Source organism: Actinokineospora auranticolor (genome assembly GCF_002934265.1).
GTDB lineage: Bacteria > Actinomycetota > Actinomycetes > Mycobacteriales > Pseudonocardiaceae > Actinokineospora > Actinokineospora auranticolor.
The window spans coordinates 1-57,671 of record NZ_PTIX01000032.1 but is presented as its reverse complement, the minus strand read 5'-3'; the positions used below and the strand labels follow the sequence as shown (position 1 = coordinate 57,671).

The 57,671-nt window shown below is 72.8% G+C and carries 36 protein-coding genes, 1 pseudogene and 1 riboswitch (1 of these 38 running past the window's edge); of the genes and pseudogenes, 29 read left to right on the top strand and 8 right to left on the bottom strand.

Going from position 1 to position 57,671, the window contains the following annotated elements; genetic code table 11:
* A protein-coding gene (locus tag CLV40_RS33565) for a metallophosphoesterase family protein (protein WP_104483069.1) crosses the window boundary here: on the bottom strand, positions 1-430 show its 5' portion. Its footprint begins 410 nt before the window's first position; 430 of the gene's 840 nt are visible here — the first part of the coding sequence; its start codon is at positions 428-430; the stop codon falls past the left edge of the window.
* A gap of 51 nt (positions 431-481) precedes the next feature.
* On the bottom strand, positions 482-868 hold the full coding sequence (locus tag CLV40_RS33560) for an ATP-binding protein (RefSeq protein WP_104483044.1): 387 nt from the start codon (positions 866-868) through the stop codon (positions 482-484).
* 153 nt (positions 869-1,021) lie between these two features.
* Between CLV40_RS33560 and CLV40_RS33555 the strand changes: the two genes are divergently transcribed.
* The 4 genes from CLV40_RS33555 (at position 1,022) to CLV40_RS33540 (ending at position 3,781) form a co-directional block, all read left to right on the top strand.
* Positions 1,022-1,378 (top strand): STAS domain-containing protein, encoded by a 357-nt coding sequence (locus CLV40_RS33555; RefSeq protein ID WP_104483043.1) that lies wholly within the window; start codon positions 1,022-1,024, stop codon positions 1,376-1,378.
* A gap of 217 nt (positions 1,379-1,595) precedes the next feature.
* Entirely contained in the window at positions 1,596-2,519 is a 924-nt protein-coding gene (locus tag CLV40_RS33550) for a sensor histidine kinase (protein ID WP_104483042.1), read from the top strand.
* A 60-nt stretch (positions 2,520-2,579) separates the two neighbouring features.
* Positions 2,580-3,050: a hypothetical protein gene (locus CLV40_RS33545; RefSeq protein ID WP_146108367.1), complete on the top strand. Its 471-nt coding sequence runs from the start codon at positions 2,580-2,582 to the stop codon at positions 3,048-3,050.
* Complete coding sequence (locus CLV40_RS33540) at positions 3,047-3,781, top strand: GAF and ANTAR domain-containing protein (protein ID WP_104483040.1); 735 nt, start codon at positions 3,047-3,049, stop codon at positions 3,779-3,781. Before CLV40_RS33545 ends, CLV40_RS33540 begins: the two co-directional genes overlap by 4 nt.
* Before the next feature lie 34 nt (positions 3,782-3,815).
* Here CLV40_RS33540 and CLV40_RS33535 read toward each other — a convergent pair whose 3' ends face one another.
* On the bottom strand, positions 3,816-4,310 hold the full coding sequence (locus CLV40_RS33535; protein WP_104483039.1) for an FBP domain-containing protein: 495 nt from the start codon (positions 4,308-4,310) through the stop codon (positions 3,816-3,818).
* A gap of 64 nt (positions 4,311-4,374) precedes the next feature.
* On the bottom strand, positions 4,375-5,343 hold the full coding sequence (locus tag CLV40_RS33530) for a pirin family protein (protein WP_104483038.1): 969 nt from the start codon (positions 5,341-5,343) through the stop codon (positions 4,375-4,377).
* A gap of 191 nt (positions 5,344-5,534) precedes the next feature.
* On the opposite strand from CLV40_RS33530, the gene recQ reads away from it, so the two are divergent.
* From recQ to CLV40_RS33510, 4 genes are all read left to right on the top strand, one after another.
* Positions 5,535-7,454: a DNA helicase RecQ gene (recQ, locus tag CLV40_RS33525; RefSeq protein WP_245931735.1), complete on the top strand. Its 1,920-nt coding sequence runs from the start codon at positions 5,535-5,537 to the stop codon at positions 7,452-7,454.
* Positions 7,455-7,895: 441 nt separating this feature from the next.
* On the top strand, positions 7,896-9,734 hold the full coding sequence (locus tag CLV40_RS33520) for a hypothetical protein (protein ID WP_104483036.1): 1,839 nt from the start codon (positions 7,896-7,898) through the stop codon (positions 9,732-9,734).
* Positions 9,735-9,827: 93 nt separating this feature from the next.
* Positions 9,828-11,429, top strand: a complete 1,602-nt coding sequence (locus tag CLV40_RS33515; protein ID WP_104483035.1) for a methyl-accepting chemotaxis protein — start codon at positions 9,828-9,830, stop codon at positions 11,427-11,429.
* Between the two features lie 113 nt (positions 11,430-11,542).
* Positions 11,543-13,630: a catalase gene (locus CLV40_RS33510; protein ID WP_104483034.1), complete on the top strand. Its 2,088-nt coding sequence runs from the start codon at positions 11,543-11,545 to the stop codon at positions 13,628-13,630.
* A 243-nt stretch (positions 13,631-13,873) separates the two neighbouring features.
* On the opposite strand, the gene CLV40_RS33505 is transcribed toward CLV40_RS33510, so the two are convergent.
* Complete coding sequence (locus tag CLV40_RS33505) at positions 13,874-14,794, bottom strand: mechanosensitive ion channel family protein (RefSeq protein WP_104483033.1); 921 nt, start codon at positions 14,792-14,794, stop codon at positions 13,874-13,876.
* A gap of 272 nt (positions 14,795-15,066) precedes the next feature.
* Between CLV40_RS33505 and CLV40_RS33500 the strand changes: the two genes are divergently transcribed.
* Entirely contained in the window at positions 15,067-15,738 is a 672-nt protein-coding gene (locus tag CLV40_RS33500; protein ID WP_245931733.1) for an SDR family NAD(P)-dependent oxidoreductase, read from the top strand.
* Positions 15,739-15,741: 3 nt separating this feature from the next.
* On the opposite strand, the pseudogene CLV40_RS33495 reads toward CLV40_RS33500, so the two are convergent.
* Positions 15,742-17,324 (bottom strand): annotated as a pseudogene (locus CLV40_RS33495) (phytoene desaturase family protein).
* 346 nt (positions 17,325-17,670) lie between these two features.
* On the opposite strand from CLV40_RS33495, the gene CLV40_RS33490 reads away from it, so the two are divergent.
* The 14 genes from CLV40_RS33490 (at position 17,671) to CLV40_RS33425 (ending at position 30,616) form a co-directional block, all read left to right on the top strand.
* A complete protein-coding gene (locus CLV40_RS33490; RefSeq protein ID WP_104483032.1) occupies positions 17,671-18,519 on the top strand; it encodes an STAS domain-containing protein in 849 nt (282 codons plus the stop codon).
* Between the two features lie 3 nt (positions 18,520-18,522).
* Positions 18,523-18,891: an STAS domain-containing protein gene (locus CLV40_RS33485; protein ID WP_104483031.1), complete on the top strand. Its 369-nt coding sequence runs from the start codon at positions 18,523-18,525 to the stop codon at positions 18,889-18,891.
* The gene (locus CLV40_RS33480; RefSeq protein WP_104483030.1) at positions 18,888-19,298 is read left to right on the top strand and encodes an anti-sigma regulatory factor; all 411 of its coding nucleotides are present in this window, start codon (positions 18,888-18,890) and stop codon (positions 19,296-19,298) included. Before CLV40_RS33485 ends, CLV40_RS33480 begins: the two co-directional genes overlap by 4 nt.
* The gene (locus CLV40_RS33475) at positions 19,295-20,317 is read left to right on the top strand and encodes an ATP-binding SpoIIE family protein phosphatase (RefSeq protein WP_245931732.1); all 1,023 of its coding nucleotides are present in this window, start codon (positions 19,295-19,297) and stop codon (positions 20,315-20,317) included. Before CLV40_RS33480 ends, CLV40_RS33475 begins: the two co-directional genes overlap by 4 nt.
* Positions 20,314-22,053 carry an ATP-binding response regulator gene (locus tag CLV40_RS33470; protein WP_219824183.1) on the top strand — a complete coding sequence of 580 codons (1,740 nt, stop codon included), beginning with the start codon at positions 20,314-20,316 and terminating at the stop codon, positions 22,051-22,053. The genes CLV40_RS33475 and CLV40_RS33470 overlap by 4 nt, the downstream gene beginning before the upstream one ends.
* Positions 22,050-23,591, top strand: coding sequence for a fused response regulator/phosphatase (locus CLV40_RS33465; RefSeq protein WP_104483028.1), 1,542 nt, complete (start codon positions 22,050-22,052; stop codon positions 23,589-23,591). The genes CLV40_RS33470 and CLV40_RS33465 overlap by 4 nt, the downstream gene beginning before the upstream one ends.
* 83 nt (positions 23,592-23,674) lie before the next feature.
* Positions 23,675-23,887: a hypothetical protein gene (locus CLV40_RS33460; RefSeq protein ID WP_104483027.1), complete on the top strand. Its 213-nt coding sequence runs from the start codon at positions 23,675-23,677 to the stop codon at positions 23,885-23,887.
* 129 nt (positions 23,888-24,016) lie between these two features.
* Complete coding sequence (locus CLV40_RS33455; RefSeq protein ID WP_104483026.1) at positions 24,017-24,427, top strand: hypothetical protein; 411 nt, start codon at positions 24,017-24,019, stop codon at positions 24,425-24,427.
* A 7-nt stretch (positions 24,428-24,434) separates the two neighbouring features.
* Positions 24,435-24,552: riboswitch (cobalamin riboswitch) on the top strand.
* Positions 24,553-24,681: 129 nt separating this feature from the next.
* Positions 24,682-25,893: a prenyltransferase/squalene oxidase repeat-containing protein gene (locus tag CLV40_RS33450; RefSeq protein ID WP_181043906.1), complete on the top strand. Its 1,212-nt coding sequence runs from the start codon at positions 24,682-24,684 to the stop codon at positions 25,891-25,893.
* Complete coding sequence (locus CLV40_RS33445) at positions 25,890-26,339, top strand: hypothetical protein (RefSeq protein ID WP_181043905.1); 450 nt, start codon at positions 25,890-25,892, stop codon at positions 26,337-26,339. Before CLV40_RS33450 ends, CLV40_RS33445 begins: the two co-directional genes overlap by 4 nt.
* The gene (locus tag CLV40_RS33440) at positions 26,336-27,184 is read left to right on the top strand and encodes a hypothetical protein (protein ID WP_219824182.1); all 849 of its coding nucleotides are present in this window, start codon (positions 26,336-26,338) and stop codon (positions 27,182-27,184) included. Before CLV40_RS33445 ends, CLV40_RS33440 begins: the two co-directional genes overlap by 4 nt.
* Positions 27,181-28,242, top strand: coding sequence for an energy-coupling factor transporter transmembrane component T (locus CLV40_RS33435; protein ID WP_104483025.1), 1,062 nt, complete (start codon positions 27,181-27,183; stop codon positions 28,240-28,242). The genes CLV40_RS33440 and CLV40_RS33435 overlap by 4 nt, the downstream gene beginning before the upstream one ends.
* The gene (locus tag CLV40_RS33430) at positions 28,239-29,846 is read left to right on the top strand and encodes an ABC transporter ATP-binding protein (RefSeq protein WP_104483024.1); all 1,608 of its coding nucleotides are present in this window, start codon (positions 28,239-28,241) and stop codon (positions 29,844-29,846) included. Before CLV40_RS33435 ends, CLV40_RS33430 begins: the two co-directional genes overlap by 4 nt.
* Positions 29,843-30,616: an ECF transporter S component gene (locus CLV40_RS33425; protein WP_219824181.1), complete on the top strand. Its 774-nt coding sequence runs from the start codon at positions 29,843-29,845 to the stop codon at positions 30,614-30,616. The genes CLV40_RS33430 and CLV40_RS33425 overlap by 4 nt, the downstream gene beginning before the upstream one ends.
* On the opposite strand, the gene CLV40_RS33420 is transcribed toward CLV40_RS33425, so the two are convergent.
* Positions 30,606-31,583, bottom strand: a complete 978-nt coding sequence (locus tag CLV40_RS33420; protein WP_104483022.1) for a M64 family metallopeptidase — start codon at positions 31,581-31,583, stop codon at positions 30,606-30,608. The two genes, CLV40_RS33425 and CLV40_RS33420, sit on opposite strands and share 11 nt — an antisense overlap.
* A 119-nt stretch (positions 31,584-31,702) precedes the next feature.
* Here CLV40_RS33420 and CLV40_RS33415 point away from each other — a divergent pair, with 119 nt between their 5' ends.
* A complete protein-coding gene (locus tag CLV40_RS33415) occupies positions 31,703-32,674 on the top strand; it encodes a LysR family transcriptional regulator (protein ID WP_104483021.1) in 972 nt (323 codons plus the stop codon).
* Here CLV40_RS33415 and cobF read toward each other — a convergent pair.
* Complete coding sequence (cobF, locus tag CLV40_RS33410; RefSeq protein ID WP_104483020.1) at positions 32,637-33,410, bottom strand: precorrin-6A synthase (deacetylating); 774 nt, start codon at positions 33,408-33,410, stop codon at positions 32,637-32,639. The genes CLV40_RS33415 and cobF overlap by 38 nt on opposite strands.
* Positions 33,411-33,452: 42 nt before the next feature.
* Here cobF and CLV40_RS33405 point away from each other — a divergent pair, with 42 nt between their 5' ends.
* The 5 genes from CLV40_RS33405 (at position 33,453) to CLV40_RS33385 (ending at position 57,487) form a co-directional block, all read left to right on the top strand.
* Entirely contained in the window at positions 33,453-33,992 is a 540-nt protein-coding gene (locus CLV40_RS33405) for a bifunctional adenosylcobinamide kinase/adenosylcobinamide-phosphate guanylyltransferase (protein ID WP_104483019.1), read from the top strand.
* Positions 33,989-34,741, top strand: a complete 753-nt coding sequence (locus CLV40_RS33400) for an adenosylcobinamide-GDP ribazoletransferase (protein ID WP_104483018.1) — start codon at positions 33,989-33,991, stop codon at positions 34,739-34,741. The genes CLV40_RS33405 and CLV40_RS33400 overlap by 4 nt, the downstream gene beginning before the upstream one ends.
* 492 nt (positions 34,742-35,233) lie before the next feature.
* Positions 35,234-54,037 (top strand): DUF7507 domain-containing protein, encoded by an 18,804-nt coding sequence (locus CLV40_RS33395; protein WP_104483017.1) that lies wholly within the window; start codon positions 35,234-35,236, stop codon positions 54,035-54,037.
* Between the two features lie 134 nt (positions 54,038-54,171).
* Positions 54,172-54,546, top strand: a complete 375-nt coding sequence (locus CLV40_RS33390; RefSeq protein WP_104483016.1) for a response regulator transcription factor — start codon at positions 54,172-54,174, stop codon at positions 54,544-54,546.
* Positions 54,536-57,487 carry a hybrid sensor histidine kinase/response regulator gene (locus tag CLV40_RS33385; RefSeq protein ID WP_104483015.1) on the top strand — a complete coding sequence of 984 codons (2,952 nt, stop codon included), beginning with the start codon at positions 54,536-54,538 and terminating at the stop codon, positions 57,485-57,487. Before CLV40_RS33390 ends, CLV40_RS33385 begins: the two co-directional genes overlap by 11 nt.
* Positions 57,488-57,671 lie beyond the last annotated feature (184 nt).

Sequence of the window (57,671 nt, the reverse complement as noted above, 5' to 3'; positions counted from 1 at the left end):
TCTCCAGCGACTTGGCCTTGGTGTGCGCGCCCTCAGGGCGGAACGTGTAGTCGTAGCCGAGGAACAGCGGCGCGACCCGCACCGGGCGGCCCTCGCCCTCCCACACCGCGTACGGGTCCTCCGGGGTCAGCACGCCCAGGTCGCGGCACACCCGCACCAGCGCCTCGTAGCGCTCCACGCCCTTGGCCTGCACCGCGTCGGCGGGGACGGTCCACAGCTCGTGGTTGCCGGGCGTCCACACGACCTTCGCGAACCGCTCGGCCAGCCGCCCCAGGGCCCACTCCACGTCCGCGACCTGCTCGGCGACGTCCCCCGCGACCAGCAGCCAGTCGTCGGCCGACCCGGGCCGCAGGCCGTCGGTGATCTCGCGGTTCTCCGCGTAGGTGATGTGCAGGTCGCTGATCCCCAGGAGTGTGCCCACGGACCCGATCCTCCCACCTCCGCCCGCCGGCGTGCGGAGATCCACGTCTCCTGGGGGTGCTCAGTCGCGGCGCTTGTGGATGGTGATGTGCACCGGCGGGCGCACGCCGTCGCCGAGACCGGTGTCCACCTCCTCGGCCAGGGTGCGCAGCACGTGCCAGCCGAAGGTGTCGGTGTTGGGGGTGCGGCCGTCGTTGGAGCGCGTGCTCGCGATGAACGTGACACCCGCCTTCTCCCTGGTGAACCGGCACTCCAGGTCCGCGCCGGGGGCCGCGAGCACGATCAGCTGCGAGCACACCTCGTCCACCGCCAGCCGCAGGTCCGCGATCGCGTCGACGGTGAAGTCCGCGCCCATCGCCACCGTCGCGGCCACGCCGCGCACGATCGGCAGGTTCGCCAGGTCGGCGCGCAACCGCAGGTCCACGTCGGGCCGGGGGGTGTCGGGCACGGCTCGCTCCTCGGGGTCTGGTGCGCCCCCCTGGTCGACACACCGGGGGTGTGGGACGGGTCGATCGACCGCGACCGAACCTACTAGGCTGGTCGTCGAGGCGGTTGAGCAGCCAGCCGCCACACGTGAGTGACCCCTGCGCGAAGGGCTGCCATGAGTACCTCCGACCTGCTGTCCGTCGAGTTCGCCGACCGACCCGACGCGGTGCTGCTCCGCGTCCGCGGCGAGGTCGACATGGGGACCGCGCCCATCCTGCGCGGCCACCTGGCGGACGCCGTCACCCGGGGCCGCGCGGCCGACCCGGTGCTGGTCGACCTCACCGAGGTCGGGTTCCTGGCCTCCGCCGGACTGGCCCTGCTGGTCGAGTTCCACACCCGCTGCCGCGAGGCGGGCCGGGCGCTGCGCGTGCTCACCGCCGGGGGCGCGGTCCTGCGCGCCATCCAGGTCAGCTCCCTCGACAACGTGCTGAGCGTCCACCCCACCCTCGACGACGCCCTCGCCGCGAGCTGACCCCGCCCGACCCCCTGGGAAAGGCCGGGGTTGACCACGACCCCACCCGGGAAAGCCACCGGGCGAGCGGGGTTCCTCGGGCGTTCGGCCGGTCGGGGCGGGCACGCGTAGATTGATGACCATTCCGCGGTGAGGCGAGCAGGGGAGGCCCGACGGTGAACGGCATGACGGGCCCGGCGTCGCGCACCCCGGCGTGGCGTGATCGGCCGCGGGTGCGATGACCGCAGACCACACCGCGTTGCTGTACCGGGGAGCCGTCGAGTACCTCGCCGCCGTGCTGCCGTTCGTGCGCGACGGCGTGGCCGCCGGTGAGGCGGTGACCGTCGCGGCGCCCCGGGGCAACCTCGACCTGGTGCGCGACGAGTGCGGCGCGGAGGGCTTGGCCGACCGGGTGCGCTGGCTGGACATGGCCGAGGTGGGCCGCAACCCCGGCCGCATCGTCTCCGCCGTGCTGCACCCGCTGCTGGCCCGCGGTGGACGCGTGGTCACCGAGGTCGTGTGGCCCGGTCGCCCCTCGGCGCAGTACCCGGCGTGCGTGCGGCACGAAGCGCTGGCCAACGACGTCATCGCCGACCGCCCGTTGCGCCTGCTGTGCCCCTACGACGCCGAGCTGCTGCCCGCGTCCGCGCTCGCCGACGCCGTCGGCACCCACCCGGCGCTGCTGCGCCGCGGCGCCGCCGAGACCAACCCGGAGTACGCGCCGGACGTCGCGCTGGAGACCTACAACCGGATGCCCGACGACCCCGCGGCTGCGGACGGGGCCCGCGAGATCTCCGTCGGGGTCGGCGAACTCGGCGACGCCCGCGCCATGGTGTCGGCCGCGGCCCGCGCGCACGGCCTCGACGAGCAGCGCGTCGGCGACACCGCGCTGGTCGTCACCGAACTGGTCACCAACAGCATCGAGCACGGCGGGGGCCGCGCCGAGCTGCGCGTCTGGTCGCGCGACGGCGAACTGGTCTGCCAGGTCCGCGACGGCGGCACGCTCGCCGACCCGCTGGCCGGGCTGCGGCCCGCCCCGGTCGACCAGGCGCACGGCCGCGGCCTGCTGCTCGTGCACACCCTCGCCGACCTGGTGACCCTGCACGCCGACGAGCACGGCACGGTCGTGCGCGCGCACTTCGCACTCCCGTCGGGTGCTTGATCTCCGCGCGGACCGGGTAGTTCCCCTGTCGAGGACAGCCGACCTGGGAGGGCAGTGCAGATGACGACGGAGCATCCCCGGGGTGTAGCCCGCAAGCTCGTGGACGTGACCCGCGGCGGCGAGCTCGACCCGCGCGGGCCGTCCGGCGCGCTGGACGTGCTCGCGGGCGAGCGCCACCGCGACAAGCTGGGCGCGGTGCTGCGCGAGCTGGTCGTGGCGACCGCCGACATGATGCTGTGCCGCGCGGAGAGCACCGGACCCGACAAGGCGTTCGTGCTCGACCTGCGCGACGACGAGGGCGACCCGGTCGAGGTCGACGCGCTCGACCCGCCGGTGCGCGCGCTGGTGCGGGCGCTGCTGGCGCGGCTCAACGGGCAGCGCGCGGACGCCGAGTACCAGCTCGACCTGGCGGTGCGCGACGACCCGCGGTTCGACCCGGTCGACGTGCTGGTCCTGGCGCTGCTGTGGACGGTCGGCTCCATCGAGTGGTGCGAGCAGCACGACGTGCCGACCCCCGGCTGGCTCGGATGACCGATGTCCTCTCCCTGGCTCGCGAACTGGCGGAGGTGACGCGGCTGGTCGAGGACGACGACGTCGCGTCGGCGTTCGAGCGGTTCACCGGGCGGGCCGTGGCGACCGTGCCCGGCTGCGTCCACGCGTCGCTGGCCATCCGCGGTCCCCGTGGCGAGGTGGAGGCCGTCGGCGACGACCCGCGCGACGTCGACCTGCTGGTCGCGGGTCCCATCACCGAGGCGCTGGAGTACCACGAGCCCCGGCGCCTCGACGACGTGCGCACCGACCGGCGCTGGCCCGCGTTCTCCGCGTGCGCCGCGCTCCTCGGGTTCCGCAGCTGCCTGTCGCTGCCGATCCCCGGCCGGGGCGGGTCGGGGGCGGTGTTCACCCTGTACGCCGAGGAACCGGGTACGTTCGACGAGTCCTCGTACGACCTCGTCATCCTGCTGGCGTTGCACGCGGGTGTGGTGTTCGACAACGTGAACCTGTACCACGACAGCGGGAAGCTGGTCGACCAGCTGCGCTCCGCGCTGGCCACCCGCGCCGCCATCGGTCGGGCCCAGGGCCTGCTGATGCGCCACTTCGACTACGGCGCCGACGCGGCCTTCGACGAGCTGCGGCGGGCGTCGCAGCACACCAACCGCAAGCTCCGCGAGGTGGCCGCGGACCTGGTCGACGCCCAGGAACGCGGCGGTTTCACCGAGTACCTGGCGTCGCCGGGCTTCGCGGGCACCCCGGACCGCGTGTAGCCCCGTTCGCCCCGGACAGTCGCTTGTGGACTCGTCAGGCGAAGACGCCCGCCAGGAAGCCGTCCAGGTTGATCCGCAGCCGCAGGATCCGCTCGTCCAGGGTCAGCGACTCGGCGGCCTGGGTGGCCTCGGTCTTGCGCTTGCCCCGCAGGTAGAGCGAACAGGCGAGGTCGGCGCAGATGTAGGTGCCGCGCGAGTTGCCCTGGCGGCCCGCCGCGCCGGTCTTGCGCGCGGTGAACAGGGAGACGCCGGATGCGGTGTGCGCGGTGAGGCAGAGCGCGCAGATCGACGTCCGCGTCAGGCTTTTCGGGCCGGGCGGGGGCTTGCGCAGGCTCAGCCCGACGAGCCGGTCGTCGTGCGAGGTCACCAGGTACGCGCGGTCGGGCGCGCCCGCCTCGACCCAGCCGAGGAAGTCGAGGTCGGCCCAGGGCAGGTCCGTCAACCCCCGGGGCAGCGCCAGGCGCTTGGCCTCGCCCTGGGAGCAGTTGACGAAACTTGTCCGGATCTCCGGCTCGGTCAGGGTCTGCACCGTCCCAGTGTGGATGGCTCTTTCCCGCCGTCGCAACCGGTTAACGCCGAACCCGACCATCGCGTCAGGGATTGCGGCGGGGTTTGATCGTGACCGGTGGCAGCGGTGGCGCCGGGAGCCGCGCGGGCTCACCGGTGTACCCGGTGACCTCGCCGAACCGCTCGGACCGCGCCTGCCACGCCTCCCGGTAGGCGACGATCTCGTCGTGGGTGCGGGCGACGAAGTTCCACCACATCAGGATCGGCTCCTCGAACGGCGTGCCGCCGAGGAGCAGGGCGCGGGCCGGGGTGCCACCGGGGTTGGCCAGGCGCAGGCAGGGGGCGCCGGACGCGAGGTAGCCCAGTTCGGCCGGGGCGAGTTCGACGTCGGACAGGCGGAGGCGGCCGGTGTCGAGCAGGACACCGTGCTCGAACGACGGATCGACTTCGAGGAGCAGTTCGGTTCCCGGGGCCAAGACGAGTTCCGCGCCTAACAACGGCATGAAAGTGCTTACCGGGGAAGTCTTACCGGCGAGGGTTCCCAGGAACACCTTGGCGGTGGCGCCATCCAGCGCGAACTCGTCGGGGACGTAGTGCTCGAACGCGCGCGCGGTGTGGCGGTGCGCGTCCGGTAGCGCCACCCACAGCTGAACACCGTGCAGAACCTTCGTAGTACGTGTGGATACTTCGGAATGGCAGATTCCCGCGCCGCCGGTCATCAGGTTCAGCTCACCCGGACGCACCATCGCGTGCGAACCCAGGCTGTCGCGGTGCTCGATCTCGCCGGAGAACAACCAGCTCACCGTTTGCAGGCCGGTGTGCGGGTGCGGGGCGACATCCATACCCCCGGCGGTGGCGACGACATCGGGGCCGTAGTGGTCCGCGAAGCACCACGCGCCGATCAGCGACCTATCGCGCTGCGGAAGGGTCCGCCGCACGCGCATGGCACGCGGACCGCCCAACGGGACCTCGCGCGCGGTCAGCACCTCCACCCGCGCGGTGTCCGCGGCGGCGCGGCACTCCACCTCGCTGGGATCGGCCTCGGTGTTGCTCATTCCTCACGTCCGGCGGCGGTTCGCGTCATGCGGCCAGGGTAGTTGTCCACAGGCTCGCGCACCGCGTCCCCGGGAACGTCGGTCGGGGCCGTAGGATCTCGGGCGTGTCAGGCGTCACGTCCGAACCTCCCCAGCCCCCTTCCGAACCCACCCCGCTCGACCACGCGGCAGCGCTCGACGAGTCCACCGAGGTGCTGCGGCGCGTCTTCGGCTACTCCGCGTTCCGCGGCGAGCAGCAGGACATCATCACCCACGTGGCCGCCGGTGGCGACGCGCTGGTGCTGATGCCGACCGGTGGCGGCAAGTCGCTCTGCTACCAGATCCCGGCGCTGGTCCGCCCCGGTGTCGGCGTGGTGGTGTCGCCGCTGATCGCGTTGATGCAGGACCAGGTCGACGCGCTGCGCGACCTCGGCGTGCGCGCCGGTTTCCTCAACTCCACCCAGGACTACCAGCAGCGCCGCGCGGTCGAGAAGGCGTTCGTCGACGGCGAGCTGGACCTGCTGTACCTGGCCCCGGAACGGCTGCGCGTGGAGTCGACCACCGCGCTGCTCGACCGCGGCAAGATCGCGCTGTTCGCCATCGACGAGGCGCACTGCGTGTCCCAGTGGGGCCACGACTTCCGCCCGGACTACCTGGCCCTGTCGGAGCTGCACGAGCGCTGGCCGGACGTGCCGCGCATCGCGCTGACCGCCACCGCCACCGCGGCCACCCACACCGAGATCGCGCAGCGGCTCAACCTGGGGGAGGCGCGGCACTTCGTCGCCAGCTTCGACCGGCCCAACATCCAGTACCGGATCGTGCCCAAGGCCAGCCCGCAGAAGCAGCTGCTGGAGCTGATCCGCGCCGAGCACGCGGGCGAGGCCGGGATCGTCTACTGCCTGTCGCGGTCGTCGGTGGAGAAGACCGCGCAGTTCCTGTGCGACAACGGGATCCCGGCGGTGCCGTACCACGCGGGCATGGACTCCCGGGCGCGCGCGACCAACCAGTCCCGGTTCCTGCGCGAGGACGGGTTGGTGGTGGTCGCCACCATCGCGTTCGGGATGGGGATCGACAAACCGGACGTGCGCTTCGTCGCGCACCTCGACCTGCCGAAGTCGGTGGAGGGCTACTACCAGGAGACCGGTCGCGCCGGCCGCGACGGGCAGCCGTCCACGGCGTGGCTGGCCTACGGGCTGCAGGACGTCGTGCAGCAGCGCAAGCTCATCGACGGCTCCGAAGGCGACGAGGCGCACCGCCGCAAGCAGAACCAGCACCTCAACGCGATGCTGGCGCTGTGCGAGACGGTCCAGTGCCGCCGCGTGCAGCTGCTCAACTACTTCGGCCAGTCCGGCGAGCCGTGCCGCAACTGCGACACCTGCCTGAACCCGCCGGAGTCCTGGGACGGCACGGTCGCCGCGCAGAAGCTGCTGTCCACCGTGCTGCGCCTGGACCGCGAGCGCAACCAGCGCTTCGGCGCCGGGCAGGTCATCGACATCCTGCTCGGCAAGCGCACCGACAAGGTCACCCAGCACCGGCACGACCAGCTGACTGTGTTCGGCATCGGCACCGAGCTCAACGACTCGGCGTGGCGCGGCGTGGTCCGCCAGCTGCTGGCGCAGAACCTGCTGGCCGTCGAGGGCGAGTACGGCACCCTCGCGCTGACCCCGGACAGCGCGGCGGTCCTCGGCCGCGAGCGGCAGGTCCACTTCCGCCGCGAACCGGAGCGCCCGGCCCGCGCCGCGGCGGTCGCCAAGACGCGCAAGGCGGAGGCGGCCGCGATGCCCGCCGCCGCGACCCCGGTGTTCGAGGCGCTGCGCGCCTGGCGCGGGAACACCGCGCGCGAACAGGGCGTCCCGGCGTACGTCATCTTCCACGACGCGACCCTGCGCCAGATCGCGACGGTGATGCCGACGACCCTGTCCGGCCTCTCGACCATCAGCGGCGTCGGCGAGAGCAAGCTGGCCCGCTACGGCCAGCAGATCATCGAGACCCTCGCCGCCCTCGACCAACCGCCGTCGACACCCCCGCCCGCGGCGTCCGCGCCGGCGTCCCGGACCGCCGTCGACGACGGCTTCCCGCTCGACGAGCCGCCCCCGGACTACGACGACGAGCCCCCGCCCGAGGACTACTAGTCCGGACCCGTGGTCTCCGGGGCGCACCGCGTGAAATCCCGGAGACCACGGGAAAACAATCTTGGGCCGCGTCGCCGGGCGTGTCCCGAACGGGTTCCCCCCGTGTTCCGTACCGGGAAAGTTTCCGCTGGTCGCGCACGGTGATGGCGACCTTGGCGAGTCGAACGTGAATCCGGGACGCGACCGCACCGCCTCCCGCGACGCCCAACCCACCAACAGTCGGCGGGCGGTGCCCCCTTTCTGCCACTCGTTCAGGCTTTGCCTCACGCGATACGGGGTGGGCGGAACTACGCACCGTAATCGGTAGAATCCCTCGAGGATCAGGTGCGAAATCCGTCTTATCCGCCATTGCGCGCAGCGGTCGCCCGTCCGTGGAAATCGTCGTGAGGGAGAGCCGATGGACCCGTTGACCAGTGCCGCGCCGTCGCCGGGGTCCGCCTCGTGACCGCGTCCTCCCTGGACCGGCCCACCGCCGACGACGTCCCCGCCGAGAGCGCCACCGAGCGCGTGGCCCCCGCCGCCCCCGAGGCCCGGGGGAACGACCGCGCGTGGCGCCTCGCCTACCTGCTGCTCGCCCTCGCGGCCGTGGTGCTGACCTTCGTCTTCATCCGCGCCACCCTCGACGACTCGTTCATCACCTGGCGTTACGGCCGGTCGCTGGTCGAGGCGGGCGCGTGGAACTGGAACCCCGGCGGTCCCCTGGTCGAGGCCTACACGAACCCGCTGTTCGCGGTCCTGTCGATCATCCCGGCGCTGCTCGGCGTCCCGGTCGAGCTGTTCTTCAAGCTGGTCGGCATCGCCACCGTCATCGGCTTCGCGCTGGTCGTGCGCAAGGCCCGGCTGCCGCGCGCGCAGGAGTTCACGCTGCTGGCCATCGCCCTGTTCAGCCCGGTCTTCTACCTGCAGGCCTTCCTCGGCCTGGAGACCGCGACCTTCGCGCTGTTCATCGCCTGGCTCTTCGGCATCCTGTACCGCCGCGGCAACCTCGGCGTGCTCGGCTTCGTGGTGGCCGCGCTGCTCGCGGTGAGCAGGCCGGAGGGCATCGCGTTCGCGGGCGCGGCGATCGTCTGGGCGCTGGTCCTCAACCGCCGCGACCGGGGCACCTGGGTGGGCGCGGTGCTGGTCCTCGGCGGCTGGTTCGCCTACTGGTGCGTGCGCTGGGCGTACTTCGGCCAGTTCTTCCCGAACACGTACTACAAGAAGTCCTCCTCCCACGTCCCCTTCCTGCAGAAGGCGCTGGACCTGGGCATCGGCCTCGCGCCGCTGCTGGTGCCGGTGCTCGTCGGCCTCGCCGTGTGCGGCGCCTGGTACCGCCGCGCCGCCGCCACCCGCACCGCCACGACCCGGACCGACCTGTTGCGCGACGCGGTCCCGCTGCTGCTCGCCGTGCTGTCCACGCTGGTCGTGCTCGGCGTCTACCGGCAGTCCAACCTGGTCATGGACCCGGGCAACCGGTTCTACTGGCAGCTGCTGCTGCCCGTCGCCCTGGTCGTGCTGGCCCGGCCGCTGACCGGCCCCACCGCCGCGGGCGCCGTCGAGGACGGCGCCGAGACCCAGCGCCGCAACCTCGCGCTGCTCGCGGTCGCGCTGGGCGCGGTGACCGTGCTGGTCTGGAACTTCTCCGCGGTGACCAGCGCGATCATCGTCGGGTGCGGCCTGGTGTTCGTCGCCGTGGCCATCGGCTTCTCCCGCCGCACGCACGTGGCGTTGCTGGCCGCCTCGGTCGGCCTGGCCACCGTGGTCGGCTTCGGCCAGTCCGACGACCTGCTCGGCCTGCTGTCCTACCGCTACCGCCTCGAAGGCGCGCACCAGGCGATCGGCCAGGCCATCGCGTCCACGGACCTGTCCGACGGCAAGATCGTGGTCGGCGACGCGGGCGTGCTGCCGTACTCGGTCAAGCAGGAGGTCATCGACATCTCCGGCCTGGGCACCGTCGAGGCGGCGCGCGGGACCCTCGACGCCGCGTTCCTGGACCGCAACAACGTGAAGATGGTCGTGCTCATCTCCAAGGCGCCCGACCCCGACAGCGCCCGAGCCGTCGACGCGTCCCCGATCGCCCACGACTGGGTGAAGAGCAAGGGCTCGGAGTTCGTGTTCGGGCGCGGTCCGATGTTCGCGCCGAACTACTACATGAACTACTGGATCGCCCGGGACTGGGCCGACGCGGGCCTGCTCACCAAGCTGGACGCGGTCTACGAGGCCTCCCTGCGCGACGACGCCCCCGACGCCCAGATCCTGCGCAAGCACCTGTTCGACTTCCCGTTCCTGCGCGGCGACTAGTCGGGGAACCCGCCACCCGGCTCCTCAGGAATGCTCCCGGCCTGCCGAAGACAGGCCGGGAGCCAACAGGAAGATCCGGGTGGAAGGGTCACGATGAGCGCGTCGCGTCGCAGTGGACTGGTGGGGCGCTTCGGCGACCTCCCCGTGGCGGTCAGGATTTTCAGTGCGGTCGCCGTGGTGCTGGCGGCCTTCGGGGTGGTCGTGGCGATCAGCCTCAGCGGCACCAACCGGGTGACCGACGGGTCGCGGGAGATCTACGACCACGGCGTGCAGTCGACGCAGACGCTGGCCGAGCTGCGGGCCGACATCCTCACCGACCGCAACTTCATGCTCAACTACTACATGTCCGACGCGGAGTGGCGGCCGAAGAACAAGGAGTCGATGGCGGGCCTCGACGCGAGCATCGCCAAGCTCCTCACCCGCTTCGAGGCCGAGACCGCGGACCCGACCACGCTCGCCGCGCTGCGCAAGAACTGGGACTCCTACCTGCAGGTCCGCGACAAGCAGCTGATCCCGTCCGCCGACGCCAACAACCTGGGCGCCTTCTGGGACGGCTACAACACCGCCGAGGGCCTCACCAGCGAGGTCGACAAGCAGCTCGACACGCTCACCACCAACCAGGCCGCCGACGCCAAGGCCGACGCCGACGCGGTCGCCGACACCGGCACCAGCACGAACTGGTCGATCACCATCGGCGCCGCGCTCGGCCTGCTCTTCGGCCTGCTGCTGGCGTGGCTGGTGGCCCGCTCGGTCACCCGCCCGCTGCGCCGGGTCACCGGCGTGCTGGAGTCGGTCGCCGACGGTGACCTGACCCGCCGCGCCGACGTCACCGGCCGCGACGAGGTCGGCCAGATCGCAACCGCGCTCAACCGCGCCACCGACAGCATGCTCGCCACCGTGCGCACCATCGGCTCCAACGCCTCCGCGCTGGGCGGCTCCTCCCGCGACATGGCCAAGGCGGGCGACATCCTGGCCAAGGGCGCCGCGCAGACCGCGGGCCGCGCCGACAAGGTGCGCGCCGCCGCGCAGGAGGTCTCGCTGCACGTGCAGACCCTGGCCACCGCGTCCGAGGAGATGGGCGCCTCCATCCGGGAGATCTCGTCCAACGCCTCCGACGCGGCCCGGGTCGCCTCCGAGGCCGTCGAGTCGGCCCAGGAGACCACCGACATCGTCGGCAAGCTCGGCGAGTCGTCGGCGGAGATCGGCAACATCGTCAAGGTGATCACCTCGATCGCGGAGCAGACCAACCTCCTCGCGCTCAACGCCACCATCGAGGCCGCCCGCGCCGGTGACGCGGGCAAGGGCTTCGCCGTGGTCGCCAGCGAGGTCAAGGACCTGGCCCAGGAGACCGCCAAGGCCACCGAGAACATCGCCGACCGGGTCCGCGCGATCCAGGGCGAGACCGCGTCGGCGGTCACCGCGATCGAGCACATCTCCGAGATCATCCACCGGATCAGCGACTACCAGACCACCATCGCCTCGGCGGTGGAGGAGCAGACCGCGACCACCAGCGAGATGAGCCGCAGCGTCTCCGAGGCCGCCTCCGGCGCCGACGCGATCGCCCGGACCGTCACCGACGTCGCCGACGCCGCCGCGTCCACCAGCCACACCGTGGACGCCTCGCAGGAGACCGCGGGCTCCCTGGCCGCCATGGCGGGCGAGCTGAACGACGTGGTGGCCCGCTTCCGGGTCTGACCGACCGCACCCCGCCGGGGCCGGGACGCCACTGGTGTCCCGGCCCCGGCGTTTGTCCGGCCGCCCCTCGGGTACGCGTCGGGAGTACCGCTCCCGACCCCAGGAGGCCGTTCATGGCGGACGAGAAGCAGCGCGCGCTCGACGGGGCGAGGGTCGACCCGGATGGCTCGCGGCTGATTACCCAGCAGGGGGTGCGGGTCGACCACACCGACGACTCCCTCGCCGCGGGCGACCGCGGGCCGACGCTGCTGGAGGACTTCCACTTCCGGGAGAAGGTCACCCACTTCGACCACGAGCGCATACCGGAGCGTGTCGTGCACGCGCGCGGCGCGGGCGCGTACGGGCACTTCACGCCCTACGACGACCGGCTGGCCCGGTACACCGCCGCGGAGTTCCTGACGGACCCGTCCGTGACCACGCCGGTGTTCGTGCGGTTCTCCACCGTCGCGGGTTCGCGCGGGTCGGCCGACACCGTCCGTGACGTGCGCGGGTTCGCCACGAAGTTCTACACCCGCCAGGGCAACTACGACCTCGTGGGCAACAACTTCCCCGTCTTCTTCATCCAGGACGGCATCAAGTTCCCGGACTTCGTGCACGCGGTGAAACCCGAGCCGCACAACGAGATCCCACAGGCGCAGTCCGCGCACGACACGTTCTGGGACTTCGTCGCGCTGCAACCGGAGACCCTGCACGCGGTCATGTGGCTGATGTCGGACCGCGCGATCCCGCGCAGCTACCGGATGATGCAGGGCTTCGGCGTGCACACCTTCCGCCTGGTCACCGCCGACGGGCGCGGCACGTTCGTGAAGTTCCACTGGAAGCCCGCGCTGGGCACGCACTCGCTGGTGTGGGAGGAGTGTCAGCGGATCGCCGGTTACGACCCGGACTTCAACCGCCGCGACCTGTGGGAGGCCATCGAGTCCGGCGCGTTCCCCGAGTGGGAGCTGGGCGTGCAGCTGGTCGAGGAGACCGACGAGTTCGCCTTCGACTTCGACCTGCTGGACCCCACGAAGATCATCCCGGAGGAGCGGGTCCCGGTGCTGCCGGTGGGGCGGCTGGTGCTGGACCGCAACCCGGACAACTTCTTCGCCGAGACCGAGCAGGTCGCCTTCCACACCGCGAACATCGTGCCGGGCATCGACTTCACCAACGACCCGCTGCTGCAGGCGCGCAACTTCTCCTACCTGGACACGCAGCTGATCCGGCTGGGCGGCCCCAACTTCGCGCAGATCCCGGTCAACCGACCGGTCACGGAGGTGTCGACCAACCAACGCGACGGCTACGGCCAACAGCGCGTACACCGCGGTCGCACGTCTTACACGCCCAACACCCTCGGCGGCGGCTGCCCTGTCGTGGGCGGCGACTTCCCGGAGGTGTTCCGGCACTACCAGGAGAAAGTCGACGGATCGAAGATCCGCAAACGCAGCGCGAGCTTCGCCGACCACCACGGCCAGGCGGCCCTGTTCTGGAACAGCATGTCCGAAGTGGAGCGCACGCACATCGTCGCCGCCTTCCGCTTCGAACTGGGCAAGGTCGAGACGGTCGAGATCCGCGCCGCCGTCGTCGCCCAACTGGGCCGCGTCCACGCCGACCTCGCCGCGGCGGTCGCCGAAGGCCTCGGCCTGCCCCTTCCGGACCTCGGCGAGCCCGCGAGCACCCAGTCCTCACCCGCGCTGAGCCAGCTCGGGCAACCCACGGGCACGATCGCCACCCGCAAGATCGCCGTCCTGGTCGCCGACGGCGTCGACGGGGAAGGTACCGAGAAGATCCTCACCGCCCTGCGCGAACGCGGCGCCACCCCGGAAACCCTCGCCCCGCGCGGCGGCGCGGTCCGCACGGCCCACGGCCCCGACCTCCCGGTGGACCGCGTGGTGTCCACGATGGCCTCGGTCCTCTACGACGCGGTACTCGTGCCGTGCGGGCCCGACAGCGTCGAGACCCTCGCCGCCGACGGCTCCGTCCGACACTTCGTCGCCGAGGCGTTCCGCCACCGCAAAGCGATCGCGGCGTTCGGCACCGGAACCGAACTCCTGGCGGCCGCGGGCATCGCGGTCGACGACGGCGACCTGGTCGTCGAAGCGGGCGTGGTCACCACGACCAAGGCCCGCGACGAGATCCCGGACGGGTTCGTCGACGTGTTCGCCCAGGAAATCGCCAAACACCGCGCGTGGAACCGCGACACCAGGGAGGTCACCGCGTAACCACCAAGCGGACGGCGACCGCCCCGCCCCACCAAGTCTCGGCGCCCGCTCACCCGCGGTCGTGGGCCTCTCGGACTTCACCGAACTCCCTGCCGCGGCCGTGGCGGTGGGCGCCGTCCTGGTGGCCGTCCGCCACGAGTTGCCCCTCTCCGGTGGCGTCGGAGTCCTATTACGTCACCGCTGACCCGCAAGACCCCAGACAGCAAAACGGGGCGTGGCCCAGGCCACGCCCCGTTCAATCCCTCACCGCCCCTGCGGCGGCTGCCCATACGGCGGCATCTGCTGGTGGTACGGATACCCGGGCGGCGGCTGCGGCGGAATCGGCCCCCCGTACATCGGCCCCGGAGCCGGATACTGCCCGGACTGCATCTGGCCGGACGGCATCTGACCGGACTGCATCTGCCCCGCCCCCTGCGCCGCCGCGCTGTACGCGGGCTCCCGCAACGGGTTCATCGTCGGATGGGTCTCCATGCTTTCCCGCATCCGGGGGATCTCCTGCCCCGCCCGATCCAGCCACCCCTCCCACCGGCTCTGCATCGGCCGGATCAGCCCACCCCCGACCCCGACCACCGCGATACCGCCCGCGGTGGCCAGCACGGTGATCAACACCGGCGTGGTGACCGTCGTGGCCACACCGATCTGGTTCAGCGCCGCGATGATCCCCAACGCCGTGATGAACACCGACGCGGCGGTCCCCAGCGTCCGCCCGTAGGAGAGGCCACTGAGGACGTTGGAGACGAAGTCCCGCACCGCCCGGGCGATGGCCGCGGCCACCACCACGATCAGCACCGCCACCGCCGCCTTGGGCAGCCAGGCCACGATGTCGGTGAGCAGCGCCGAGATCGGGTTCGCGCCCCACACCCCGAACGCCACCTGCAACGTCAGCAGCAGGATCGCGTAGTAGACCATCTTCGCCACGATGTCCTTGGCGTCGTAGCGGGACCGGGCGAGCACCCGGTTCACCCCGCCGCGGTGCGCCACCTGGTCGAACCCGACCCGTTGCAGCACCCGGACCACCACGCGGGCGGCGAACTTCGCGATGAAGTAGCCGACCGCCAGAACGAGCAGGAACCCCAGCAGCCGGGGCACGAAGGTGATGACCATCCGCCACGCGTCGGAGAACCCCGCTCCGATGTCGACGGCGGCCACGTCGGTCGCGGCCATCGGCGCCTCCCTAGGGCTGATCGGTGGACTGGTCACCCGAGCATCTCGCCACCGCGGCGTTCCCACACCCCGGGAGAAACCGGTGGGTGACACCCACCCGGGTGGACCTCCGCAGCGCAGCGTGAAACCGACCCGCGATTGTCCGACGCCCCAGCCGGGTAGCTACCGGGCAGGGACAACCCGCCGAGTTGGCCGCCGTCCGCGCCCGGGTCACCATGACCGAGCGGTCGCGACCGCGACCCGTCCCGATACCCACGACCGGAGAGGTACCCGTGAAAAGCAGCAGACCCCCACTCGCCGTGGTCACCGGCGCCGCCCGCGGTATCGGCCACGAACTGGCCCGCCAGTTCGCCGAGCACGACTTCCGCGTCCTCGCGGTGGCCGACGAACCGGGCATCACCGCCACCCGGCTGGGGCCGCGCGTGGAGGCGGTGCGCCTCGACCTGAGACAGCCGGGCAACGTCGAGGCCTTGGCCGCGCGGGCCACCGAACTGGGCGTACCCGCCGCGCTCGCCATCAACACCGGCACGGCCCTCACCGACCACCTCGCCATGGTCGACCTCGACGTCCGCGCCACCGTGCACCTGGCCAAGCTCCTCGTCCCCGGCATGATCGACCGCGCCTACGGGCGCGTTCTGTTCACCTCACCGACCCCGGCCCCCGGCCCACACCAGTCGGTCCACAACGCCACTACGGCGTTCACACACTCCTACGCCCTGTCCCTGCGCGAGGAACTCCGTGGCACCGGAGTCACGGTCACCGCCCTAGGCCCCACCGACGCCCTCGTCGAAGACTCCGCCGCTGCGGCCTTCGCCGCCGCAATGCGCGGTAGGCCGCACGTCACCCCTGCGTCTCCGGCCAACCGCCTGGCCGCCGCAGCCGCGCGCCTGCTCCCCGACAACGTCCTTACCGCTGTCCACCGTGTACTGGCGAAACCGGCCTGACCCTCACCCGTGCAAGGTCCGGCTCACCGCGCGCATGCCCGCCCGGCAAGCCGGGCCGTACCAAGACCGCGACGCCAACGCGGCACGCGCCGCGTTGGCCCCCGGGGCACCGTGCACACCACCGCCGGGATGCGCCGACGCGCTCGCCAGGAACAGGCGCTCCACCGGCGTGTCCGCGCGCGCCAGGCCCGGTGTGGGGCGGAACACCAACTGCTGGTGCACGCCCGCGGTACCCGAGTTGACCGCCCCGCCGACCAGGCCCGGGTTCCCGCCCTCCAACTCCCGCGGCCCCGAGGCCACCCGGCCGACCACCAGGTCGCGGAACCCCGGCGTGTGCCGCTCCACCACCGCCTCGACCCGGTCGGCCCACTCGCGGACCCGCTCGACCGGCCAGTGCCCGCCGCGCGGCACGTGGCTGTAGAGCCAGACCGACTCGGTGCCTGCGGGCGAGCGCGTCGGGTCCGCCGTGGTCATCTGCCCCATCAGCAGGAACGGTTCCGCGGGCACCCGGGTCCGGCCCAGGTCGGCGTCCACGCCCACGAACCCGTCGCTGTCCACACCGAGGTGGACGGTCCCGGCCAGCTGCGGCTCCGCGGCCGACCAGGGGATCGGGCCAGACAGCGCCCAGTCGAGCTTGATCGTGGCGTCGTCCCAGTCGACGCGGCGGACGTCGGCGACGAACCGGGCAGGCAGCGCGGCCGGGTCGAGCAGGTCGAGGTACAGCGCGGGCGCGGGCACGTCGGCCAGCACGGCCCGCCCCGCGCGCACCACGTCGCCGTCCGCGGTCCGCACCCCGACCGCCTTGCCGCCCGCGACCAGCACCCGCGCCACCCGGCGCCCGCACTCCAGCGTGCCGCCGCGGGCGCGCAGCCGGGCCACCAGGGCGTCGGTGATCGCGCCCGCGCCGCCCTCGGGCGCCGGGAACCCGACGTCCTGCCCGAGCATCGCCAGCAGCCAGCCGAACACCGCGCCACCGGCCTGGTTCGGGCCCAGGTCGGCGTGCATCGCGTTGCCGGTCAGCAGGACCCGCGCGCCCTCACCGGCGAACCGCTCTTCGCCGAAGCGGCGCACCGGCATGGCCAGCACCCGGGCGGCGCGCAGCGCGTCACCGACCCCGAGCGCCCAGCAGGCCCAGGCCCGCGCGGACCGGCGGGAACGGGCGCAACAGGGCGTCCAGCAGGTCGTCGCGGAGCAGCCGGTAGCGGTCGAACTCCCGCCGGCACGCGGCCCCGTCGCCCGCGGCGAAGGCGTCGACCGACTCGGCGGTCCCGGTCCAGGTCGCGGGAGAGCAGCACGGCCCGGTCGTCCGGCAGCACGTGCGCGAGCACGGCGGGCGCGTGCCGCCACCGCAGCCCGAACGCGTCCAGGCCGAGGTCGCCGATGACCGGCGACGCCGCCGCCAGCGGGTGGAAGGCGCTGTAGAGGTCGTGGCGGAACCCGGGCACGGTCACCGCCGCGGTCCGGGCCGTCCCGCCCGGCGCGCCGGCCGCCTCCAAGACCACGACCGACCACCCGGCGTCGGCCAGCAGGTTCGCCGCGACCAGCCCGTTGGGCCCGCTGCCGATGACGACCGCGTCCGCCGTCATCGCCCCGCCACCGCCCGGTCGGGCGCGCTCCGCGTCATGCCACAGATACCACCACGCCCGGCCCCGCCGAGCCCGCGTGGTGCCCCCTCGTGCCCGTCCGATCACCCGCCGTGCGGACGTTCGCACCGCCGTGTGGTTCCCCGGAGTGGGTGACTAGGCTGGCGCCGACCGGCGAAGAGGTTGAGCACGCAGCCCCCGCTGACGGGCGGTTCCGTGTGGGTCGGCAGACCTCCCTGCGCCCGTCAGTGGACGGTCGGGTTTACCTCGCCCGGACAGGCGGTGCGGGCGCGACGAGGCGGACGACGGGCGGCATAGGCTCCGCCGGTCGTCCGGAAGAGGAGGCACCATGACCACTGGACCAGAGCCCACGGACAACCTGGCCGCTCTGCTGCGCGCCGGCACCGGGGCGCTGACCAGGCGGTGGATCGAGCTGGCCGCCGCGCCACTGCGCGGCAGGCTCACCGTCGCCGAGCTCGAACGGGAGCTGACCGAGCTCTTCCGCGCCCTCGTCGCCGCCGTCGAGAGCGGTAGCCGCGACCTCCAGTCCGAGCCCTACGCCGAGGTCCGGGCCCTGCTGTCGGACATGTCGCGCCACCGCGCCCGCTCCGGGTTCACCCCGACGGAGACCGCGGTCGGGGTGTTCACCCTCAAGCAGGCCCTGTTCGAGCTCGTCGACCGCGCCGAGATCGAGGGCGACCTGCGCGAGGTCCTCGCCTTCTCGCTGCTGCTCGACGCCCTCGGCCTGCTGACCTTCGAGACCTACGCCAAGGCCCGCGAGGAGGTCATCGACGAGCAGGCCGAGCAGCTGCTGGAGCTGACCACCCCGGTGGTCAAGGTGTGGGAGGGCGTGCTGGCCGTGCCGCTGGTCGGCACCCTGGACTCCGCGCGCACCCAGGTCGTGATGGAGAAGCTGCTGGAGTCGCTGGTCGGCAGCGGCGCCGAGCACGCCATCATCGACATCACCGGCGTGCTCGCCGTGGACACCCAGGTCGCCCAGCACCTGCTCAAGACCGTCATGGCGGCCCGGCTGATGGGCGCGGAGTGCACCATCTCGGGCATCCGGCCGCACATCGCGCAGACCATCGTCGGCCTCGGCATCGAGTTCGGCGACATCACCACCAAGGCCACGCTGGCCGACGCGCTGCGGCACGCGCTGACCCGGTCCGGCGTCACCATCTCCTCCGGGCGCGGGTGAGCCGTGGAACGCATCCCCATCCTCAAGATCGGTGACGTGCTGCTCGCGTCCATCCAGATCGACCTGCAGGACCGCGACGTGCTCGCGCTGCAGGAGGACCTGGCCGAGAAGATCTGCTCGTCCGGCGCCCGCGGCGTCATCCTCGACATCTCCGCGGTCGACATCGTCGACTCCTTCATCGGTCGCATGTTCGCCACCATCGCCGCCACCTCCCGGCTCTTCGACGCCGAGACCGTGGTGGTCGGCATGCGCCCGGCGGTCGCGATCACGCTCGTGGAACTCGGTCTGACCCTCGGCGAGGTCCGCACGGCCCTCGACCTGGAGAAGGGCCTGGCCATCCTCGCCGCCCTCGGGGACCGGACCGACCGGTGACCCCGCCGGCCGCGCGGGAGGAGATCCCGATCACCGCCGACGAGGACGTCGTGCGGGTCCGGCAGGCGGTGCGGTCCTACGCGCAGAAGGCGAAGCTGTCGCTGGTCGACCAGACCAAGCTGGTCACCGCCACCAGCGAGCTGGCCCGCAACACCCTCACCTACGGCGGCGGTGGCACGGCGGTGGTCGAGTTCCTCACCGAGGGGCGGCGGTCGGGTGTGCGCGCCAGCTTCCAGGACGACGGCCCCGGCATCCCCGACGTCGACCTCGCCCTCACCGACGGCTGGACCAGCGGCCGGGGCATGGGCCTGGGGCTCAGCGGCGCGCGCAGGCTGGTCGACGAGTTCACCCTCGACACCGGGGCGGGCCAGGGCACCACGGTGACCGTCGTCAAGTGGTCCCGGTGAGCGCGGGGACCGACCACCTGCCCACCGCGGAGGACGTCATCTGGCTGCCGGTGGAGGAGCTGTCCGCCGTGGGCGCCGCCCGGCGCGCGGTGGCGAACCTCGCCGAGCGGTTGGCGTTCCCGGGGTCCCGCGCCGCCGAGGTGGGGATCGCGGTGACGGAGATCGCCACGAACCTGTGCAAGCACGCCGACCAGGGCGTGCTGCTGCTGCGTGCGTTGCGCACGGCCGACCACGCCGAGATCGAGGTGGCCGCGGTCGACAACGGCCCCGGCATCCCGGACACGGAACTGGCTTTCCTGGACGGCCACTCCACCACCGGCACGCTGGGCATCGGTCTCGGCGCGGTGCGCAGGCTCGCCGATGTCTGCTCGCTGCGCTCCACCCCCGACGGCACCGTCCTCGCCGCCCGCTTCGGCCCGGACCGCCGCACCGTCCCCACCCCCGGGTTCGCCATCGGCGTCACCAAGCCGATCGCGGGCGAGGAGGTCTGCGGCGACGCCTACGCCATCCGCCGGGACGGCGACCGGCTGCTGCTCATGCTCTGCGACGGCGCGGGCCACGGACCGCTGGCCGCGTCGGCGTCCCGGGCCGCCGTGCGCGCGTTCCTCGACGGCGACTGGGCGCCGCCCGAGCGGGTCGTGCGGCGCCTGCACACCGCCATGCTGGGCACCCGCGGCGGCGCGGTCGCGGTGGCCGAACTGGACCCGACCGCGCGCACCCTGCGGTACGCGGGTGTGGGCAACATCGCGGGCGCGGTCGTGTCCGAGCGCAAGAACGGCCTGGTGTCGCTGCCCGGTGTCGCCGGTTACCAGGCGCGTACGGTCCGGGAGTTCACCTACGACCTACCGCCCGGTGCCGTCGTGGTGATGCACTCGGACGGGCTCAACGACCGCTGGGGCGTCGACCCCGTTGTCCGGTGGTCGGCCGACCCCTTGGTGATCGGGCTGGAACTGCTGCGGGAGGCCGGTGTGCGGCGCGACGACGCCAGTGTGGTGGTGGCCAAGCCGGGTGCGCGATGAGCGCGGACGAGCTGCTGGTGGTGACGCTGGCGGGTGAGCAGGACGTGTTCCTGCTGCGCCAGCGCGGCCGCGAGGCGGCCCGCGCGGTCGGGTTGGAGGCCCAGGACCAGATCCGGGTGGCCACCGCGCTCAGCGACCTGGGCCGCGTGCTGCTCACCGGGAAGCGCGTGGTGGTGGCGGCGTTCGCGGTGACCTCGGCGCCCTCGCCCGCGCTGACCGTGCGGCTGCGCACCGGCGTCGACCGGCTGCCGGTGGACGAACCCGGCTGGGCCACCGCCGAACGCCTGCTCGACGAGGTGTGCGTCGTGAACTTCCGGGGCCGGGTCGAGGTGCGCGTGTCCAAACGCCTCCCGGCCGGAATGGGCTACCCGGGCCAAGACGAACTTGTACGGCTGCGTGATGCTCTTGGCAGTCTGGGGGAGACCAACGCTGCGGACGAGCTGCGCGCGCAGAACGAAGAACTTCTTCTGACGTTGGAAAGCCTCGAGCGCAAGCAAGAGGAACTACTCACCCTCAACGCGGAACTGGAAGAGACCAACCGCGGTGTTGTCGCGCTCTATGGCGAGTTGACCGAAGAGCTCGACGAGACTAACCGCGGCGTGGTGGCTCTCTATGCCGAACTGGACCAGACGGGTATCGAGCTGCGACGAGCAAGCGAGGCCAAGAACCGGTTCTGGTCCAATGTGAGCCACGAGGTCCGCACCCCGGTCAACTCGATCGTCGGCCTCGCGCGGCTGCTGCTCGGCCCCGGCGCCGACCCGCTCACCGCCGACCAGCGCAGGCAGCTGGAGGTGATCACCGGCTCCGGCACCGCGCTGCTCACCCTGGTCAACGACCTGCTGGACGTGGCCAAGGCGGAGTCCGGCAGGCTCGAACCCCGCTACACCGAGGTCGACCCGCGGCTGCTGCTCGCCCGGCTGCGCGACGGTTTCCTGCCCATCACCCGCGACAGCGCGGTGGCGCTGGTGATCGACGACCTGCCCGACGCGCCGCCGCCGCGCACCGACGAGACGCTGCTCGGGCACGTCCTGCGCAACCTGGTGTCCAACGGGCTCAAGTTCACCGAGCGCGGCGAGGTCCGGGTCACCGCCGCGTGCGACGGCGAGCACTGGGAGTTCACCGTCGCCGACACCGGCATCGGCATCCCCGCCGAGCACGTCGACAAGGTCTTCGAGGAGTTCCACCAGGTGCCCGGCCCGTTGCAGGCCAAGAGCGCGGGCACCGGCCTCGGGCTGCCGTACGCCAAGGGACTGATCGAGGTGCTCGGCGGTTCACTCGATCTGCGGAGCACGCCCGGGCGGGGCACGCTGGTGACCGTGCGACTTCCTTTGCGGGCCCCGCGTCCCCAGGCCCGTCCCCGATCGGCGCTGCTGGTCACCGCGGACGACACGCTCCGTGCCCGACTGACCACTGTGGTCGGTCCGCTCGTCGGATCCGTGCGGGAGACCTCCGACGGCGCGGGCGCCGTGCTGATGGCCGCCGCGGAACCGCCCGGGCTGCTCGTGCTCGACCTGGCCGCCCCGCACGCCGACGACTGCCTGGAGGGCATGCGCCGCGACCCCCGGCTGGTCGCCACCCCGGTGCTCGCGCTGGAGTCCGCCGACCACCGCGACCGGCACAGCGGCGTCGCCGTGCTGCGCACCTCGCAGCTGTCCACCGAGTCCGTCCGCGACGGCATCCACCGCGCCCTGGCCGCGGTCGACCCGGCCACCACCGAGCTGGTCGCCGGGTCATGACCGCCCGGCCCTTCGACGACCAAGACCGCCCGGCCCGCATCCTGGTGGTAGACGACACCGAGGCCAGCCGCATGATCACCGGTGGCTGGCTGCGCCGCAACGGCCACGAGATCATCGAGGCGGACACCGGCGCGAGCGCGCTCGCCCGCGTGCGCGACGGCGTCGACCTGGTGATCCTCGACGTGAACCTGCCGGACATGAGCGGGTTCGAGGTGTGCGAGGTGATCAAGAGCGACCCGGCGACCGCGGTGGTGCCGGTCGTGCACGTCTCGGCGAGCCACATCGAGGCCAGCGACCGCGCGGCGGGCCTGACCCGCGGCGCCGACGCGTACCTGTCCGAACCCGTCGACCCGGGTGAGCTGCTGGCCACCGTCAAGGCCGCGCTGCGCTACTACCGGGCGCGGGCCGCCGCCGAGAACCTGGCCGCCCGGCTGTCCCGGCTCACCGCGGCCAGCCTGGAGGTCAACGCGGCGCGCACCTTCCCGGCCCTGGTCACCGCCGCCACCCGGGGGGCCGCCGCCGTGCTCGGCAGCGGCGCGACCGTGCTCGTTCGGCTGCGCGACGGCGCTGAGCTGTGGGGGAGCACCCCCGGCCCCGGCGGGCCGGTGGCGCTCGCGCCGCACGGGGCGACCGCGCTCGCCGACGAGCACCTGCCCGACGGCGTCACCTCGGCCGTGCGAGCGCTGCCCGGCGGGCTGTGCGCCGCGCTGTCGAGGACCAAGCCCGAGTGCCCCGTGACCTGCGTCGCGGTGCCGGAGGCGGCCGTGGGGGCGCCGGAGGAACGGGACCTGCTGGTGCAGCTGGGGCTGGCCACGGCGGTCGCGGCGGAGGGGCTGCGCGCGTTCACCGACGAGCACGACGTCGCCCTGGCGCTCCAGCGCAGCCTGCTGCCCAGCGTGCTGCCGCGCCGCCCGGGCGTCACCATGGCCGCCCGGTACGTGCCCGCGTCCACGGTGGCCCAGGTGGGCGGCGACTTCTACGAGGTCGCCGAGCTCGACGACCGGCTGCTGGTGGCGATCGGCGACGTCACCGGCCACTCCATCGAGGCCGCGACGATCATGGGGGAGGTGCGGCACGCGCTGCGCGCCTACGCGATCGAGGGGCACGGCCCGGACCTGATCGTGGAACGCCTCAACGCGATGCTCCGGCGCTTCCACCCCGAGGGCCTGACCACGCTGTGTGTGCTGCTGCTCGACCCGGTGGCGGGCCGCGCGACCGTGGCCAACGCCGGTCACATCCCGCCGCTGTTCCTCGACGCCGACGGCGCCCGCTACCTGCGGCTGCCCGGGGCGCTGCTGGGCGTCGCCACCCCGCGCCCGCCCGCGACCACCGTGGACGTGCCCCCGGGCACCACGGTCGTGCTGATGACCGACGGCCTCATCGAGCGCCGCACGGTCCCACTCGACGCCGACATGGAGCGGCTGCGCGCCTCGATGCGCCACGGGGAGTCCCCCGAGGCCATCTGCGAGCGCCTGCTCGCCGACTTCGGCCAGGACAAGGACGACGACATCGCGCTCCTCGTCCTGCGCCGCGACTGAGCCCACTGAATCACCCCGGTCGGTTCGGGGTGGTTCAGTGCTACGGCGAGAGTGAACATTCACCTTCACCTCCGGGAGGTGTCGTGCCCCGAGCGAGCAGGCGGGACGAGATCACCGCCGCGGCCGCCTACCGGCGCGACCCCGAGGCGTTCACCGTCACCGTGCTGAACACCTCGTCGTTCCACCCGAGCCTGCCCCCGGGCTTCCAGCACCCCGTGGAGATCGTGGGGGACCTGATGGCGGCCGGACAGCGCGCGGGCGTCGTGCGCGAGGGCAGTCGCTGCTGCTCGCCGTGATCTTCATGGGCGCGCTGCTGCGCCCGCTGATCGTCGCCACCCTCGCCGCTCCCGGCGCCCTCGACCTGCGCGACCCCCCCACGACTCGTTGCTCACCGCCGCCGCCTTGGCCGCCGACACGGCCTATTCGTGGCTGACCACCTACGGGCCGACGGCCGGACCGACCCCCTGCTGATCCTCTTGCTGGACATCCCGTTGGCCCTGTCCTTCGCCGCCGCCCTCACCCTCGGACTGCGTCACACCCTGCGCAACGCCGCGCCGCGGGTGCGCGCGTGGATCGCGTTGTTGCCGCTGGTGGGCGCCGCGCTGAACTACGTCGAGGACGCGGGCATCACCGCGTACCCCACCCGGATCGACCTCCTGGCCACGGCGGTCAGGTTCCGTGTCGGCGGTGAAGTCGTTGTGCTTCAGGCTTTCCGCGGTCGTGCTGGTGGGCGTCGCCGCCGTCCGTGCCGTCAACCGCGCGCGGGGCGCCTGCCCGGCCACGTGAGCCGGGTGACCTATTCGGATCTTGCGGCGGCGCCGGCCCGCCCGGCATGATCGTGAGCGGAACGCACCCGTGCCCAGTCGGGGGAAGTCCGGTCGGAATCCGGCGCTGTCCCGCAACGGTAGGCCACCGAGAGACGGTGGTGAGCCCGAATACCCGCTGGGCGCGGTCTGCTCCGCACACCGTCGAGGACAGCGGGTCGGAGCCTGGACGCTCCCCGCCGTTGTCGCGCGGGTCCGGGTTCCCACGCCGCCGCGAGCGCGAGAGGCGTAGGAGAATGGGTTTAGGCCGGAGGATCACGGCCACGGTGTTCGCGGTCGCGGTCACGGTCACCGCGACGGCCCCCGCCCAGGCGGCGGTCACCGCCGACGACACGGCCGCCGGGTGGTTGGCCAGGCAGCTGGTCGACGGCGAGTACATCGACACCCCGGGCGTCCCCGGCATGCCGGACCACGGCCTGACCGCCGACGTCGTCCTCGCGCTCGACGCGGCGGGCGTGGCCAAGGGCGCGGCGGAGAAGGCCACCGCGTTCCTCGCCGTCCCGGCCAACGCCACCTACTACGCCTTCCCCGGCGGCGGTGAGTCCTACGTCGGCCCGCTGGCCAAACTCGGCCTTGTGGCCCAGGCACAGGGCATCGACCCGAAGACCTTCGGCGGGATCGACCTGCACGCCCGACTGCTGGCGCTGATGGACGCGCGGACCGGCCGGTTCGCGGACGCCACGAAATACGGCGACCAGACGAGCACCTTCAGCCAGGCACTGGCCGTGCTGACCCTCAAGCGTGCGGGCGAACTGCCTGACCTCGCGGTCGACTACCTCGCGGGCGCCGCCTGTCCCGACGGCGGCTTCCCGGTCCCGTTCGAGGAGGCGACCTGCCTGCCCGACGTGGACGGCACCGCGATCACCGTGCAGGCGCTGCTGGCCGCCGGGCGCGCGCAGCCCGCGACCAAGGGGCTGGACTGGCTGGTCGCCAACCAGCGACCCAACGGCTCCTTCCTCGACGGCGGCATCGAGAACTCCAACAGCACCGGCCTGGCCGCACAGGCGTTGCGCGCGGGCGGTCGCACCGCCGAAGCGGACAAGGCCGTCGCGTTCCTGGTCACCCTCCAGGTCGGTTGCGACCGCCCGGAAGCCGACCGCGGCGCGATCCCGCACAACGCGTCCGAGTTCGACGCGGCCACCGCCGCCCGTGCCGCGGCCCAGGCCATCCCCGGTATCGCCGGGGTGAGCTTCGCCGACATCACCGCCGACGGCGCCACCGCCGCGTTGCCCACTGTGGACTGCCCCACGCCGACCACCACCACGACCGCGCCTACTACTACGACCACAACCGCCAGTGGCACGACGACCACCACCTCGGCCGCCGCGCCGCTGCCCGCCGGATCGCGCACGCCTCCGTTGGCCGCCACCGGATTCCAGCCCACCGCCGGGGTCTGGGTCGGAGTCCTGTTGCTGCTGACCGGAACCGGCCTTGTCCTCGTGTCCCGTCGCCGTGTCCCACATGGAGGTAACAAGTGAAGACCGCCGTACTCCGCAGAACCGCCGCAGCGGCGGCGGTAGGCCTCACCGCGGCCGTCACCACCGCGCTCGGCGCGGCACCCGCGCAAGCCGCCGCGTGCTCCGGCACGTCCGGCGTCACCGTGATCGTCGACTTCACCGCCGTAGGCGGCACCATCCAGACCGCCTGCGCGCTCGGCGACCCCGCGTCCGGCCTGGCCGCGCTCACCGGCGCCGGGTTCACCTACGGGTTCGTCCCGCGCCAACCGGGCTTCGTGTGCCAGATCAACACCAAGCCCAACCCGTGCAACGGCGCCCCGGTCACCGCCTACTGGTCCTACTGGCACGGCACCCCGGGCGGCTCGTGGACCTACAGCACCAGTGGCGCGGGCGCCTACAACCCCGCCCCCGGCACGGTCGAGGGCTGGGCCTTCGGCGCGGGCACCGCTCCCGGCCAGGCCCCGTGACCGCACGGTCGGGCCTGCGCACCGCCCTCGCCGCCGCCCTCTTGGCGGCGGCGGGGCTGGTCGGCGGCGCGGTACCGGCGTCGGCGGCGGCGTGCGGTGCCTCCGGGGTGACCGTTGTCGTCGACTTCGGCTCGCTCGGCGGCGGGGTGCAGACCCGGTGCGCGCCGGGCGATCCCGCGAGCGGACTCGCGGCGTTGGCGGACGCCGGGTTCGGCTACACGTTCCCCACCCGGCAGCCCGGTTTCGTGTGCCGCATCGACAACCGCCCCGCCCCGGACGCGGACCCGTGCGTCAACGCCTCACCGGGCAACGCGTACTGGTCGTACTGGCACGCCCCGCGCGGGGGGACCTGGACCTACAGCACCAAGGGGGCGGGCAACCGCGACCCCGGCGCGGGCACTGTCGAGGGGTGGTCGTTCGGCGCGGGCGCGGCGCCCGCCATGGCACCCCCGGCCGCACCCGCGGTCCCGCCGCCCGCGGCGAACCCGACAACTACGGCCGTGCAGGCCCCTCCCGCCACCGCAGCGGGCAAACCCGCCGCTCCCGCCGCCGTACAACCTCCCGTCACGACAACGACAGCGGCACCCGCGCCACCACCGAGCACACCGCCATCCTCAACGCCGTCGTCGTCGGAATCCTCCCCGCCGCCGTCGCAGTCACCGTCAGCGGAAGCCATACCGGCACCGGTAGCCCCATCCGAGACGGTGCCGCCCCCACCGCAACCCACGGCGGGCGCGGAGTCCGGTAGCTCCACGGCGGTCATCGTCGCCGGGATCGTGGTTGTCGTGCTCGCGGCCCTGGCCGCCATCACCGCGCGGCGTCGGAGAGCGCGAGAGGATCTGTGACCCGAACGCACTCCGGGGCGTGGTGGTTGTGGGCGTTGGGACTCGCGGTCGTCGCCAGTCGCACCACCAACCCCGTGCTGCTGGCCCTCGTCGCGGCCGTGGCGGGGTTCGTCGCGGTCACCTGCCGCGCCGCCGCGCCCTGGTCGTCGGCGTACGGGATGTTCCTCAAACTCGGGCTCGCCGTGCTCGGCATCCGGCTGGTGTTCCACGTCCTCGTCGGCGGCTTCACGGGCACCACCGTGCTGTTCACCCTGCCGGAGATCCCGCTGCCGGACTGGGCGGCGGGCATCCGGATCGGCGGCCCGGTCACCGCCGAGGGGCTCGCGCACGCGCTGTACCTGGGGTTGCAGCTGGCCACGCTGCTCTGCTGCGTCGGCGCCGCGAACGCGCTCGCCGACCCGCGCAGGCTGCTCAAATCGGTCCCCGCCGCGCTTTACGAGGTCAGCGCCGCGGTCGTGGTCGCGTTGACGCTGGCACCGCAGCTGGCGGTGTCCGCGCGGTCGGTGCGCCGCGCCCGGATGCTGCGCGGTGACCCCGCGCGTGGCCGCCGCGCGATCCGGACCCTGCTCGTACCGGTGCTGGAGGACGGCCTCGACCGCTCGCTGCACCTGGCCGCCGCCATGGACTCCCGGGGCTACGGCCGCACGGCCGGACTGCCGCGCCGGACCCGCGTCCTGACGGCGCTGCTGGTCTTCGGCGGCCTGATCGGCCTGTGCGTCGGCGCCTACGGGCTGCTGGACTCGGCCGCCCCGGCGATCATCGGCGCGCCGACGCTCCTGCTCGGGGTGCTGCTCGCGGTGACCGGACTGCTGATCGGCTCCCGCCGGGTGCGCCGCACGCGGTACCGACCGGACAAGTGGACCGTCCGCTCCGTCCTCATCGCGTGCTCCGGGCTCGCCGCCGGCGCGGTGACGATCGTGGCCGATTCCCTGGGCACGGCGGACCTGGTGCCGACCACCTCACCCCTGTCCTTCCCGGACCTACCGCTGCTGCCGTCGGCGGGTGTGCTGATCGCGCTGCTGCCCGTGGCGCTCGTTCGACGGGAGACGCGCTCGTGATCCGGTTCGACAACGTGTCCGTGACGTACAACGGCGCGGACAGGCCCACCTTGAGCGGGATAGACCTGTTCGTGCCGGAGGGTGAACTCTGCCTCGTAGTGGGCAGTACCGGCGCGGGTAAGTCCACCTTGCTTCGAGCGGTCAACGGGTTGGTGCCGCACTTCACCGGCGGCAAGCTCACCGGTCGCGTTGTTGTCGACGGGCGCGACACCGCCACGCACCCACCACGAGAACTGGCCGACGTCGTCGGCCTGGTCGGCCAAGACCCGGTGGCGGGATTCGTCACCGACTCGGTCGAGGAGGAACTGGCGTACTCCATGGAGTCGCTGGCGGTGCCGGAAACGGTGATGCGCAAACGGGTCGAGGAGACCGTCGACCTGCTCGGGCTCGCGGACCTGCGCGGCCGCGCGCTCGCCACCCTGTCCGGCGGGCAGCAGCAGCGGGTCGCGATCGGCGCGGCGCTCACCGCGCACCCCCGCGTCCTCGTCCTCGACGAACCGACCTCCGCGCTCGACCCGGGCGCGGCCGAGGACGTGCTGGCCGCCGTGCACCGGCTCGTCCACGACCTGGGCATGACCGTGCTCGTCGCCGAACACCGCCTGGAACGCGTCGCCCAGTACGCCGACCGCGTGATCTGGTTGCCGGGCGGCGGCGCGGCCCCGGTCGACGGTGATCCCGGGACCGTGCTCGCCGAGGCGCCGGTAGCGCCACCGGTCGTGCGACTCGGCCAACTCGCCGGCTGGTCACCGCCGCCGGTGTCGATCCGCGACGCCCGCAGGCTCGCCGGGCCACTGCGGGAACGACTGGAGCCGATCACACCGCCGGTGTCGGAATCCGTGAGCGGTAGAGAGATCCTGGCCGCGACAGGCGTAACCGTGCGCTACGGCAACACCACCGCCGTCAGCGGAGTAGACCTCAAGGTGACGACGGGGGAGCGGGTCGCGGTCATGGGCCGCAACGGCTCCGGCAAGTCGAGCCTGCTGTGGGCACTGCAAGGCAGCGGCAAACGCTCCGGTGGCGCCGTAGTGGTCGATGGCGCCGACCCGGCGAAACTGAAGCCCCCCGCTCGTCGCGCCAAGATAGGCATGGTTCCCCAACAACCGGCGGATTTGCTCTACCTGCACACGGTCGCCACCGAATGCGCCCAAGCCGACACCGAGTCCGGTAGACCCGAGGGCACCTGCCGCGCCCTGGTGGACTCACTGGCCCCGGGCATCCCGGACGACCGCCATCCCCGCGACCTGTCCGAAGGTCAACGCCTCGCCCTCGTCCTGGGAATCGCCCTGACCCCGTCGCCGGACGTGCTGCTGCTGGACGAACCGACGCGCGGACTGGACTACCCGGCCAAGACCCGCCTCGCCGAGGCACTGCGCGCCTTGTCCCGCGACGGCCACGCCGTCGTCCTCGCCACCCACGATGTCGAGTTCGTCGCCGAGGTCGCCACCCGCGTCGTCGTGACCGCGGACGGCGAGATCGTGGCGGACGGCCCGGTGGAGCAGGTCGTCACGTCGTCCCCGGTCTTCGCACCCCAGGTCGCCAAGGTCCTCGCGCCCCGACCGTGGCTGACCGTCGCCGCCGTCGAGACCGCCCTGGCCACCCGGTGAGCGCGCCACCGGTCCGCGTCGGACCGCGCTCGGCGGTCGCGCTGGCGCTCTCGGGCGTCCTCGGCCTGGTCGCGTTCTGCTGGCCGCTGGTCGTCGGCCCCGGCGCGGGCCTCGCGCACGGCACCGACGCGCCGCTGGTGTTCGCGCTGCTGCTCCCGGTGTCGCTGGCCGTCGTGCTGGCCGAACTGGCCGACGGCGGCATGGACGCCAAGGCCGTGGCCATGCTCGGCGTGCTCAGCGCGCTCGGCGCCGCCATCCGGCCGCTGGGCGCGGGCACGGCGGGCATCGAGACCGTCTTCTTCCTCATGGTCCTCGCGGGCCGCGTGTTCGGCCCCGGGTTCGGCTTCGTGCTCGGCAACACCACCCTGTTCGCCTCCGCGCTGCTCACCGGCGGCGTCGGCCCGTGGCTGCCGTACCAGATGCTCGGCGCCGCCTGGGTCGCCCTCGGCGCGGGGCTGCTGCCGAGGGCGACCGGGCGCCTCGAACCGCTGCTGCTGGCAGGCTACGGCGCCGCCGCGGGCCTGCTGTACGGACTGCTGCTCAACCTGTCGTTCTGGCCGTTCACGCTGGGGGAGGGGACCTCGCTGTCGTTCCAGCCCGGCGCGCCGGTCGAGGACAACCTCACCCGGCTGGTCCTGTTCTCCCTCGCCACCTCGCTGGGCTGGGACCTCGGACGGGCCATCACCACCGTGGTGCTGGTGCTGGTCACCGGACCGGTGCTGCTGCGCGTGTTCCGCCGCGCGGCCCGCCGCGCCGAGTTCATCCCCTGACCCCGGGCGCTTTCTTGGCGATAGCGGCCTTCATCGCGTCCAACCCGATGAGGTTGAACGGGCGCCCCAGGGTGCGCATCAACGAGTTCTCCGTCGGACGGTAGATGCCGCGCTTGTAGTAGTAGGCGCCCTGGAAGGTACCCACCACCCCACCGTCCGGAGACGGCTTACCGAGGTACGAGTACCACTTCGTCCGATACCGGGCCATCGACGAACTCGAGTACACCGACACGTTCGCCTCCTGCGGCTCCCGGCCGGTGTACAGGTCGTTCGGCACGTCGTACTCGTCGGCCAGCCCACCGATCGAATGCCCCAACTCGTGCGCCACGACCTGCCCGGACTGCGCGTTGCCACCCGAGGACGTGGCCACACCGCCGCCCGCGCCGCCGTACTTGGTGCTGTTGCCCACCGCCAGCACCTGGTCCACCGCGGGTGCCAGCGCCGCGTACCGCTTCGCCTTGGCCTCGTCGACGCACAGCAGCCGCTCGATGTCGTCGCACCAGAAGTACATGTCCAGCGCGGTGTTCCGCCGCACGCCCCTCGACGGTTCGTTGTCCACACCGGACTCCGGCGACACCACGTTGACCTGCCACACGTTGAACGAGCCCTTCATCGACCGGAACGGCTCGACCTGGGTCAGCTCGTTCCACCGGTTCACCACGTGCTGGTGGTAGGTCGCCATCTCAGCGGCGGTGTACCCGTCGCCGACGAAAACCAGGTCGAACCGCGAACTCGACGGACCGGTCTGCTGCACCGGCACCACATCCGCCACTACGGGCGCGAACGACTCCGTGGGCACGGGAAGCGTCACCCGTGTGCGGGTGATGGTGCCGTCGGGGGAGAAGACCTCTTTCACAGTTGAGTACGTGGGCGGCTGGGAATTCGCGTCTTGCGCGGCATCGGCCGTGTGCACACCGACCATCGCGGCCGCGAGGACCACCGCCGCGAGCAGGGGAACCGTACGCATCTCTCTCCGATCCAGGCAGGGAACGCCACTATCGCCCGCCCTTCCCGCACCGGGGTAATAGCGGCTTCCATACCGCCGATCTATGGCTCGCGCGCGCGAACCCCCACTACGCTCACCGGATGGACCTGGAGCTACGCCATCTGCGGACGCTCTGCGCGATAGCCGACACCGGCAGCCTCACCCGCGCCGCCGCCGTCCTGCGCCTGTCCCAACCCGCCCTCACCGCCCGCCTCAAACGCGTCGAGCAGGAAATCGGGGTACCGCTGTTCACTCGCGGTCCGCGCGGGATGGTCTCCACGCGCGTGGGCGACTTCGTGCTGCTGCGCGCCCGCGCGATCCTGCACGGCGTCGACGACCTGGGCCGCGGCGTGGCCCGCTTCACCGACGCGGACGCGCCCGTCGTCGCCATCGGCGGCGCGGTCGGCTCGGTCTCGGTGGGCCTGGCCGCGCGCGTGGTCGACCGCCTGCCCGCCGTCGAGGTGCGCCTGACCATGGAGTACTCGCCCCGGCTGCTGTGGGACCTGGTCGCCGCGGGCAGGCTCGAAGCGGCGGCCACGGTCGACTACCCCGGCTACGAACTGGAGTCCACATCGGACATACAGTGCGCGGTCATCGCCGATGAGCCGGTTTTCGTTGCCTTGGCACCGAACGACCTCTTAGCCGACCGTGACGAGGTAGCGCTAACCGAGCTCGCGGAACGCACATGGGCGATGACACCGTCCGATGGCGCCGGTTGGCCCGACTGCTTCCACACCGCCTGCGTGCGCGCCGGGTTCACCCCGCGCGTCCACTACACCTCGGCGAGCGCCGAATCCATCCACGAACTCGTCGCGGCGGGCCACGCCGTCACCGCCTGCCAGGCCGTCTACCGCGGCGGCGACGGCATCGTCGTCCGGCCCCTCGCGGGCGCGCCCGTGCGCATGCGGCACGTGCTCCTCTGCCGCCGCGACGGGCCGCTGGCCGACCACGCCGACGCCATGCTCGGGTTCGCCCGCGAGGCGTACCGCGACTACGCCCGCAGGCACGCCAGGTGCCCTGACCGGCTCGACCCGGCTACCCCCGCGCCCGCCGCAGCAGGTACGTGTCCATGATCCAGCCCTTCTCCCGCCGGGCCGCCGCGCGGGTGTCCCGGATCCGCTCGGCCACCTCGGCCAGCGGCCCGGAGATGACGACCTCGTCCCGCGTGCCCACGTACGCACCCCAGTGGATGTGCAGGTCGGGGTCGTCCGCCAGCTCCAGGTAGGCGTCCCGCGCGTCGAGCATCACAACGACGTCGTCCACACCCTCCGGCCAACCCTGGGCCAACCGCCTGCCCGTGGTCACCTGCACGGCCCCGCCGACCTGGTTGAGCGTCGTACGGCACCGCGCGGCGAGCGCGGACACGCTGCTGATCCCCGGCAGCACCTCGACCTCGAACGCCAGCGCGCCCCGCGCCCGGATGTCGTCGACGACGGAGATGATGCTGTCGTAGAGCGAAGGGTCGCCCCACACCAGGAACGCGCCCGTCTCACCGGGACGCAGGTTCTCGGCGATCATCCGCTCGCACACGTCCGCGCGCCGCTTCCGCCAGTCCTCCACCGCTTCCGGGTAACCGGCCTCCGTGCGCAACCGCTCCGGATCCGGGGTGCGGACAAGCCGGTAGCCCTTACCGGGCACGTGAACGTCCAGAATCGCCTGTCGCAGTTCGGACAGCTCGATCGCCGCGTCCGCCTTGTCCAGGAAGAAGAACACGTCCGCCCGGTTGAGCGCCTCCACCGCCGCCACCGTCACGTGACCGGGGTCACCGGCCCCGATCCCGATGACCGCCACCCGCGTCGCCTCACTCATGCCGTGACCCTAACCGCCGGTGGACCCCGGTTAGATGGGGCCATGACCACCCCCCGGACGCTGGTGCTCGGCGGTGCCCGGTCCGGCAAGTCGGCCCACGCGGAGGGCCTGCTGACCGGCGACGGCCCCGTCGACTACCTGGCCACCGCCCGCCGCGACCCCGCCGACACCGAGTGGTCGGCGCGCATCGCCGACCACGTCGCGCGCAGGCCCGCGCACTGGCGCACGGTCGAGGTCCCGGCCCGCGCCGACCTGCCCGCCCGGCTGCGCGCCGCCCGACCCGACGACCCGCCGCTGCTGGTCGACGACCTCGCCACCTGGCTCACCGGCGTCCTCGACGACGTGGGCTGGACCCGCGGCCCCGAGGCCGCCGAGGCCCGCGTCGACCTCGCCGCCGCGGTCGCCGCCTGCCCCGCCCGCCTGGTGCTCGTCTCCGCCGAGGTCGGGCTCGGGGTCATCCCCTCGACCCGTGCGGGCCGGATATTCCGGGACGAGTTGGGCGCGCTCAACGCCGCCGTCGCCGCGCACTGCGCCGAGGTGCTGCTGCTCGTCGCCGGGATCCCGCTGCGGCTGCGCGGATGAGCCACCTCGCGGGCGCGCGGCTCGCCTTGCACTGGCTCACCACGTTCCCGATCCACCAGGACGGCACGGACGCGCGAACCAGGGGTCTCGCCATCACCTGGGCACCCGTGGTCGGTGTGCTGCTCGGTGGCGTCGTCGCGACGCTCTTGTACCTCTTGTCGCTCGCGGGCCTACCGCCACTGATGTCCGGTCTGCTCGCGGTCGGCGCCACCGCGCTGCTGACGCGCGGGATGCACCTCGACGGCTTGGCCGACACCGCCGACGGCCTCGGCTGCTACGGCCCATCCGAACGCGCCTTGGCGGTGATGAAGGACGGCGGCGTCGGCGCGTTCGCCACCGTCGCGCTGGTCATCACCATCGGCGTCCAGGCCGTGGCCCTGGGCGCGCTGGGCGGCACGGCGCGGTGGCCCGCGGTCGTGTACGCCCTCGTCGCGGGCCGGGCCGCGTTCTCCTGGTGCTGCCGCCGGGGCGTGCCGCCCGCGCGGCCCGAGGGCTTCGGCGCGCTCGTCGCGGGCACGCAGCACCCCGCGGTCCCGGCGGCCTGGCTGGCCGCGCTGGTCTGCGCCGGACCGCTGGTCGTGCCCGGCAGGCCCTGGCTGGGGCCGCTGGCCGCGCTCCTGGCCGCGGGCGCGGTGGCGCTGCTGACCCGGCACCTCGTCCGCCGCTTCGGCGGGGTCACCGGGGACGTCTTCGGCGCGAACGCCGAAGTGGCGACGACCGTGGTCTTGGTGGTGTGCGCGGCGGTCTGAGCGGGGGTCCGATGTGTCCGGTGGGGCCGCCGGAAGCCGGTGAGTCCACAGTGGAGAGAGGGGTTTGGTGACGCTGGGCCGGTGTGGCCGCCGCCGTGGGGGACTCGGCGCCACCCGTCCGAGTGGTTTTACCCGGGTGCTGTCGGCCGACTACGCCGAAATCGCTCCGATGTGTGTCGGACCGCGCATTCCCGTGATGATCAATTCGTTTCCTTTCCCTCGATCGCGTGAGCGACCGAATCGTGACTTGTCGCGTCGCGGGGTGCGGAATCCGCGGGAGTGACGGCTGGTCAAAATGATCAGAGCTGGTCACGCTATCGGGCGTACCGTCCGAGGATTTCCACCCGTCGAGTGAGTATCGCGTCCCGCTGAACGCGCGCTGCGTTAGCGAAATTGGTTGTCCCCACGCTTTCGGGTATGTCCGATGCCAAGTTCTGTGAGTTTGCCTAAAGTGATCGACGTTTGAATCGGGCGAACCCAAAGGAATCGGGTATGGGCGCGGTGTTTAGGACCGGAGACCCGCGGCGCACCCGCGCGGGTGCGCTGGGTTTGGTCGCCGCCGTGGTGGCCACGCTGGTGCCGTTCGTCACGCCCACACCGGCGGAGGCGTCGGTGCGCACCAACTTCGACGCCGTCTACTCCAGCGAGGAGAACGGCGCCATCACGCTCGCGGGCGCCAGCTCCATGGACTGCCCGACCGCGGCGTCCGGCTGTACGTCCGCCCGCGCGGGCACCGCCACCGGCACCTCGAACAACAACAACCTGTACAACATGGCGTTCGTCGACGTGGACTCCGATTCGTCCACATCGAACTCCTCCACCGCCACGCTGTCGCTGCCCACCGGTTCCACCGTCCTCTACGCGCGGCTCGTCTGGGGCGGCCGCACCGTGGCGGGTACCAACGGCGTCGCGCCCACCAAGGCCGTCAACACCGCGAAGTTCAAGGCCCCCGGCGCCACGAGCTACACCACCTACACCGCCACCACGCTCATCCAGCCCACCGCGCTGGTCACCACGGACGGCGGCCCGTACCAGGCATCCCTCGACGTCACCTCCGCGGTCAAGACCGCGGGCAACGGCGTCTACGCCGTGGCCGACATCGGTTCGGCCACCGGCCAGGACCGGTACGCGGGCTGGTCGCTGGTCGTGGCCTACCGCAACCCGTCCTTGCCGCTGCGCAACCTGCGGGTGTTCGAGGGCTTCGCCGACATCACCTCCGCCACCGGCAACAACAGCGTCGACATCCCGGTGTCCGGCTTCCTCACGCCCACCACCGGCAACGTCAACGCCTCCGTCGGCGTCGTGGCCTGGGAGGGCGACTTCGGCACCACCGGCGACGCGCTGCGCCTGGCGAACACCACGCTGTCGGACGCGACCCGCCCGGCGAACAACTTCTTCGATTCGCGCATCAGCGACGCCGGTGTCGACCAGACCGGGCGATCGCCGGGCAACCTGAACAACTTCGGTGTCGACATCGGCCGCATCGCGACCACCAACGTGATCAGCAACGGCAGCACGTCGGCCACCATCAACCTGACCTCCAGCGGCGACTCATACTACCCCGGCGTCGTCACCAGCCAGATCGACCTGTTCACCCCCACCTTCAACGCGGTCAGCAAGACCGTGTCCAACCTCAACGGCAACAACCCGGCCCAGCCGGGCGACACCCTCGAGTACCAGCTCACCTTCACCAACTCCGGCGGTGACTACGCCGACGCCTCCGTCGTGCGCGACGTGCTGCCCGCCAACCTCACCTACGTCCCCAACAGCCTGGTCATCGACACCAACACCGGCGGTACCACCGGCACCCGGACGGACACGGCGGGCGACGACACCGGCGACTACACCGCGGCGGACAGGACAGTCCGCTTCCGGGTCGGCAGCGGCGCCACCGCGTCCACGGGCGGTTCGATCGCGCCCGGCGGCTCCGTCGCGGCCCGCTTCCGCGCCACGGTGAACCGCGCCGCCTCGGGCACCACCATCGCCAACACGCCTGTGCTGGACTACCGCGCCCGCACGCTAAACCGCCCGTACACCTTCTCCGGCAACGACGTGAACACCGTCGTCCGCGACCTCGCCGACCTGTCCGCGGGCAAGACCGTGGCCGCGCCGTCGCAGAACGCGGGCCAGACGGTCAACTACACCATCTCCGCCACCAACCAGGGGCCGAACAACGCCACCGGTGTCGTGCTCACCGACACCCTGCCCGCGGGCACCACGTTCGAGTCGGCGTCCCCGCCCGCGGGCGGCACCTGCACCCCGTCCGGGCAGAAAGTCACCTGCTCGGTCGGCGCGGTGGCCAACGGCGCCACCGTGTCCGTGCCGGTCGTGGCCAGGATCAACGCCGACTCGGCGGGTGGCGTCGTGATCAACTCCGTGACGGTGTCGGCGTCGACCGCCGACGACGTCACGGTCAACAACACCGCCACCGCCCCGGTCACCGTCACCCGCGCGGCCGACCTGCAGATCGCCTCCACGCTCAACGGCCCGGTCGTGCCCGGCACCGAGCAGGCCGTGCTCACCACCACCGTCACCAACGCGGGCCCCTCCACCGCCGAGAACGTGACGATCAGCGTCCCGCTGCCCGACGGCGTCTCCGTGGTGTGGGCGTCCTCCGGCTGCACCGTCGCGGCGGGCACCATGACCTGCGTCGTGGGCACCCTCGCGCCCGGCGTCAGCTACTCGGTCACCGCCGTGCTCGGTGTCGTCCCCAGCTACGCGGACCCGACCCTGTCCGTACCGTCCTCGGTGTCTTCGACAACCCCGGACACGTCCACGGGCGACAACTCCACCACGGCCACCGCCCCCGTCGAGCCGCTGGCCGACATCCAGGTGTCCAACAACGCCTCCACCAACGCACCGGTCGCGGGCTCCCGGCTCAACTACACCGTCATGGTGGCCAACCCGGGGCCGTCCGACGCGCGCAACGTCGTGGTCACCGTCCCGGTCCAGCCCGGCACCACGATCGTCAGCGCCACCCCGCAGTCCGGCACCTGCACCGTCGGCGCCACCGTGTCCTGCCAGCTGGGTGTCGTGCCCGCGGGCGGCGCCACCACGGTGAGCCTGCGCGTGGCCGTCAACCCCGACTACGCGGCGGGCCCGCTGCCCAGCGTCGCCACGGCGACCACCAGCACCCCGCAGGACGTCACCGACAACGACTCCGCCACCGTCACCGGCACCGTCAGCCGGGTCAGCGACCTTGGCCTGACCAAAACCGCCGTCCCGGCCCCGGTCGTGGCGGGCGCGCCGCTGGCGTACTCGCTCACCGTCACCAACCGCGGCCCTTCGGACGCGGGCGCGGTGGTCGTCAGCGACCCGCTGCCCGCCGGCCTGACCGTCACCGGCGTCCAGTCCACCTCCGGCACCTGCACCACCGTGGGCCGGACGGTCTCCTGCGCCCTCGGCACCGTCGCCAACGGCGGCACCGCCTCCGTGACCATCACCGCCGACACCCCGGGCACCGTGCCCGCCGCGGGCTTCAGCAACACCGCCACGGTCACCTCGGCCAGCACCGACCCGAACCCCGGCGACAACACCGCCACCCACCTCGCCAACGTCACCGCGCAGGCCGACGTCACGGTCACCGAGACGACCACCACCCCGAACATCCAGGCGGGCCAGTCCGGCCGCTACGTGGTCACCGTCGCCAACTCCGGCCCGTCGGTGGCCCAGGCGGTCACCCTCAACCAGACCATCCCGGCGGGCTTCGGCATCGGCACCATCGCCACCTCCACCGGCACCTGCCAGATCGTCAGCGGCCAGGTCCGCTGCGCCATCGGCGACCTGGCCAGCGAGGCCAGGGCCACGGTCACCATCGACGTCAACGTGCCGTCCGGCCAGGCCCTCGGCTCGGTCTCGGCCACCGGCACCGTCGCCTCGACCACCCCGGACCCGACCCAGTCCAACAACAGCGCGAGCGCCTCCGTCGCCGTTCGCGCGGTCGCCGACCTGCGCTTCTCCAACCTGCAGGACCCCGGCACCTTCATGGCCGGTGACACGTTCTCCCGCACCTTCAGCGTGATGAACGGCGGCCCGTCCGATGCCCGCGACACCACTATCGTGGCCGACCTGCCGGTCGGCGTGCTCGACCTCGCGGCCACCGTCGACGGCACCACCTGCGCCGTCACCGGCGCCCGCATCACCTGCGCCGTCGGCACCATGGCCGCGGGCCAGACGCTCAGCGGCGTGGTCACCGGCCGGATCGCCGCGTCCAGCCCGCCCGGTCCGCGCTCGTTCAGCGCCACCATCAGCTCGTCCACCCCGGACTCCGCGCCGCTGAACAACACGGTGTCCGCGAGCACCGCGGTCACCGCGTACGCGGGCCTGTCCATCCAGCAGACGGTCACCCCGTCGCCGCTGGTCGCGGGCGCGCTGGCCACCTACCAGATCGGCGCGACCAACAACGGGCCGTCCGACGCGACCAACGTCGTCATCACCCACACCCTCCCGGCCGCGCTGTCCGCGGTGTCCGCGTCCAGCTCGCTCGGCACCTGCGCCATCGCGGGCCAGGTCGTCACCTGCACCGTCGACCGGCTCCCGGCGGGCAGCCGCGCCGACGTCACAGTGGTCGTCAACGTCTCGCCCACCGCCTCCGGCACCGTCGAGACCAACGCCCAGGTGTCCACCGACACGCCCAGCCCCGGCGGTGAGGACCAGCTCAGCACGGTCAACACCCCGGTCGTGCAGACCGCCGACCTGGTACTCACCGGCACCGTCGGCCAGGACCCGGTCCGCGCGGGCACCGCGCAGACCTACAACCTCACCGTGTCCAACGCGGGCCCGTCCGCCGCCGCGAACGTGGTGCTGTCCGACACGCTGCCCGACGGGCTCGTGCTGCTGCCCGGCGGCGTCGCCACCCAGTCCGGCACCTGCACCCCGACCCCGGACAACAAGGGCGTCAACTGCACCTTCGGCACCATCCAGCCGGGCCGCTCCGTGGTCGTCGTGCTGACCGCGCTCGTCCCGTCCGACACTGCGGCGGGCACGGTCCTCATCGACACCGCCGCCGTCGGCTCGCCCACCGCCGACCCGACCATGGCCAACCGGTCGGTGTCGCTGCCCGCCACCGTCAGCACCGCCGCCGACCTGTCGGTCAGCACCACCTCGACGTCCACCAACGCCGAGGCCGGGCGCAACATCACCTACAACGTCACCGTCGCCAACGACGGCCCGTCGGTGGCCCGCTTGGTCACCATCACCGACCCGCTGCCCGCGGGCACCTCCTTCGTCTCCGCCGGCGCGGGCTGCTCGCTGGTCGGCACCGAGGTCCGCTGCGCCGTCGGCGACCTGGCCCAAGGCGCGATCTACACCCAGTCGGTCACCGTCCTGGTCGCCTCCGACTACGCGAGCCAGACCCTGGTCAACACCGCCACCGCGAGTTCGGCGACCGCGGACCCGAACACCGCGAACAACAACGGGTCGATCACCCACACCGTCAACACCAGCGCGGACCTGACCGCCACCAACACCATCGTGTCCGGGCCGCTGGTCGCGGGAACCCCGGTCACCTACCGGGTCGGCGCCACCAACAACGGCCCGTCCCTGGCACCCCAGGTCGTGCTCACCGACCGGCTGCCCGCCGGGCTCACCTACGGCAGCGCCACCCCGTCCGCGGGCGGTAGCTGCGTCCTGTCCGCGGGCGCCGTCCGCTGCACCTGGCCGTCGGTGCCGCTGGGCGCCGCCGTGTCCGCCGACATCACCGCCACCCTGGCCAGCGGCACCCCCGCGGGCTCGGCGTTCGCCAACACGGTCACCGCGTCCTCCGCGGTGCCGGACCCGAACCAGGCCGACAACTCCGCCACCGCCAGCGCCAACGTCGGCGCCACCGCCGACCTGTCGGTCGTGCAGACGCTGACCTCCGGCGCCCCCGTCGCGGGCGGCAAGCTCACCTGGCAGGCCGTGGTCCGCAACGACGGCCCGTCCTCCGCGTACGGCGTCACCACCGACGCGCCGCCCCCGGCGGGCATCCGCTTCGACAGCGCGACCGCCACCGCGGGCACCTGCACCTTCGACACCGCCGCCCACTGCGCCATCGGCACCCTGGCCGCGGGCGCCACCGCCACGGTCACCGTCACCGGCACCCTCGCCCCCGACTACACGGGCACGAGCGTCACCAACACCGTCACCGTGACGTCCACCTCGACCGACCCGAACACCGCCAACAACACCTCGTCGGCGGTCTCGGACACCTCCAGCAGCGCCGACCTGCGCCTGGCCATCACCTCCGCGCCCGACCCGGCCGTGCCCGGTTCACCGGCCACCTGGACCCTCACCGCCACGAACGCGGGCCCGTCCACCTCGCGCGGCGTCGTGCTCAACGCCGACCTGCCCGCCGGGGTCACCCCGCAGCCGCAGGCGGGCTGCGCCATCACCGGCCAGCGGATCAGCTGCCCCGTCGGCGACATCGCCACCAACGCCACCGGCACGGTCACCGTCACGGGCAGGCTCGCCCCCGGGTTCGCCGAGAACAGCCTGCGCGTCACCGGCACCGTCACCAGCGGCACCGCCGACCCCGACGCGGGCTCCAACACCGCCACCAGCAGCACCGCGCTGAGCCCGCAGGCCGACCTCGCGGTCACCGCCACCCCGCCCGCCAACCCGGTCGCGGGCCAGACCGCCACCTGGACCGTCCGGGTCGCCGACACCGGCCCGTCCGACGCGGTCGGCACCTCGCTCACCATCTCCGTCCCGGCCTACGTCTACAACGCCCGGGCGAGCTGGCCCACCGGCTCCTGCGCGGTCTCCGGCGCCGTGGTCACCTGCCCGCTCGGCGTGATCGCCGCGGGCCAGACCACCGAGGTCAGCTTCACCGGCACCATCGACGCGGGCTACTCCGGCCCGCTCACCCTCGGCGCCGAGGCCATCGCGCAGACCAACGACCCGGTGCTGGCCAACAACGTCGTCGACGTCGTGGGCTCCGCCAGCACCGCCGCCGACCTGGTCAGCACCATCGCCGGACCCGACGCCGCGGTGCCCGGCACCCAGCTCACCTGGGTGCAGAGCACCCGCAACCTCGGGCCGTCGACCGCCACCGCGGTCGTGCTCACCAACACCGTCCCCGAGGGCCTCACCGGCGTCACCGCCACCACGCCCGCGGGCAACTGCACCGTCACCGGCCGCGACATCAGCTGCGCCACCGGCGACCTGCAGCCCGGGGCCACCGTGCTGCTGACCATCGCAGGCACCCTCGCCGCCAACGTCACCGCGCCCACCCTCACCGACACCGGCGCGGGCACCTCCGGCGTCCCGGACCCGAACCAGGCCAACAACTCCGGCAGCGCGACCACCCCGGTCACCGCCAACGGCAACCTGCACGTCGCGCTCGCCGTCACCAGCGGCCAGCCGGTGCAGGGCGCGCCGATCGAGTTCCGCATCGAGGTCTCCAACGCGGGCCCGTCGGACGCCCAGGCGGTGACCGTCACCGACAACCTGCCCACGACCATCGGGCAGCTCACCGTGCTCACCTCGCAGGGCACCTGCGCCTTCACCGGCCAGGCCCTGGGCTGCGACCTCGGCACCGTCGCCGCGGGCGCGCCGCCCGTCGCGATCACCGTGCGCGGCGTCCTCGCCAACGGCGCGGGCGACACGGTCACCAACTCGGCCACCGCGAGCAGCGCCACCACCGAACTCGACCAGTCCGACAACACCGGCACCGTGATCGCCTCGGCCACCGAGTCGGCCAACCTCGCCGTCACCGTCGACGTGCCCGGCAGCGTCGTGGCGGGCACCCCGCTGACCTACACCGTCACCGTCACCAACAACGGCCCGTCCACCGCCCGCGGCGCCACCCTCGACCGGGTCCTGCCCGCCGCCCTCACCGGCGTCACCACCGACCTGCCCGGCTGCACCACCGCGTCCTGCGCGCTCGGCGACATCGCCCCCGGCGCCTCGGTCGTCGTCAAGATCACCGGTACGGTCGACCCGCTCTACCAGGGCGTGGAGCTCGAGACCCGGATGAGCACCGGGTCGCAGGCCCCCGACCCGGACAGCCGCGACAACTCGACCACCTCCCGGGTCCAGGTCACCCGCGGCGCCGACCTCAGCGCCGACCTGCACGTCGACCCGACCCCGGTCGTGCCGGGCCGGTCGCTGCTCTACACCGCGACCATCGCCAGCCCCGGCCCGTCCGCGGTGCGCGGCGTGGTCACCTTCTCGCCGCTGCCCGACGGCACCGAGATCTCCGGGCCGATCACCAGCGACCAGGGCACCTGCTCGGTGGTCGTCCGCAGCGTCGTCTGCGACCTCGGCCTCATCGCGCCCGGGACGCCGATCACCGTCAAGATCCCGGTCACGCTGGCCCCGTCGTTCGCCGAGCCGACGCTGTCGAACACCATCGACGTGCAGGCCTCCACCCCCGACCCGAACCCGGCGAACAACTCCGCCACCGCGAGCGCCCAGGTCAGCGCCCAGGCCGACCTCGGTGTCCGGCTCGACGCCGCCGACCAGGTCACCCCCGGTGAGCTGACCGGCTGGACCATCACCGTCACCAACAACGGCCCGTCCGACGCCCCGGCCGCGGTCGTGCACAACCTGCCCGCCGACGTCGACGACATCTCGGCGGTCAGCTCCCAGGGCACCTGCCAGGTCACCGGCCAGACCCTGCGCTGCGACCTGTCCACGATCGCCTCGGGCGCCGCGGTGACGGTCACCGTCTACGGCAGGCTCTCGCCGGACATCACCGCCGACGAGCTGACCAGCGACGTCGCGGTCGAGTCCACCGTGCCCGAACCGGACCCGAACCAGCCGGACAACCGCACCGACAGCGCGACCAGCGCGGTCGTGGCCACCTCGGACATCTTCGTCCAGGTCAACGCCGACCAGGACCCGATCACCCCGGGCCTGCCCGCCTCCTGGACCGTCCTCGTGACCAACGCGGGCCCGTCCACCGCCCGCGACGTGGTGCTCACCGGCCTCGCCCCGGCCGAGACCACCGGCGCCACCATCACCGCGCCCGCGGGCGTCACCTGCGACGCGAACCTGCGCTGCGTGATCGGCACCCTGCCCACCGGCAAGGAAGGCACCGTCCAGTTCACGCTGCGCGCCGACGTGCCCCCCGGCGTCACCGCCCCGGTGCTCAACGCGTCCGCCACGGTCACCGGCTCGAACCCCGACCCGAACCCGGGCGACAACACCGCGACCGCCAGCACCCCGATCAGCGCCACCGCCGACCTGCGGCTCGGCATCACCGTCGACCCGCGGCCCATCGTCGCGGGCGGCGCGGTGACGATCACCGCCACGGTCACCAACGCGGGCCCGTCCACCGCGCCGGGCACCACCTTCACCCTGCCCGTCCCGACCGGCGTCGAGGACGTCACCGTCGACGCGCCGCCGGGCGTCACCTGCGACACCTCGATCAGCTGCACCGTCGGCGACGTGCCGCCCGGCCAGCTGCGGATCGTCGTCCGCGGCCGGGTCACGCCGACCTTCACCGACGACTCGCTGACGCTGTCCGCCGCGGTCACCTCCGCCATCGCCGACCCGAACCCGGCGGACAACACCGTCACCACCGTCGAACAGTCCAGTGTGGACGCCGACCTCGCGGTCACCGCCACCATCGACCCGGCGGCCCCGGTCGCGGGCTCCCCGGTCACGGTCAACGCCAAGGTCCGCGCGAACGGCCCGTCCACCGCCACCGGCGTGACCTTCCGGCTGCCGGTGCCCGCCGAACTGCGCGACGTCGTCGTCACCGGGCCCGCCGGGGTCACCTGCGACGACGCCGCCGCCTGCCAGATCGGCACCATGGCGCCCGGCACCGAGGTCGACATCGTGCTCCGCGGCGTCGTGGCCGCCGACTTCACCGGCGGCTCGATCGCGCTGACCGCGTCGGTCGACGGCGACACCCCCGACAACGTGCCCGGCAACGACACCGCCACGGTCACCTCGTCGGTGTCCACCTCGGCCGACCTGTCCGTGGCCACCGTGGTCGACCCGGCCCCGCTCACCGCGGGCTCGCCGGTCACCCTGACCTCCACCATCCACAACACCGGGCCGTCCACCGCCGACCAGGTCGTGTTCGCCCTGCCGATCCCGGCCGGGTTCACCGGTATCACCGTCACCGCGCCCGCCGGGGTCACCTGCGACAACTCCGTGCGGTGCACCGCCGCCGCGATCGGCCCCAACCAGGACGTCGTGGTGGTCGTGCGGGGCCAGGTGGCACCCGAGTTCCCCGACGGCCCGCTGACCATCGCCTCGAACGTCACCTCGCCGGTCGCCGACCCGAACCCGGCCGACAACACCTCGCAGGTCGCCACCGCCGTCGGCATCGCCTCCGACGTCCGGGTCACGCTCACCGTCGACCCGACGCCGCTGGTGGCGGGCTCGCCGGTCACCGCGACGGCCACCATCCGCAACACGGGCCCGTCCACCGCGACCGGCGTCGCCCTCACCCTGCCGGTGCCCGCCGGGCTGGAGAACGTCGTCGTGACCGCCCCGCCGGGCGTCACCTGCGACTCGACCATCTCCTGCGTCGTCGGCACCATCGCGCCGAACACCGACCTGGTCATCACCGTCGGCGGCCGGATCGCGCCCGCCTTCGCGGGCCCGAACCTGAGCCTGACCGCCGTCACCACCACGACCAGCGCCGACCCGAACAACGCCGACAACACGGTCACCACGACCACCGCCGTCGGCGCGGACGCGGGCGTCAGCGTCGCCCTGGCCGTCGACCCGGCCCAGGTCACGCCCGGCACCCCGGTCATCGCGACCGCCACGGTCCGCAACGCCGGTCCGTCCACCGCCACCGGTGTCACGCTGTCGCTGCCGGTGCCCGCCGGGCTCATCGACGTGGTGGTCACCGCGCCCAACGGCGTCACCTGCGACAACACCGTGTCCTGCGTCCTCGGGGCCATCGCGCCCGACACCGAGGTCGTGGTGACGGTGGGCGGCGCCCTCGACCCGGCCTACCAGGGCGCGGACATCGCGTTCACCGCGAGCACCACGTCGCCGACCCCGGACCAGAACCCGGCCGACGACACCACCACGGTCACCAGCCCGGTCGGCGCCGCCGCCGACCTCGACGCGGCGATCACCGTCAACCCGACCGCGCCGGTCGCCGGTCAGCCGATCGAGATCGTCGCCGACCTGGTCAACCGCGGCCCGTCCACGGCCACCGGCGTCACCCTCGCCGTGCCGGTCCCGGCGGGCGTCACCGGCGTGACCGTCGACGCCCCCGCGGGCGTCACCTGCGACGCGACCGTCAGCTGCGCCGTCGGCACCCTGGCGCCGGGCGCGAGCGTCCGCATCACGCTGCGCGGCACCGTCGCGCCGGACGTGACCGCGCCGATCTCTGTCACCGCCACCGGCAGCTCGCCGACCGCCGACCCGACACCGGCCAACAACACCGCCACCGCGACGGGCACCACGGCCGCCAGCGCCGACCTCGCGTTCACCGGCGTGGTCACCCCCGCGCCGCTCACCGCGGGCACCGTGGCGACCATCGCGGCCAAGCTGGTCAACAACGGCCCGTCCACCGCCACCGGGATCACCTTCTCGGTGCCGGTGCCCGCCCAGATCACCGGCGTCACCGTCGAGGCACCGCCGGGCGTCACCTGCGACAACGCCGTCACCTGCTCGGTGGCGAGCGTCCCGCCGGGCGGCACCGTCGACGTGGTCATCCGCGGCACCGTGCTGCCCACGGTCACCGGACCGATCACCGTCACCGGCTCGGCGTCCTCGCCGGTCGCCGACCCGAACACCGCCGACAACGCCTTCACCACCACGGGCACCGTCGGCACCGCCGCCGACCTGAACGCCAGCGTCGGCTTCGACCCCGGCCAGGTCGTCGCGGGCTCGCCGATCGGGGCCACGGTCACCATCCGCAACGCGGGCCCGTCCACCGCCGCGGGCACCACCGTGTCCGTGCCGGTACCCGCCGGGCTCATCGACGTGGTGGTCACCGCGCCCAACGGCGTCACCTGCGACAACACCGTGTCCTGCGTCCTCGGCGACGTCGCCCCCGGCGCCGACGTCGTGATCGGCGTCCGCGGCCGCGTCGCCCCCGACCACACGGGCGACATCACCCTGACGGCGACCGCGGCCACCACGGCCACCGACCCGTCCGCCGCCGACAACACCGGCACCGCCACAACCCAGGTCGCCACCTCGGCCGACCTGCGGGTCACCTCGACCCTCGACCCTACCGCCCTGGTCGCGGGCGAACCGTTCCGCGCCGTCACCACCATCGAGAACACCGGCCCGTCGACGGCCACCGGCACGGCCTTCACCCTGCCGATCCCGCCGGGCGTCACCGGCGTCCAGGTCGTCGCCCCGGCGGGCGTCACCTGCGACACGCTGATCACCTGCACCGTCGGCACCGTCGCCCCGGGCACCCCGGTGCGCATCGAGGTCACCGGCCTCGTCGACCCGGCCTACACCGGCGGCCCGCTGACCTTCACCAGCACCGCCACGTCCGACACCCCGGACCCGACCCCCGACGCCAACTCGACGACCATCACCGCGAACGTGCGCGTCGCCGCCGACATCCGGGCCGTCGTCACGCCGACCCCGCTCAGCGTCGCCTCGGGCACCCCGGTCACCGTCACGGTCACGGCCCGCAACGTCGGCCCGTCGACCGCCACCGGCGTCACCCTCTCCGTACCCGTCCCGGCGGGCCTGCAGGGCGTCACCGTGGTCGCCCCGGCCGGTGTCACCTGTGACAACACCGTCGCCTGCGCCATCGGCACGCTCGCCCCCGACACCCAGGTCACCGTCGAGGTCCGGGGCACCGTCGCGGCCGACTACACCGGCGACCAGATCGTGTTCACCGGCACCGCCCAGGCCACCACCGACGACCCGAACCCGGCCGACAACACCGCGACCACCCCGGTCCAGGTCAACGCCACGGCCGACCTGAGCGCGACCACCACGGTCGACCCGGGCCAGGCCACCGCCGGGTCACCGGTCACCGTCACCACCACGATCCGCAACGGCGGCCCGTCCTCCGCGGTCGGCACGACCTTCACCCTGCCCGTGCCCGCGGGCCTGACCGGCGTCACCGTCACCGCGCCGCCGGGCGTCATCTGCGACTCGTCGATCACCTGCGCGGTCGGCGACATCGACCCCGGCACCGACGTGGTGATCACCGTGCGCGGCACCGTCGCGCCCGACTTCACCGGCGCGCTGACCATCGACACCGCCGTCACCTCGCCCACCCCCGACCCGGACACGGCGGGCAACACCAGCAGCACCACCATCCCGGTGACGGCCAACGCCGACCTGTCCGCCGCCTTCACCCTCGACCCGCCCACCCTCACCGCGGGCACGGCGTTCACCGGCACGGCCACCCTGCGCAACGCGGGCCCGTCAACCGCCACCGGCGTCACCTTCACCCTGCCCGTCCCGGCGGGCGTGCAGGACGTCACGGTCACCGCGCCCGCCGGTGTCACCTGCGACAACACCATCAGCTGCACCGCCGCCACCGTGGCACCGGGGCAGAGCATCGCGGTGACCGTCAACGGCCGCGTCGCCGCCGACTTCACCGGCACGACCCTGCCGTTCACCGCCACCGCGGGCTCGGCCACACCCGACAGCACACCGGCCAACAACTCGGTCACCGTCGACGCCCAGTCCGGCGCCGCCGCCGGCCTCACCGCGGCCACCGTCGTCAACCCGACCAGCCTCACCGCGGGCTCGCCGGTCACCGTCCGCACCACGATCCACAACGACGGCCCGTCCACCGCCGCGGGCGCCCGCTACACCCTGCCCGTGCCCGCCGGGGTCACCGGCGCCACGGTCATCGCGCCGCCCGGTGTCACCTGCGACAACACCGTCGCCTGTGACCTGGGCACCATCGCCCCCGGGGCCGACGTCGTCATCGAGGTCCGCGGCACCGTCGCACCGGACTTCGCCGGCGCCGACCTGACCTTCACCGCCACCGCGACCACCCCGACGCCCGACCCCGACCAGAGCGACAACACCAGCACGGTCGTCGCGCCGGTCGGCCGCAGCGCCGACCTGGGCGTCACCGTGGCCACCGACCCGGCGACGGCCACCGCGGGCTCGCCGGTCTCGCTCACCGCCACGGTCACCAACGCCGGGCCGTCCACCGCCGGGCCTGCCACCTTCACCGTCTCGATCCCGGCAGGCCTGACCAACGTCCAGGTCACCGCGCCCGCCGGGGTCACCTGCGACAACACCGTCACCTGCACCATCGACTCGGTCGCCCCCGGCGCCCAGGTCGTGATCACCGTCGGCGGCACCATCGCGCCCGACTACACCGGCCCCGCGCTGTCGTTCACCAGCGCGATCTCCTCGGCCGCGAGCGACCCGAACAACTCGGGCAACGTCACCACCGTCCAGATCCCCGTGACGGTGGCCTCCGAGGTCTCGTTCGTCTCGATCACCGGCCCGAGCAGCGCCGTCGCGGGCACGCCGATCGAGGTCCTCGCGACCATCCGCAACAACGGCCCGTCCACCGCGCAGGGCGTCACCCTCACGCTGCCGATCCCGGCGGGCCTGACCGGAGTCACCGTGTCCGCGCTGGCCCGAGCCACGTGCGACAACTCGGCCGTCTGCGACCTCGGCGACCTGCTGCCCGGCGCCGAGGTCACGGCGACCATCCGCGGCACCGTCGACCCGGCGTTCACCGGACCGTCGCTGACCTTCACCGGCACCGTCGCCTCGGCCAGCACCGACCCGATCCCGGCCAACAACGCGGGCACCGTCACCGTCGGCGTCACCGTGGCCGCGGACCTCGCGGTCACCACCGCGCTCGACTCGACCACCCTCACCGCGGGCGAACCGGTGCGGCACACCGCCACCATCCGCAACAACGGCCCGTCCACGTCGTCGGCGATCACCGTCTCGCTGCCGGTGCCCGCCGGGCTGACCACTGTGGCCGTCACCGCGCCGCCCGGCGTCACCTGCGACAACACCGTCACCTGCACCATCCCGCCGCTCGCCGCGGGCCAGTCGGTCGACATCGTGGTCACCGGCACCGTCGACCCGGCCTTCACCGGCACCGACCTCGACTTCACCGCCGACGTCACCGCCGCCTCCGGCGACCCGGGCGCCGCGGACAACACCGCGTCCATCACCGCGCAGGTGAGCCAGTCCGCCAACCTGGGCGTCACCGCCGCCCTCGACCCGGCCGCCCTCACCCCGGGCTCCCCGGCCAAGGTCACCGCCACCGTCCGCAACGCCGGACCGTCGACCGCCCAGGGCGTCACCTTCACCGTGCCGATCCCGGCGGGCCTGACCAACGTCACCGTCACCGCCCCGGCAGGCGTCACCTGCGACACCACGGTCTCCTGCGCCATCGGCGACCTGGCGCCCGGCGCGAGCCTGGACTTCGTGATCGACGGGGTCCTCGCGCCCAACGCCAACCCGGGCACCACCACCTTCACGGTGACCGCGAACTCCACCACGCCGGACCCCGACGAGGGCAACGACGTCGTCGTCCTGAACGCCAACGTCACCGCGTCCGCGGGCCTGTCCGTGGGCACCACCTTCAGCCCCGGCACCCTCACCGCGGGTGACCCGTTCACCGCCACCACGGTGATCGGCAACACCGGGCCGTCCACCGCCACCGGAGTCACCTTCACCCTGCCCATCCCGGCGGGCGTCGAAGGCGTCACCGTCACCGCCCCGCCGGGCATCACCTGCGACAACACCGTCTCCTGCACCATCGGTGACGTCCCGCCCGGCACCGACATCACCATCGTCGTCAACGGCCGGGTCAGCCCCACCACGACCACCGCGCCGACCTTCGTGGCCACCGTCGCCTCGCCGACCCCCGGCCCGAACCCGGCCGACCGCACCGTCACGGTCACCCCGCCGCTGTTCGTGGCGTCCGACCTGAACGTCGCCCTCGTGCTCGACCCGACCACCCCGACCGCGGGCACCCCGCAATCGGCCACGGTCACCGTCGGCAACACCGGACCGTCCGCGGCCACCGGCGTCGTCGTCACCATCCCCGTGCCCACGGGCCTCACCGGCGCCCAGTTCACCGCGCCCGCCGGGGTCACCTGCGACGCGGGCGGCAACTGCGTGATCGACACGCTGGCCCCCGGCACCCAGGTCGACATCACCGTGCGCGGCACCGTCGCCCCGGGCGCCACCGGCGACCTGACGTTCACCGCCACCGCCACGTCGTCGTTCAGCGACCCGGCACCGGCCGACAACACCGTCACCGTCACCGCGCCGATCACCGCCAGCGCCGACCTCGTGACCCGCGCCGCGATCACCTCCGGCCTGCCCACCGCGGGCCGACCGGTCGCGATCACCACCTCGGTCACCAACGACGGCCCGGGCGCGGCCACCGGCGTCACCCTCACCGTGCCGCTGCCCGCAGGCCTGCGGAACGTCACCGTCACCGCGCCGCCCGGCGTCACCTGCGACAACACGGTGGTCTGCGTGATCGGCACCCTGGCGCCCGGCGCCACGGTCACCATCGACATCGGCGGCGACCTCGGCGCCGACGCCAACGGGCCGTTCGACATCGTCGCGACCACCACCAGCGCCACCGACGACCCCGACGACACCGACAACTCGGTCACCGCCACCGGCGCCGTGCAGGTCGTGTCCGACCTGGTCCTCGCCGCCACCCTCGGCCCGGACCCGCTGGTGGCGGGCTCCGCCGCGGCCATCACCGCGACCGCCACCAACCAGGGCCCCTCGATCGCCCGCAACGTCACCATCACCGTGCCGGTGCCCGACGGCCTCCAGTCCGTCGTGGTCAACGCCCCCGCCGGGGTCACCTGCGACACCACCGCCACCTGCGTCGTCGACACCCTCGAACCCGGCGCCAGCGTCGAGATCACCGTCGTCGGCACCGTCGCCGCCGACCGGGTCGAAGACCTCGCCACCACGGTGACCGCCGACTCCGACTCGATCGACCTCGACACCGACACCAACTCGGTCGCCCTGACCAAGCCGGTCACCGCCTTCGCCGACCTGTCCGTGGTCGCCGACTTCGAAGCCGCCCAGCTCACCGCTGGCTCCGAGGCCACCATCCGGGCCACGGTCCGCAACGCGGGCCCGTCCACGTCGAGCAAGACCCGGTTCTCCCTTGGACTCCCGGGCGAGCTGCAGAACATCACGATCACCGCCCCGCCGGGCGTCACCTGCGACAACACCATCGCCTGCGACCTCGGCGACCTGCCGCCCGGCGCGTCCCTGGACTTCGTGGTCCGCGGCGTCTTCGACTCCGACGTCACCGGCGACGCCGCCGTGACCGCCCAGGTCGAGTCCGCCACCCCCGACCCGGACCCGAGCAACGACTCGGTGTTCGTCAGCCAGGACGTCACCTCCGTCACCGACCTCGGCGTCACCATGAACGGCCCCGCCCAGGTCACCGCCGGTGAGGACATCACCTGGGGCATCACCGTCCACGCGGGCGGCCCCTCCGACGCCCGCAACGTCGTCCTGGTCGACACCCTGCCCAAGGGCGTCACCCTGGTCGCCGCGGACCCGTCCTGCACCCTCACCGACCGCACCCTCCGGTGCGTGCTCGGCACCGTCACCACCGACACCGACCGGATCCTGACCATCACCGCCCACGTCGACGCCAACTACGTCGGCGGCCAACTCGACAACGCGGTCTCGGTCACCTCCACCACCGCCGACACCGACCAGGACAACAACACCGCGGCCGTCGCCTCCGACGTCGCCCGCTCGGTCGACCTCGGCATCGACAAGACCCTCACCCCGGCCTCGGTCACCCCCGGCGGCCAGGCCACCTTCACCCTCGACGTCTACAACTACGGACCGTCCGCGGCGACCGGCGTCCTCGTCACCGACCCGCTGATGACCGGACTGACCCCGGCCACCGCCACCGCCACCAAGGGCTCCTGCGTCATCGACGGCCAACTCGTCACCTGCGCGCCCGGCGACCTCGACCCGCTGGAGACCATCCAGATCACGATCGTCGTCGACGTCGCGGCGGGCTTCGTCCCCGACGAGGTCAGCAACACCGCGACCGTGCTGTCCGACGACCCCGACAGCGACCCGATCGACAACGCCGCCAGCGTCGCGGGCCCGTCCGCGCCGCAGGCCGACCTGTCCGTGGTCAAGACCGCCGACCAGGCCAACCACCGGCCGGGCGACACGATCACCTGGCTGGTCACCACGACCAACAACGGCATCTCCACCGCCCGCGGCGTCACCGTGACCGACCTGCTGCCCGCCTCCGTCGAGGTCACCACCCCGCCGAACGGCTGCGTCACCCGCGGCAGCGCCCTGATCTGCGCCATCGGCGACATCAACCCCGGCGCCTCGACCCCGCTGACCATCACCGGCACCGTCCGCGCCGACGCCGCCGCGGGTCCGATCACCAACAGCGCCGCCGTCGCCTCCACCACCGCCGAACAGGACTCCGACGACAACTCGGCGGCCGTCACCACCCAGCTCAACGCCAGCCCCGACCTGCGGGTCACCAAGAGCGTCGACGGCGGGCAGATCGTGCCCGGCACCCAGGCCACCTGGGTGGTCACCGTGACCAACGCGGGCGACGCCTTCGCCCGGGACGTCGTGCTCACCGACGCGCTGCCCGCGGGCGCCACGCTGGTCTCCAGCACCGGCGCCACCTGCGCCAACACCGACGGCGTGGTCACCTGCCCGCTCGACGCGCTGGCCCCCGCGGCCACCGTCACGGTGCGGCTCCGCGCCGCCATCGCCGCGGACCTGGACGGCACGGCCATCAGCAACTCGGCCCGCGTCACCTCCAGCACCCCCGACGCCAACAGCGGCGACAACAACAGCGCGGTCAGCACCACCCTGACCAGGCAGACGGGCCTGTCGGTCACCAAGACGACCGAGCAGACCAAGGCCACCGTCGGCGACACCATCACCTGGGTGGTCACCATCGCCAACACCGGCCCGTCGGCCGCGCCGTCCGTCCAGGTCACCGACCTGCTGCCCGAGGGGATCACCCTGATCTCCGCGGTCACCAGCCAGGGCACCTACGACCCGGCCACCGGCCTCTGGCACCTCGACTGGGTCGGCCCCGCGGACCAGCGCACGCTGACCGTCACGGCCCGCGTCGACCGCGAAGGACCGCTGGTCAACATCGCCACCCTCGCCGTCCAGGACGTCCTCGACTCCGCCGACGACAACTCCGCGTCCGCCACCACCGAGGTGAGCGCCGCCGAGACGAGCACCGAGACACCCACCCCGACGACCGAGACGCCCACCACCAGCACCAACGGCGGCACCACGACCACGACCGACGACACCGCCACCGACCAGGACCTCAGCTACACCGGCTTCCCGGTCCTGCGGTGGCTGAGCCTCGGCCTGCTGCTCACCCTTCTGGGCGTCACGCTGGTGTACCAGCCCTGGCGCCGAGGTAGGCGTTCATGACCTGTGGCACGCCGTCCACCCGGGCCCCGGGCGCGGGTGGACACGTCCACGGCGGTCCGCGGCGGAACCCCCGCCGCGGACCGGGAGGACGGAACCCCCGCCACGGGCCGGGGGTGCGGGAAGGAGAACGCGCGGTGGCGCGCATTCTGATCGCGGAGGACGACGACGACCTGCGTGAGCTGATCACGTTCAAAATCGAACAGGCGGGCCACACCACCACCCCGGTGGGCACCGGCCCCGAGGTACTCGACCAGGTCGCCGCCGACCGGCCCGACCTGCTGCTGCTCGACGTCACCCTGCCCGGCATGGACGGCCTGCGGGTCTGCGCCACCCTCCGCGAGCGCCACCCCACCCCGCACCTGCCGATCATCCTGCTCACCGGCATGACCAAGCAGTCCGACATCGACGCGGGCCTCACCAGCGGCGCCGACGACTACGTCTGCAAACCCTTCAAACCCGCCGACCTGCTCGACCGCATCCACGCCCTCCTCCCGAGCCATGAGGGGTGACGGGCCGCTGATGGACCCCCGCGACATCGACCCCGGCTCCATCCACATGGCGCCACCCACCCACGCACCACCCCCCGACGAACCCGAAGACGACCTCACCCCCGAGGACGACCACCGCCCGACCTGGCGCTGGACCGTCGGCAGGCTCCTGGCCGCCGGCTACATCCTGGCCATCGGCAGCCTCCTCGTCGTCGGCTTCAACTCCTTCATCCGCATCGGCACCCTCATGCAGGACCGCCGACCCGTCGAACACAGCCACGAGGTCCTCGCCCAGATCGGCGACGTGTGGCAGCGCATCCAAGACGCCGAACGCGGCCAACGCGGCTTCCTCATCGCGGGCGACCCCCAGTACCTCACTCCGTACAACAGCGCCGCCGACTCCCTGCGCCCCGCCCTGGCCACCCTCCGCAGCCTGGTCGCCGACGAACCGCAGTCCGTCCAACTGGCCCAGTCGCTGGAGCCGGTCGTCAACGACAAACTCGACGAACTCGCCGAGACCATCGCCCTCTACCAGACCCAGGGCCCCGCCGCCGCCATCGAACTCGTCTCCACCGGGCGCGGAGCCCGCGACATGGACGCCATCGAGGACATCCTCGGCACCATGCGCCGCGAGGAGGAGGAACTGCTGGCGCTGCGCGAACAGGTCAGCACCGAGAGCGGCGAAGGCACCCGCGAACTCATCGCCTGGACCACCATCGGCGTCGGCGCCCTGGCCGCCCTCGGCGCCTTCTGGGTCACCCGCAAGGTCACCCGCCCCGTCGCCCGCGTCACCGCCGCCGCTGTCCAGGTCTCCTCGGGCAACACCACCGAACGCGCCGTCGTCGGCGGACCGGTCGAGATCGAGCGGATGGCCATGGCCGTCAACGCCTCCATGCAGGCCATGGTCGAGGCCCGCGACCAGGCCGTGGCCGCCAGCAAGGCCAAGGCCGCGTTCCTGGCCACCATGAGCCACGAGATCCGCACCCCGATGAACGCCGTCATCGGCATGACCGGGCTGCTGCTCGACACCGACCTCACCACCGAGCAGCAAGAACTGGTCCGCATCGTCCGCGACAGCGGCGACGCCCTGCTCGCGGTCATCAACGAGATCCTCGACTACTCCAAGATCGAGGCGGGCGAACTGGAACTGGAGGACGCCTCCTTCCACATCGCCGACTGCCTCGACAGCGCCCTCGCCCTGGTCGCGGTCGCCGCGGGGGAGAAGGACCTCGAACTCATCGGCTACGTCGACTCGTCCTGCCCGCCCGTGCTGCGCGGCGACGCCACCCGGCTCCGGCAGGTCCTGCTCAACCTGCTCAGCAACGCGGTCAAGTTCACCGCCCGCGGCGAGGTCGCCATCAACGTCCGCGCCGAACGCGTCTCCAACGAGGGCGACGGCGTCATCCGGCTGCACGCGGCGGTCAGCGACACCGGCATCGGCATCCCCCAGGAACACCTCGGCAGGCTGTTCCAGTCGTTCAGCCAGGTCGACGCCTCCACCACCCGCCGCTTCGGCGGCACCGGCCTCGGCCTGGCCATCAGCCACCGCCTCGCCGCCGCCATGGGCGGCGACATCACCGTCAACAGCACCCCCGGCCTCGGCTCCACCTTCACCGTCACCGCGATCCTCCGCGTGTCCCCGGTCACCGGCGGCGGAGACCTCCAACCCAGCTGGGCCGCGGTCATGACCGACCGCGTCGCCCTGGTCGTCGACGACAACGACACCAACCGCAGCGTGCTGTCAGCCCAACTGGCCGACATGGGTCTGCGCTCCACCGACTTCGTCTCCGCCAAGGCCGCCCTCGAAGTGGTCCGCAGCGGCGTCCACTTCGACGTCGCGCTGCTGGACATGGAGATGCCGGAGATGGACGGCCTCGAACTGGCCGCCAAACTACGCCAACTCCCCAGCGGCCAACGCCTGCCGCTCATGCTCCTCAGCAGCGTCACCGTCCCCCTCACCAAAGACCAACGCGAGATGTTCGAGTCGGTCCTCACCAAACCCGTCCGGGTCAGCACCCTGCGCACCACCCTGCACCGACTCCTCACCGGAGCCCAGGAAGCCGCCGAACGCGAACGCAAACCCGGCCCCGCCCCCGTCGGCGCCGCCGTCCTGCGCATCCTGGTGGCCGAGGACAACCTGGTGAACCAGAAGGTCGCCCAACTCATGCTCGCCAAACTCGGCTACCGAGCCGACATGGTCTCCAACGGCCGGGAAGCCGTCCAAGCCATCCGCCTACGCCCCTACGACGTCATCCTCATGGACGTCCGCATGCCCATCATGGACGGCCTCGAAGCCACCAAAACCATCCGAGCCGAACTCCCCGAAGACCGCCAACCCCACATAGTCGCCATGACGGCCAGCGTCCTGGTAGAAGACTGGAACGCCTGCACGGCGGCGGGAATGAACGACTACCTGCCCAAACCGGTACGCCCCGCCGACCTGGCCGAGGTCCTCCGCAAACTGACCGCGGAAATCCCCCAAGCCCGCATCGAGGACGACCACACCCCGGCCCCCCGACAAATCACCGAGCCCCGCACCCCCGACAAGACCACCAAACCCATATCCACCCCGGAAGTACAAGAGCGCGCCACCGCCATCCGAACCCGCCTGGAAGAACTAACCGGCCCAGACCCCTCAGAACCCGAACGCGCCCTCATGGCCAAACTCCTGACCTCCTTCTCCGTGAAATCCCCCACCACCCTCACCGAACTGGCCGACTCCCTCAACGCGGGCGACAAAGAGCAAACCGCCACCCAAGCCCACACCCTCAAAGGCGCCGCCGCCAACATCGGCGCCTCCACCCTCGCTGAACTCTTCGCCGACCTCGAAGACAAGGCCCGCTCCGCCACCCTCCCCGCGGCCGAACCCACCCTCGCCCCCCTCCGCGACGAACTAGACCTCGTCATCGCCGCCATCACCCTCCTCACCACCCAACTAGGCACCCAAGCCCTAGCCCCCTAACCCGCCCCACCCCAAGCCCTAGCCCCCACCCCACCCCACCCTGCCTTGCCCGCCCCGCCTGGCCCGCCGTGCCTGCCCCGCCCCGCCCACCCCGCCCCACCCCACTCTGCCTGGCCCACTCCGCCTGGCACGCCCCGCCTTGCCCGCCGTGCCTTGCCCACCTCGCCTCGCCTCGCCTTGCCCT

Excerpts from the sequence above, each read along its gene's own strand:
- CLV40_RS33555 (WP_104483043.1), top strand. The coding sequence starts at position 1,022 with ATGAGTACCTCCGACCTGCTGTCCGTCGAGTTCGCCGACCGACCCGAC.
- CLV40_RS33550 (WP_104483042.1), top strand. The coding sequence starts at position 1,596 with ATGACCGCAGACCACACCGCGTTGCTGTACCGGGGAGCCGTCGAGTAC.
- CLV40_RS33545 (WP_146108367.1), top strand. The coding sequence starts at position 2,580 with ATGACGACGGAGCATCCCCGGGGTGTAGCCCGCAAGCTCGTGGACGTG.
- CLV40_RS33540 (WP_104483040.1), top strand. The coding sequence starts at position 3,047 with ATGACCGATGTCCTCTCCCTGGCTCGCGAACTGGCGGAGGTGACGCGG.
- CLV40_RS33530 (WP_104483038.1), bottom strand. The coding sequence starts at position 5,343 with ATGAGCAACACCGAGGCCGATCCCAGCGAGGTGGAGTGCCGCGCCGCC.
- CLV40_RS33515 (WP_104483035.1), top strand. The coding sequence starts at position 9,828 with ATGAGCGCGTCGCGTCGCAGTGGACTGGTGGGGCGCTTCGGCGACCTC.
- CLV40_RS33510 (WP_104483034.1), top strand. The coding sequence starts at position 11,543 with ATGGCGGACGAGAAGCAGCGCGCGCTCGACGGGGCGAGGGTCGACCCG.
- CLV40_RS33505 (WP_104483033.1), bottom strand. The coding sequence starts at position 14,794 with ATGGCCGCGACCGACGTGGCCGCCGTCGACATCGGAGCGGGGTTCTCC.
- CLV40_RS33490 (WP_104483032.1), top strand. The coding sequence starts at position 17,671 with ATGACCACTGGACCAGAGCCCACGGACAACCTGGCCGCTCTGCTGCGC.
- CLV40_RS33470 (WP_219824183.1), top strand. The coding sequence starts at position 20,314 with ATGAGCGCGGACGAGCTGCTGGTGGTGACGCTGGCGGGTGAGCAGGAC.
- CLV40_RS33465 (WP_104483028.1), top strand. The coding sequence starts at position 22,050 with ATGACCGCCCGGCCCTTCGACGACCAAGACCGCCCGGCCCGCATCCTG.
- CLV40_RS33420 (WP_104483022.1), bottom strand. The coding sequence starts at position 31,583 with ATGCGTACGGTTCCCCTGCTCGCGGCGGTGGTCCTCGCGGCCGCGATG.
- CLV40_RS33415 (WP_104483021.1), top strand. The coding sequence starts at position 31,703 with ATGGACCTGGAGCTACGCCATCTGCGGACGCTCTGCGCGATAGCCGAC.
- cobF (WP_104483020.1), bottom strand. The coding sequence starts at position 33,410 with ATGAGTGAGGCGACGCGGGTGGCGGTCATCGGGATCGGGGCCGGTGAC.
- CLV40_RS33405 (WP_104483019.1), top strand. The coding sequence starts at position 33,453 with ATGACCACCCCCCGGACGCTGGTGCTCGGCGGTGCCCGGTCCGGCAAG.
- CLV40_RS33400 (WP_104483018.1), top strand. The coding sequence starts at position 33,989 with ATGAGCCACCTCGCGGGCGCGCGGCTCGCCTTGCACTGGCTCACCACG.
- CLV40_RS33395 (WP_104483017.1), top strand. The coding sequence starts at position 35,234 with ATGGGCGCGGTGTTTAGGACCGGAGACCCGCGGCGCACCCGCGCGGGT.
- CLV40_RS33385 (WP_104483015.1), top strand. The coding sequence starts at position 54,536 with ATGAGGGGTGACGGGCCGCTGATGGACCCCCGCGACATCGACCCCGGC.